The organism is Acidovorax sp. YS12 (genome assembly GCA_021496925.1).
In the GTDB taxonomy this organism is placed as follows: Bacteria; Pseudomonadota; Gammaproteobacteria; order Burkholderiales; family Burkholderiaceae_C; genus Paenacidovorax.
The window spans coordinates 1-56,044 of record CP053915.1; the positions used below are offsets into that span (position 1 = coordinate 1).

Below are 56,044 nucleotides of genomic sequence, written 5' to 3' on the forward strand. Positions count from 1 at the left end.
ATGGTCAAAGCCAACAAACTCACTCAACTGCAAGCCACCAGGCTCAAGGAGCCCGGCCTGCATGGCGACGGTGCCGGCCTGTGGTTGAAAGTCACCGAAGGGGGCTCCAAGTCCTGGATCTTGCGCTACGCCTTCAACGGTCGTGAGCGCTGGACGGGGCTGGGGCCATACCCCGAAGTTTCCCTGGCCGATGCCCGCGACAAAGCCATGGCCTGGCGCCGTCAGGTGCGCCAAGGCATCGACCCCATGCAAGTCAAGCAGCAAGCCGCAGCGGTGGCGCGTGCTGAGCAAGCCAAAACCATCACCTTCGGCAGTTGTGCCGAGCGCTACGTCGAATCACACCGCTCGGGCTGGAAGAACGCCAAGCACGCCGACCAGTGGACGAACACGCTGCAAACCTACGCAGCGCCCATCATCGGCAAGATGGATGTTGCGCTGATTGAAACCGCGCACATCATGCGCGTGCTTGAACCCGTGTGGCACACCAAGGCGGAAACCGCCTCGCGCCTGCGGGGCCGCTTGGAAGCCGTGCTGGATTGGGCCACCGTACACCGGTACCGCACGGGAGACAACCCCGCCCGCTGGAAAGGCCACCTCGACGCCCTGCTGCCCGCACGCTCGAAAGTCGCCAAATCAAAGCACTTCGCTGCACTGCCGTGGCGCGACATGAAGCCGTTCATGGCCGAGTTGCGCAAGCAAACCGGCATTGGCGCGCTGGCGTTGCAGTTCACCATCCTTACCGCCGCACGCTCAGGCGAAGTGCGCGGCATGAGCTGGTACGAGGTGGACTTTGAGCACAGGCTGTGGACCGTCCCCGGCGAGCGCATGAAAGCCGGGAAAGAGCACCGCGTCCCGCTGTCGGATGCAGCCGTGCAACTGCTGGAGTCTTTGAAGGACACCAAACTGGCGGATACCGACATCGTCTTCCCCAGCACGCGTGACCACAAACCCCTCTCCGACATGACACTCACCGCCGTGCTGCGGCGCATGCAGCGCGACGACATCACCGTGCACGGCTTTAGGTCCTCGTTTAGGGACTGGGCGGCAGAAGCCACCGACTACCCCCAGGAAATGGCAGAAATGGCACTGGCGCACATCGTGGGCAACAAGGTGGAGGCGGCCTACCGGCGCGGGGACATGCTGGAGAAGCGGCGCGCGATGATGCAGGCGTGGGCCGAGCACTCGCTGTGAACGCCAGGCTCCATTCCCTTGACGGAATATTCCTTGGAGGCTATATTGAACGATGTCTTGGGACGTTGAGTACACCGATGAGTTTGAATCGTGGTGGGAAGGCTTGTCTGAGCAGGAGCAAGTGTCCTTGGCAGCTTCGGTCGCGTTGTTGGAGGAGCGTGGCCCATCACTCGGTCACCCCCACAGCAGTGGTATCAATGGCTCACGCCACGGGCACATGCGTGAATTGCGCACGCAACACGGCGGGCGGCCGTTTCGCACGCTGTATGCCTTTGATCCCCGCCGAATGGCAATTTTATTGATCGGCGGTGATAAGACCGGTGATGACCGCTGGTACGAAGTACATGTGCCAATCGCTGATCGGTTGTATGACGAGCATCTTGACCAGCTTCGCCGTGAAGGAGAAATAGATGGCTAAGAAGTTTTCTGAATTGCGGGCTGCCATGAGCCCTGAAGCGCGCACGCAGGCCGCTGAACTCGCGCAAACCATGCTGAATGAGATGCCACTGCACGAGCTGCGCCAAGCTCGGGGACTGTCGCAAAAGATGCTGGCTGACGTACTGCATGTGCAGCAGCCCTCCATCGCCAAGATGGAGAAGCGCACCGACATGTATCTCTCAACGCTACGTAGCCACATCCAAGCGATGGGGGGCGAGTTGGAGGTCATTGCACGGTTTCCAGATGGGGCGGTGAAGATCAGCAACTTTGCCGAACTGGGTGTGCAAAGTTGATACGCTGATGTGAAGACTGAGCAAGCGGATTGCAAATAGCCGATCGCTTCGCGCGGATAGGCGCCAGTAGGAGATTCGCAATGAATGGGAAAGCAAAGAGAGGGCTGCTAGGGAAGGTCTTACCTGGACGTCTCCAGAAGAGCAAGATTCGGCGGTGTGAAGGTCTGAAGGGTTTGCAGTCTTACATACGGCCTGTCGGTGCAGGGGTTTCGTCCTGCTGGCCCTGATGGCATTCGCGGGTGAGGATCCTGTCTGCATATCGGGCTTGATGCCCTTTATCCCTATCGGATTGCCCCCACCCCGGTTTGACCTGTTGACCCATCACATCGCTTGTTGCGTGCTCTCCTTCAAAACGGTTTCTTGGCGTTTGGTGTGTTCAGATCATCGTTGCGGTCTTAGGCTGCGGCGATGTCAACCGGATTCCATCTCACCGGGTCGAAGGTCTTGCCTTTGACAAGGACCGCCCAAGCTGTTCGGGCCAGTTTGTTGGCCAGTGCTGCGACCACTACGCTGTAGGGGCGGCGCAGTAAAAGCCGCTCGATCCAGCCGCTTCGCTGACTTCTGGCAATGACGGAGCGAGCACCGTGCATCAACATGGTCCTCACATAGGGGTCGCCGCGCTTGGAGATCCCCAACTGCCGGGTCTTTCCGCCGGTGCCAGTCTGTCGGGGCGTCAGACCCAGCCAGGCGGCAAACTGCCTGCCCGAATCGAAGCTGGACAGATCGGTCGCTGTGGACACCAAGGCTGTCGCGGTCAACGGACCGATGCCCGGGATGGCTTGCAGTGCCTGCATGTGCTGGTTCTGCTTGACCATCGAAGCCAGGCGTTTGTCCAACTGGTCGATGTCGTCCTGCAGACTGTCGATGCGACGCAGTTGATCCTGAACGCTGACAACCACCACCTCGGGCAGCTTCGCCTGTTCCTGGGCTTTGGCCAGTTCGTCGTGAATGTGCTTGAGCAACACGCGATGCCCCTCGGGCAGCACGATGCCGAACTCGTAGAGCAAGCCGCGCAACGCGTTGGTTTGCATGATGCGCACCTTCATGAGCTGAGCACGCATGCGGTGCAGGGTCAGACAGGCTTGCTGCTGCTCGTTCTTGACTGGCACGGCCTTGATGTGAGGTTGCTGGGCCGCGACCCAGATGGCCTGGGCATCACGGGCATCGGTCTTGTCGCGCAGGACAAAGGGACGGACATGTCTGGCAGGCAGCAGCTTCACTTCATGCCCCAGTGCCTGCAGCGTTCTGGCCCAATGGTGTGCACCGCCACAGGCCTCCATCGCGACAAGCGAGCTGTGACGATTGGCAAAGAACGTGGTAACCCGGTCACGCCTGAGTTTGTGTCGTGTGACCTCGCCGGTCTCTGCGTCCGTTACGTGCAGTTGGAACACGTTCTTGGCAATATCCATTCCGATGACTGGCAGCGTTGCGGTAGATTGCATGGTGGGGCCTCCGGTTCTCCAGTGGTTGCGACGAACTTCCACTTTGGCACTTTGATGCCGTTACCGCGAGGCCCCACTTTGTATCGATTCATGGGCCAGCGCCATCAACGGCGGTGTAGGTGGAGACGTCCATGCCATCTGCACGAATCAGGTGCGAGTGAGCTACACCCGTCCGTGAGATAAAGCCTGCCCCAGCAGGGCGCCAAAGCGCTGTCCACGCGCCGCCTGGGGGCGCAATTCCCCGATTTCGTAGGCATTACGCCCCTTGCACGCGCACCTGTCCCATGGCCAGCAATTTGTGCCTGACCATCCACAGGTTGGACAGGGCAAACAGCGTCACGATCTGCGCCGTGTTTTTCTTCAAGCCACGGTAGCGCACCTTCACATAACCAAACTGCTGCTTGAGCACCCTGAACGGGTGTTCCACTTTGGCCCGGATGCGTGCCTTGGTGCGCTCCAGTTGGTCTATCAGCGCATCCACAGGCTTACTGTGTTGCATGGTAGCCGCGCATGTCGCTACCGGGTTACTTCAAACCCGCACGAATATTGCCCAGCGTGAGCTTGCGTTTCACCTTAGCCTTGAGCTTGAGGGCTGGAGTCGCAGACACATCGACCGCTTCAGATACGGTGCGGCGTGCATTGCGACCTTGCTCATCATGCTTCGCTATCAACTGGCGTAACTGAGCCAACTTGCGTTTGGCCGTTTCGCGTATGAATACATAGTCAGCCAGATGTGCCAGGCGATCGGGGAGCACATAGCGGCTAGGGCACTGAAACCACGCCAGTTCGGGAATGCGGGCGTGCTCCGTCCACAGAATGTCGACATCGACGTCGAGCTTGTCCCAAAGCGCCTTCTTCACCTTCGAAACATATTGTTTGGACTTGCCGTCCAGGCTGGGGTAAGTCCCAGGGTCATGGGTGTCCCTCTTCGCTTGCTTATAGGCATCAAGCACTTCGGCCTGCGAGGGCGTCAGTTTTTGCAGATACACGGGCTTGGGCCACCGCTTGCGAAACTGCATGTCCAGGCCCAGCAGGGCACGTAGCGCATCAAACACCTTCTTCTGCATGGCGCGTGCGTTCTTCGTGCTCTTCCAACTCTTGAGTTCCGCGAACTCCGGGTGCTTGCTCAGCCACGCTGCCCCCAGCTTTGCTTCCACGCGCAGGAACTTGGCGCTCTCCGCGAACACCTCCTTGGCCACCGTCCCGGACAATGCACAGAAGGTCTTTTGGTCGGGTGTTGGTTTGTGCTTTACGTACGCAGTGAGCTTGAGACCGCCGGAGTGCTCGACATAAACCGTGCGAGAAGTGCCCTCATAGGCCGTCACCTTGGACAGGCCACGTTCACGGCGCATACGAACGGACGTCTGCAATGAGCGCGCGCGCAATTCCAACTCGCTGTTCATGTCATCCGCTGTTTTCCCCTGTGGGGCTGAAAGCAGGTACGTGAAGGTCAGGCTCTCAATCGTTGCGTGTTCTGGCCGGATGCGCCGAACCACTTCGTGCGGGCAGCCGTTCTGCACAAGGTAGTTCTGTAGCATGCGCAAGGCACAGCAGGCGGCCAGGAACACCAAGATATCCAGCAGCGCATTGTTTTTCACGGTGCAGGCGGGCATATTGATGCTCACCACATAGCCTTTCAGGTTGTACTCGCCATGCATTACCTCGCCCTTGGGGCGGATTTCATATTGAGCATCCGTCAGTGGCGATTTGACCTTTACATACGAAGTATGACGACGAAGTATCTCGCCGTTTTGGTTGGTCGTCTGCTTGACCTCGATTGGCCAGGAATTTGGATGCTGGCTTGTGTCGATATGGGACACGGAGAAAATAAGTTGAATTGAATCGCACATATTAAATATCTTCAGTCAAAATCTTGGTTGGTGTTGGCATAAGTTGATGATTGGCTATGTGTTATGAGCAATTGACTACTACTTGCATTACTACATAGCACAGGTACGTCAACCACATTCCTCATACCTCCGATTGTGTTGAACCACGCCCGCAATGCGGCCACACTGGCTGAGGCGCACGTAAACCGTGCTTTCCACTGCGCTCGACCAAAATTTCATAACACACCAAATTACGGTGCATTTTTTTGGTTGACAAATGCCAGCGTGCAAGCGGCTTTGGTTCACCGAATGGGGATTAAGAGGCTTGGGAGCCCCCATCCTTATTGAGCAACTTGCGCAAATCACCCACGTTCCAAAGAGCCATGCGACCGCCGAACTTCAACGGCGCGGGCCAACAGCCTTCCTTCACGCGGCGCCACACCGTGGCACGTGAACAACCGAGCAAAGCCATGACCACCGGCAGGCGGACATGCGCGGAGTTAGGCAAGTGATCGAAATCGCTCAGAGGCTTGGGCACCGCTGGTGCACTAGGGACACGAGGGGTGTTTACAGCGTTGGATGAATTGGTGGCTGCCAACGGGAAGGCGGCTGCGGCTGTGTTGTGGTTGTTGAACATGCGAACTCCTACAGCCATCGGGGCCACGAAATGTGGTTTCAACCGAGGCCACCAGTCGTTCACAGCAAAAAAAATCGCATTTAGCTTCTGCTCTGCAGAACGTAGCAAACACCCCTGAATTCGCTCTGTATCGTGCTAGTTGAGGTGGTTTTGTGGAGGATTCTGGAGGTCATGCTCGAGTTGGTTGATATGGAGGAATATGGAGGTAAGATGCGAGCGCTGACACACGCTCGGCGGTTGACTTCCATCCCCCTTGGGAGTGCTGTTTGATGGAGACAAGATGCCGACGCGAAAGGGACGAGATGCGCGATGAGGAAAGAGTTCAGCGGTCGCCCGTACTGGTTGACTGGGACGCCGCTGCTTGGTCATTGACAGAGGTCTTCAATGCCTTCCTGCTGCCGCAATGGGAGGCGATGGAGGGGCGGATTCACGACATCATTCGTGCGCTCAACCGAGATGCGCCATCCGCCAGCGAAGGCGCATTTCTCTCCGGGACGCATCAGGCACTGCGCGAACTGATCAAGCGCGACAACGTAACGATTGAAGTCGCAACGAAGCTGCATCCAGCCGTATGGCTTCGTCTGCTGCATTTTGTCGGTGAGCGGGCCGGGGTGCGCTTCACGTTACTGGCGGAAAGCTATTGCCAATGGCGTACATCGCACGGCCATGCAACGCTTTTTGTTAAACGCCAAAACCCTCAAACGCGGAAATGGCGAACTCGTACAGTGGATATATTCCTGCTTCAGGATATTTCCGAGCTAGATTTGAAGGTGACTTACAAATGGACCCTGGATACCAAGACTGATCGGACGGTAGAGCAGGCAACCGAAATTACGCGTGCGAAAGTTTTCAAGAAGGCAGTACTGGCCACGGAAGAGGCGCGGATGGCGAAAATCGGCAAGCAGGTGTGCCGCAATGTGGCCGAAATGCTGGCGCATTCTGACTGCCAACGCATTCCTGGCCTTTCACCAATGCGCTTTACCGTGCGTGCAAAGGCGTCACATGGGGAAACGCGTAAATATCAGTACCAAGGGAAAGCTTTGACGCTTGCTACATATCTGAAGAAAAGAAAAAATTCCCCAGTTTCTAGGCGTTCGGACGAGATTGTGGCGAAGGCTGTACGGCTATATGTAAAGTGTTCGTGAGTTTTTGGTGCCAGGGACGCCAGCGTGTTGGCCTGAGCGACAGTGCACGTCAGTCCCTGTGGCGAATTTTCTCTGTGTAGTTTGTCGGTCTGGTGCGGCATTGGTGGATACACGTTGTGTATCCATCTGGTAGCATGTCCCCATGCCACTGAAAGATTCCGGAATGCGCATTCGGGTCGAGAAAGACCTACGCGAAGCGTTCATTCGTGCCTGCCGCAGCCAAGACCGGGCTGCCGCTGATGTGCTGCGCGACTTCATGCGCGCCTTCACGGGGCAGCAGGCGCAAGGCCAAGCGGACTTGTTCATCGCATCCAAGAGCAAGCCACAATGAACATGCAAACCGAACAAGAGTTGCTGAGCCTGTGTATCGCCCTCATCGGAGAGCACAGTGGCCTGTCTGCGACCGAGCGCAAGCTCGCAAAAATGGCATCGGCATCGCTGCTCAAATCGCAGTCCGTCAAGGCGATCCGCCAAGCTATCGCGCGCGGCGCCGATCCATTGGGCGATGCATTCTCGTTGATCCGCTCCGCCGCCGAACGGCGTGCCGCCGGTGCGGTCTACACACCAGCGCCGATCGTCCAATCCATGATGCGCTGGTTGACTAACCAAGGCACTCCGGCCCGCATTGTTGATCCTGGGGCGGGTTCTGGACGGTTCATCTTGGCTGCAGGCGAAGCCTTCCCTGACGCACAGCTCGTGGCCGTTGAGATGGATCCGCTGGCCGCGTTGATGCTGCGCGCGAACCTGAGCGCACGTGGCTGGACCGAGCGGGCAACCGTGCTGGTCAAAGACTACCGTGAAATCAAGCTGCCCCGCTGTGCTGGCATGACAGCCTTCATCGGCAATCCTCCTTACGTGCGCCATCACGATATCCCCGAGGGATGGAAAGCTTGGTATGCCTCCCATTTCGCAGGGTTCGGTATCAAGGCCAGCGCTTTGGCAGGTCTGCATCTGCATTTCTTCCTGCAAACGCGCCTGCTCGCCAAGATGGGCGACGTGGGTGCCTTCATCACTTCCTCCGAATGGATGGATGTGAACTATGGTTCGGCGCTGCGTCGGCTGCTGCTCACTGAATTGGGGGGAGTTGCCCTGCACGTGCTGGAACCAACGGTAGAGGCTTTCCCTGGCACGGCGACGACGGCTGCGATCACCGGTTTTCGTGTTGGGGAGACGACTGAGCCAGTGCGCGTGCGATCCGTCAATGAACTCAAGCAACTGAACGGATTGACCAAGGGCACCGACGTTCCACGCGAGCGCCTGCACGCTGCGCCGCGCTGGTCGATCATCGTCCGCCCATCCGAGGCAGCCATGGCCGATGGCATCGAACTGGGTGAATTGTTCCGCGTACATCGCGGTCAAGTCACGGGCGCGAACGGCATCTGGATCGCGGGCGAGCATGCGGAGAGCCTTCCAGATCGCGTCAAGCTGCCTGCCGTCACTAAGGCCAAGGACTTGATCCAGGCGGGTGCGCATCTGCACTCTGCCGAACTCCTGCGCCGCGTGATCGACCTACCGGCTGAACTGGACGACTTCACCCAGGATGAGCGCCGGCGCATCAGCGCATTTCTTGCCTGGGCCAAGCTCAACGGTGCGGACCAGAGCTATATCGCGCAGCACCGCAAAGCGTGGTGGTCGGTCGGCCTCAAGGCGCCAGCACCGATCCTCTGTACCTATATGGCTCGCCGACCGCCTCAGTTCACACTCAACGCATGCGATGCGCGGCACATCAATATCGCGCACGGCCTCTACCCTCGGCAACCATTGGCTGATAACGTCATGGCCCGCCTCGTGGCATGGCTCAACACGAACATCAACACAGCGAACGGCAGAACCTATGCCGGTGGCTTGACCAAATTCGAGCCCAAGGAAATTGAACGCCTACGCATCCCTCGCCTGGAAACTCTCCCTGCATGACCAGTACACCGCCCCGTTGGACAACTGAGCAACTGGCCGAGGACGCCGCCACTGCCGCCGCACACTTTCGGGCCGAGCGCTTGGCTATTTCCGATTCCTGGGAAACGCATTACAAGCAAGCCCGTGGCAAGTTTGATCTGCTCTTCAAAAAGCTCAATGACCTCAATCAGGGAGCCATCACAGACGACAACCTTGCCGAGGCATATGGGCAGGGGCTCGGTGAAGCGCTTAGGTACTTGGCCGGTCCACCGATCTCCGATGACGATCTGCAAGTCATTGCCGATGTTGATTCGATCGCCCCAGGGGTCCTGAAGAAGAACCCCGAAGCGCTGCGCAAGGTCTTCGAGGTCATCGAACGCGTGATTGACCCGCAGCGGTTCCCGTGGATGAAGACCGGAAAGCCTCCGACGACACAACAGCGTGAAGCTGCATTGCTGGCCTCGTCCGTGCTCCTGGCCGCGCAGCGCATCGCAACCGAGCGACGCAATGAAGGGAAGGACAACCAGGAAACGAAGGTGAAGGACTACCTTCGCGATCTGGGCTTCACCGAGGCTCCAGCCGAGAAGATTCACACAATCGTCAGGGGGCCGCAGGCCATGCAGTTTTGCGCCGAATGCCAGCTCGGGGAGCGCAAGGCTGATGTCGTGGTGCGCTTGCATGACACGCGCCTATTGGCGATCGAGTGCAAGGTTTCGAACAGTGCTACCAATAGCGTCAAGCGGCTGAACAACGATGCGGCTGTTAAGGCCGAATACTGGATCAAGCAGTTTGGCGCAGCACAGGTGGTCCCTGCCGCTGTGCTGGCGGGCGTTTTCAAAGTGTTGAACTTGGAGCAGGCACAGGTGCGAGGGCTTTCGTTGTTCTGGTCACATGACCTTAAAAAGCTTGGTGCGTTCATCGCTTCAACGAAGTGAGCCGAAAGGGGGTGTGCTGCCAGGACACGTAACTTTCGTCGCGGATGCTTGGGAGGCTGTTCTAGGCTGGTTGCGGTCTTTTGGTCGATGCTCGGTGAGCGACCGCTTGCCGCCCTTCCTGCCCACAGGTTGCTTGGAATGGATGCCTAAAACATGCCTTTGAGAGGTTAGCTTACGCTGATGCGCGCCGCGGAAATGACAGTACGCACGCAATTCAAGGCGGGCTTCCGCCACGCCAAGCCCGGGGCGACGGGTACTCTCCGCGCTGCTCCTGCACCATCCTCACCGCGCGCTCATGCACCTCAGGCGAGAACTTGTTTGTCTTCTTCATGGCTCAATCCTCTCAGAGTGTTGAGCTTCCGCAAAAACCGGGGCGATTCACGACTGTGATGAACGCATGACTTCGCATGGAAGAGGGAGGGAGGCGTTGCCGAAGTCTTCGACCGCTGCCATTGACTTCAGAGCGCTTTGGCGATAACCCGTAGAGGTCCCCTTAATAGTCCTATGACAGGATATTGAGCGGTTACTATAAAGTCCGCGCCAATTGAGGCGACGGCGAGAACAACGATGACAGTTAAGAGAGCAGCAGCTGCATTTACGCCTGAGGCCCGCATCAAGCGACACCTTCGGCAGCACTTGGCAGACCTTGGTTTCACTAAGGACGAGAGTGGTGCGCTCACCCTGCCCGATGACTCCAAGGACACCGTTCGCGCTTTGCATCGCAAGCAGCGAGAGGACAAGGCTTCAAAAAATTCGTCCTTTGTCGCGCGATTCCTGCCGAGCCTGCGACAGTACTTCGCTTCGGGCGCAGACTTAGAACCCGAAAAAATCCGGCCGAAGCTGCAGTTGGTCACGGGAGATGGATTGGAGGCTCGTCTCTTCAGGCTTGCCGCTCTTACTTGGTCCGTTCCCGTGTCCGCTGGCTTTGGCCGCCGAATGCGATATCTCGTCTGGGACGAAAACAACGGAAAACTGATTGGCATTTTCGCTATCGGCGACCCCGTCTACAACATGGGCGTCCGGGATGACCACATCGGTTGGACCGTCAAGGACCGTGAGAAACGGCTAGTCAATCTCATGGACGCGTACGTGCTTGGCGCCGTCCCACCGTACAACATGTTGCTCGGAGGAAAGCTTGTGGCTTGCCTCATCCGAACACGCGATGTGTATGACGACTTCCGCGCGCGGTATGGTGGAACAGAGGGCATCATCTCTGGCGCGGCGAAGAACGCACGGCTGGTCGCCGTTACCACCTCTTCTTCAATGGGGAGGTCGGCCGTCTACAACCGGTTGAAGCTTGGCGAGACCTCGTACTTCAGTTCGATTGGATACACCGGCGGATGGGGGCATTTCCACATCCCTGACGACCTGTTTGAGGAGATGCGGAGCTACCTTCGAGGAATCGACCATGGATATGCGGATATGCATACCTTTGGCGAGGGGCCGAACTGGCGGCTGCGAACGGTACGCGCGGCACTCAACGCATTGGGATTCAAGGAAGACATCCTGAAGCACGGCATTCACCGCGAAGTATTCCTTTGTGAGACCGTAGGCAACAGCTTTGACATGTTGAAGGGAGCGGCGAAACGCCCAAAACTCGATGGCCTTCTTTCGGTGAACCAAGTCGGAGAGCTCGCTGTCCAGAGATGGATGATTGGCCGAGCTGGGCGTCGGCCTGAATACAGGGCGTGGAGCAATACCAGTCTCGGCGACCTCATACACCAAGGGTCAGTCACCGCCGCGGTTGAAGTGGGCGTGAGCAAAACAGAGAGCGCCTAGCGCCAGGCCGTCGCATGAAGTCCACGTTCTTGGAAGGTCTGCAAGCGAAGCTTGAGCGCCATTTTGAGCGGCTTGCGTCGGAGCGGCGGGACGTTGGGCTTCCTCTATTCGCACTCGAGCACGGCCTCGACAAGGAGCAGGTTTCAGAGCTCGGGGTCGGCCTACGTCGGCATATCGCGTTTGGGAATCGGCTTAATCCCATCTGGCTCGTTTGTGTGGTCTATGCGACAGAGATGGGCTACAACTTCGACGGCGAGGAATACTGGCAGTCCTTTGAGCGCCGGACGCCGCAATGGAAGCAAGAAATTGGTCGTCGAAACCTGTTGCGCAGCTTCTTTGAGAGATTTGGAGCCAAATTTGGAGGGGTATCTCCTTCGGGTCCTTGGGCTCGGCAGTTCTCCATCATCGCTTGGCCGATTACGCACGCTGTGCTACCAAAAGACCTCCAATCGCAGATGGCGCGAACTCTGTTCGAGTCACGGCATGAAATTGCAGAAGCTGCAGACCGTTCGGCATCTGTTCTAGGAGCACTGGTGGCGCGCTGCGCCGAGTGGCCGTCCTCTCGGTTCCGGAACTTCCTCGAGCAAGAAGAGTTGACGGGCCATATCGCTAGGGCTCTGCTCTTTCCAGATGACGATGACTTGGATGCGGTACTGACGACGAAGACGCAAGCTCGCATCATTGCTGACCTTGAAGCGTCTTGGGAGGCAAAGTCCTGGCTGAGGGAGGCCAGGAAGGTCGCAGGTGAAGTACGCATTCGCCTGATGTTTCGGCGAGCGGCCGACGTCTTGAAAGGGCGCAGACCGGACGGTCTAGACCCACGGGAGTCTGCAGAGGTTGCCTGCGTGACGCCCAAGGTGCTCTTGAGAAATCAGGCCGGCAAGTGGCAGGCGTTCGTGGAAATTCCGACATTCTCTGGATGGGCCCGGTCAAATCAACGTATTGACGGATTTGTCCGCCGCTCGCGATGCAAGGTCGCCGGAGGGGAGGACATTTGGCGGAGCAAGCGTTGGTTGCTTTTCGGCGCGCAACAGTGCCGAGTCCTTGAGTGGCCGAATGCTGGAGCCTCCTGGCTTAGATTTGAAGAGTGGGAGGAAGGGACGGTCCACGCAATTGATGATGTGTGTCGAGTCCAACCCAAGCCTTGGCTCTTCAAAGTTGATGACGACGGATGCGCCTTTCAAGCAAAGTGGAAGAGCGTCCGGCCCGGTTCAAAGTACCTTGTCATCCATTCGTCGATGTATGAGGAATGTGAGCATCTGTCCCCAGTTCCAATGGATGTCAAAGGAGGGTTCGGATACCTCCTAAGTGTTCCGGCCCAAGCCACCGATTCCTCGAGCAAATGCCTCAGTCTGTTAGGGCTTTCAACTGCAAGAATGCTAAAGGTCTGGCCGGCCGGGCTACCTCCACTTGGCTTTGGCCGTGACGACCTCCTCGAATGGGCTGAACAACATCCGCTCACGCTCGGCATCGAGCACGACGAGACATGCGAGTCGTTCACGTTGCAATTGGACGGCAAGAGCTCGGCATTCATAACCGGGGGACGCAAGGTCTCGTTCGTTGGGCTCGGAAAGCTCGCAGTCGGCGTTCATCAGGTCACCGTCGCGGCGTCATATAGAGCACCACAGGCAAAGGCCCATGTACGGACCCAAACGAGCCAGCGAGGGTTCTCTATCGTCGTCCGCCCCCCCGTCTCCGGCACAAGCAGTCGTGTCCATGCGCCCGTCTTGGTTGTGGCAACGGACCCCCATGAGCCTAGTCTGGATTCAATAATGTCAGGTGCTGCTGCGTGCACCGTTCATGGGCCACGCGGGATGGCGGTCGATTTTCATTTGAAGCTACAAAGCGGCTCTGGTGATGCCATCCACAGTGAGTTTCTCGGAACGTTGACGCTGCCGGTGAATCAGTCGGACTGGGGTCAATTGGTTAAGCGTCGCGACCATACTGACGTAGTCAATGAGGTCTATTTCAAGGCAAACGCTGGACTGCTGGTTGTGGATGCGCATGCCCTCGGCAAAGCTAGCATCGCCCTCAAGCACACTATGTCACCCGTCCGTTGGCACGTTTCTCGGGTATCGAAGCGAGTCCGGCTGAGCGTCGTTGATGATACGGACCACTCCCACCCTGTCCATGCGTATCGCGCCTGCTTTCAGCGACCTTCGTGCAGAAGCGACTCGTGGGATGGAGTGCACGAGCTCGATGTTGAAGGTGATGGCGGCCTCTATGTCGTATCGGTAAATGGCCACCGAAGCTCGGTTGTAGTCAATGCCCCGCCCGCCAAACTATCCTGGGACGACTGGACGCACAGTGCTCCAAAGCTGTCGGCCCACCTTACCTGCGCCCAAGAAGTTGGCGAGCTTCTCTGCTGGATTCGAGACTGGACGGACGCTAGGCTTGTTGGACCGCTTGCTGAGCACCGCCGAAACTCGGTTTTACGGGAGATGCACCGCCAACTCGTCGCCTCAATGTGCGATGTAGCGTGGTCACGGCTAGAACTGAATTTCCTGGACTCGAGCGGTTCAACCGAGGCGCAAGAGTCGCTTGAAGCATCTGTATGGCGTGGACACAACCCTTCCTTCGCCATCGGCATTGGGCGGAACGCGCGGTCCATCATCACGGATTCATTGGACGAGACCTGCGAGAAGTTTTTGCAACATGTAGGTCCATACTCAATTTGCAGCGACCAGCGCCTTTGCAAGTTAGCGCTCCGGATGGCCGTGGCCCCTCATCGATTTGCGGACTGGGCGGGCAGCGGGGCGTGCGCGCAGATTGACGAATTGGTCAATCAGAAGACCTTGCTCAAGGCTGCCCGCCTTCTAGCTTTGCTTAACGGTCCGCGTCGCCTGCTCGCTGCTCGGAACTGGTGAACAAATGACCATGACCTTGCTGACTGCAGACGCGGTTGTCGCGGAGGCGAGAAAGGGACTCGGCCTCCCGGCCGTCGCCGCAAGCGTCGCGGTAGACGACACCTTGCTTGCTCAGGTACTTCGGGCGGTAGCGTGGTCGCATTGTCCTTGTCAGCCCTTCATCCTTATGAGAGAGGCTGAGCGCCATTTGAACGGGCTAGTTCCGCCTGCGACGGATTTGGCAGACAGACTTTCCGCAGTCCTCGAGGCACTCATCGCGACTGGAGACCTTGTCGAACCGGGTCAGGTCACGCAGGCTGAATTCTTCTCACGTGGAGTCCTGTTCCCTGCGCCTCCATCGTTCGCGATGCTCTCTCAGGATGTAGCCCAACTTTTCGGGCTCGCGAATGAGGGGGGTTGGGGCGGCCTTCCTGACCTACATGGCCGCGTCGGCTATGACGGGGCATCGCAGCGCATCGTGGCAAAGCCTGGGGAAGAGCTTGCTGCCAAGCTACGCGCAGCGGGGCTGCGCGAGTTGTCAGTCAAGGCATGGCTGAAGGAGCCGCCAGCCGTCTCCGCCGCTGACCTGCTTTCTGCGGCGTTGGCGAAGATGAAGCTGGCCGAGCCTGGAGATGCCATCGGCGCTGACATGGAGGTCTTCGTGGCGGGCGGCGGCATCTATTCGAAGTGTTGGGTGCGGCCGTCGTGCCAGTCGGGCAACTTCATCGCGAAGCGGGCAAAGGCCTTTGGCGCTGCACAATGGATGTTAGTCTCACTTGACGCCGGGCGGCCCCTGCGCCTTGCGCACCTGCCATCGCCGGGAAGTTCATTGCGTGCGTGCGACGAAGCTTGGCGCCTTCAACTCGCCAAGGACGCGGTTGACGGAAGGCCACAGGCGTTCCGCCTGACCTTGCTGGGCAAAGTCGCCCACTTCGATTTGACGTTCCCAATTCCGCAGTGGGCGCATCGCCGCATGCTGGCGTTCGGCCGGCAAGTACCAAGTCGAAAGTGCATCTGCAGTTACGACATTTCAGAGGGCCTGGTGGCCGAAGCCTCGAGCTTTCTGGAGCGGCAGCTCTGGATGAAAAAGACAACGAGTTGAGGGAGAGCGCATTGAGTTCAACGATTCACGAGACCATCGAGCAGCTTCACGTATCGCTCAAGGATTACATTGAAGCCACGTATCACATCGCGGACCCGAAGCTCATCAGCCAACGGCGAAGTCTCCTCGACTTGCCCGGCGTAATCCACCAGGTTCCCTACCTTGAATCGACACCCAAGTACCGCTCGGGGCGAAAGTTTCGTGAAATCAAGGGTCTTTCTGCGGGTGCAAGAGAAGCGTTCGAGCTGTTGTCTACTGCTAGCGAGGGCCAACCAAAGGTAATTCACGACCCTGCATACACGCATCAGGTCAAGTCAATTGCTTCGACTCTGGTCGAAGGCAGAAATCTCGTCATCATGACGGGCACGGGCTCTGGCAAGACGGAGTCTTTCTTGCTCCCAATTCTGGGCAAGCTCGCGCGTGAAGCCGCTGAACGACCGAAGGTTTTTGGGGAACAGCATGCGATGCGGGCGCTCGTCCTGTATCCCATGAATGCACTGGTCAATGACCAACTTGGTCGCATGCGGGCAATGTTCGGCGACCCTCGTCTTGCGCACCTGTTCGCCAAATGGTCGGGAAGACCGGCAAGATTCGCTCGATACACGAGTCGCACTCCCTATGCTGGTGTCCGTTCGCGGAAGAAGGACCAGATCCGGCTGAAGTCATTTGAAGAGTTCTATGTGGACCTCGAGCGAGCGACGAAGAATGCCGATGATCCAAAGCACGAGTTGGCTGTTGGACTGAAAAACGAGCTTAAGTCCCGGGGGAAGTGGCCGGCTAAGCCGGATTTGGTGGATTGGTTCGGAGCAAAGAATTCTCTTTGGGAAGACAAGGACAAGAAGCCACTGAGGGCAGTGACCAAGCCTTTTGACGTTGAGCTTGTCACAAGGCATGAGGTGCAGTCCGCTCCGCCAGACCTGCTTGTGACGAACTATTCGATGCTTGAGTACATGCTCATGCGGCCAATCGAACGGGCGGTGTTCGACAAGACCGCAGAGTGGCTGAAGCGGAATCCGAATGAGACCTTCCTGGTTGTTCTGGATGAGGCGCATCTGTATCGGGGCGCACCTGGGGCAGAGGTTGGTCTTCTACTCCGTCGCCTACGGGCACGGCTTGGGATTGGCGTTGAGCGACTGCAGGTCATTTGCGCGACCGCAAGCTTTGACGATAAGAACTACGCTCCCTCGTTCGGGGCGCAGCTCTCCGGCGCACCGTCGGACTCCTTCGTGCCGATAACTGGAGACCTTGCGACTGCTGAGTTTGCGACCGTTGGTTCAGAGGCCGACGCCAAGATTCTTGCGGCCGTCGACTTGGATGCCTTCTATGGTGCGCCGACTCTTCGCAAGCTTGCGGTAAAGAGGTTGCTGACTTACCTAGGTACTAAGGAGTCCAATGATGTCGAGCGCGACCTTTTCAATGCCTTGGCTGAGTTTCCTCCGCTTGGGCGGTTGATAAACCTCACCATGGGAAACGCGACGCCGCTAGAAGAATTAGGCGAGCTCGTGTTCCCTGGAGTGGCAGAGGATATTCGCGACCGAGCCGTGACGTCGCTTCTCGCACTTAGTAGCGTTGCTAGGCCAACGGCATCCGCTGCCGGTCTATTGCCCTGCCGAGTTCACAACTTCTTCCGAGGGCTGCCAGGACTATGGGTTTGCTTGGATGCCGCTTGCAGTGAGCTCGAGGAAGACGAACGCAACGGTAGTTGCGGGAAGCTGTACGCGCAACCTAGGGAACGCTGCGGTTGCGATGCTCAAGTGCTCGAGTACTTCACTTGCAGAAACTGTGGCTCTTCCTATGCTCGAGGTTACACGGACAACGTTGAATCCCCGCGCCATCTTTGGAGTCACGCGGGGAGCAAGCTCAAGCTGAATACTGGCGAGGTTGAACCTTTGTTCCCGCTGGACTTGCTGCTCGAGACGGAGCCGCTGAAGACCGACGTCGTCGAGCTGAAAACGCTCGACCTGGTGACGGCTGCGCTGGACCCAAACAATGGCGGTTTTCGAACTCGAGAGGTCTTTCTGAGGAAGGACAGAAGTTCGGGTGCGGCGGACGAGGACGGCAATCGTGACACACGCGTAGAAAGCAGGGGGCAATTTGTACCGTGCGGAATGTGCGGCGGCTTTGCTGCGTTCGGTCATTCAACCGTGCAGGACCACCAGACAAAGGGTGACCAGCCATTCCAGACTCTTGTCGCCCGCCAACTCCACGTGCAGCCGCCAGGCCAGCAGGAGGGAAGTGCCTTTGCTCCATTGCAAGGGCGCAAAGTGCTTGCGTTCTCAGATTCACGGCAAGTTGCAGCAAGACTCGCGCCGAACTTGCAGATGTACTCCACGCGAGACGCCCTGCGACCAATGCTCGTATTGGGCTTCGAGCGTTTGGGAGCTGTCGAGGCTATTCGACCGAAGCTTAGTCTAGATGATGCGTACCTGGCGGTGCTGCTCGCAGCCGCAACCAGAAACGTCAGATTGCGACCGGAGTTGATTCCGGGGGAATCAATTGCGGCCGTCGACACGGTGCGGGCGGCCATCAGGGCAGATGGAAGCATCGATGACGAAGCCCTATTCGACCTGTGGATTGATATGAAGGCGAACAAGGCGCCTTCTTCGCTGCTCGAAGACATCTACAAATCCCTGTTCGACAAGCACCTAGGCCTTGAGCCGTTGGCGTTCGCTTCTCTCTCGTTGAGAGGGGACAAGCTAAAGAAGCTCTCCGAGCTTCCGATGATTGCAGGCGTCGCTGAGACTTCCAATGAGAAGCTTGAGCTCGTAGAGGCATGGCTGCGCTGCTGGTGGCGGGCGTCCAGCGGCGGAGTTTGGATGCGCGATATGCCGCAGCTATGGTGGCAGCGGCCAAAGTCCTCCGGAACATCGGTTCAGTCGCACAAGGGAAGTTTTGAGCCTCTGAAGAAGTTTCTGAATGACAAGAACTCGGTCAAGTGCTTCACGAATGAATGGCTGCCGAAGCTAATGGCCGAACTTACGGAGCAGGTCGAGGCGAGTCAGCGTCGAATCCTTGCCAGCAATCTAGCGCTGAGATTTGGTGGAGCTTGGCAGCGTTGCGCTACTTGCACGTCGGTTCATCGACCTGTCTCAAGACTGCATCGCTGCCTTGACTGTGGCAGTAGTCGCGTCTCCGTACTGGACCCAGATTCGGATGAGGCTTTCATAGCCCGAAAGGGCAACTACCGCAAGCCCGTCATCGAGACCAAGGCTGGAGCGCCGCTACTTTCTCTCATCGCTGCCGAGCACACGGCTCAATTGAACTCGGCAGGCAGCGAGGAGGCGTTTTCTCGAGCTGAGGAGCATGAGCTGCTCTTTCAAGACGTTGAACTGGTCTGGAACGACATCATTCAGAACCCGACGGCAATCGATGTCCTTTCGAGTACGACCACGATGGAAGTCGGTATCGACATCGGCGCGCTTTCAGGCGTTGCACTGAGGAACATGCCACCCGGTCGAGCCAACTATCAGCAGCGCGCGGGCCGTGCAGGTCGTCGTGGGAACGCGGTGGCAACAGTGGTCTCGTTCGGAAGTGCCGACAGCCACGATGAACACTATTTCTCTAATCCTCAAGCGATGGTTAGTGGCAGCGTTGTCGACCCCAAGTTGGCTCTGGCCAATGCCGATATCGCTCAACGTCACGTGCGCGCGTTCCTCCTACAGTCGTACCACCAGGCGCGGGTTCTCCAGGTGAATCCTGGGGAAGCCAACGACCTTTTCTCGGTCCTCGGCACGGTGCATGACTTCAAGTCAGATACCGGTCGATTGAATCGCCTGGACTTCGAGGCATGGCTCGGCGAGAACACGGGGCGCTTGCAAGAGTCACTTCGCGACTGGCTGCCAGTTGAACTGGGCGACCTTAAGGAGAGGCTTGTGACTGGCATGGCCGAGGACTGTCTAGAAGCAGTCGACACAGCAATCGCCGACGATGACGCCTCAAGGAACGAGAGGGAGTCAGACGAAGAAGGTGACGTCGATGCCGGCGAGAACGGGTTTGAGGAAGGTGAGGAGCGTCCAACGGTCGGTGCGGCGCCCGCCACGCTCTTGAACCGGTTGCTGTACTTCGGAGTACTCCCCCGGTATGCGTTCCCGACAGACGTTGCGACCTTCACTGTCTTCGATGAACGCTCAAACAGCTTCAGACATATCGCTAGATTCTCGCCAAGCCAGAGTCTGCCAATTGCACTGTCTCAGTACGCGCCTGGTAAGGAGGTGTGGATTGCGAACAAGTGCTACACCTCTGCGGCGGTCTACTCGCCAATACGGTCTGAGCGGACCAAGGCATTCAAGGAGCGAATGACCTATAGGGAGTGCAGCACCTGCGGCTTCGCCGAGACGAAGGACGTCTCGATAGTTCCGAAGGGTACAGTTAGCAACTGCATCGCCTGCGGCGACATAGGGACTTTTGGGCCAGCCCAGTATTGGATGCGCCCCCCAGGGTTCGCCCATCCGTACAACCGCGCTCCAGTCACGTCACCTGACGATTCGCCGGATACGGCCTATGCGACTCGTGCAAAGCTGATGATTCCGACGCCTGCTGAGACGGCGGCTTGGCTCGATGTCAACGAGCGCGTTCGGGTCTATGCGTCGCGTCCACACCTACTGGTGTCGAACACTGGACCAGAGAAGAAGGGGTACACCTATTGCTCATGGTGTGGGGGCATAGAAGCTGACACAGACCCGGCCCCAAGGCTTCGCGGCCAGCACACCAAGCCATTCCCGGACGATGAACCGGACTGCGATGGTACGCATGCGACGAAGAACTTGGTTCTTGGGACAAAGTTCATTACCGATGTGGCGCTGTTCTCGCTCCGCCTGGCCAGACCCTTGGAATTGCGGCCTGGAACCTACCCAACAAACGTGGCGCTTCGGACCGCATGTGAGGCATTAGCAAAGGCTGCCGCCTCAATGCTCGGCGTAGAACCTGGCGAGGTTCTGGCCGAGTACCGGCCGGCAATCACGGAGGACTCGCTGGGTCGCGAAGGCCTTCAAGCAGAGATATTCTTGTACGACACACTGCCCGGCGGTGCGGGGTTCTCTAGGCTGGCGTCATTGGAGGCACCGCGCCTCTTGTCGCTTGCACTAGACGCAGTCCGGAACTGTCCTGGGGGCTGCGATTCGTCCTGCTATCGATGCCTCAGGAGCTTCAAGAACAAGATTGAGCATCGGCTTCTCGACCGTCATGTAGGCGCGGAGCTTTTGGGACATCTCCAGACGGGTGACATCCCTGGCTTTGACGCTGCGCGGATTGGCGCTGCCACCGGCCTACTTATGAGTGCGCTGGCCCAACAGGCTGACGGGGAGACATACGAGGGGAACGTAGTCGTGCCTGATGTCGGAACCGTTCCATTGGTGGCAACTCGCGCAAACGGAAGCAAGGTGGCCGTCCTTTTAGCGGCGCCGCTGTCGGGTGAGGTCCCGTTGGATGAGGAGATGTTTGAGAAGTTGAGTGGAGCCAGTGGCTGGACTGTCGTCGTGGTTAACGAACTGCTCGTGCGCCACCACCTTCCAGCTGCTTGCCAGCGAGTAAGAGACGCAGTAGTGGCCTGACGCTGGTCGTTTGTGAACCGCCCCGGGTTTCGCGGAGGCTCAACACTCTGAGAGGATTGAGCCATGAAGAAGACAAACAAGTTCTCACTCGAGGTCCGTGAGCGGGCTGTGAGGATGGTGCAGGAGCAACGCGGGGAGTACCCCTCGCTGTGGGCAGCCATTGAGTCCATCGCGCCCAAGATTGGCTGTGTGCCACAGACCTTAAACGAATGGCTCAAGCGTGCCGAGGTTGATGCAGGCGTGCGCGAAGGCGTGACGAGCGGCGAGGCGCAGCGGATGAAGGAACTGGAGCGCGAGAACAAGGAGCTGCGTCGGGCCAACGAGATACTGAAGCTGGCCAGCGCGTTTTTCGCCCAGGCGGAGCTCGACCGCCGCCTGAAGTCGTGAGAGCCTTCATCGACCAGCACCGTAAGACCTTTGGGGTCGAGCCGCTCTGCAAGGTGTTGCAGGTTGCCCCGTCGGCCTATCGGCGCCATGCCGCGCTGCTGCGTGAGCCCAGCAGGCGCTGCGCCCGAGTCAAACGCGATGAGATGCTGATGCCGCAGATTCAGCGCGTCTGGCAGGCCAACATGCAGGTCTACGGTGCCGACAAGGTTTGGCGACAACTGGCGCGCGAAGGCGTCGTCGTTGCCCGCTGCACGGTCGAGCGATTGATGCGCAAGCTGGGGCTGCGTGGTGTGATGCGCGGCAAGGTCGTGTGCACCACCATCGGTGATGCCAAGGCGCCATGCTCGCTGGACCGGGTCAACCGGCAGTTCCGTGCCGAGAGGCCCAATCAGTTGTGGGTCAGCGACTTCACCTATGTCTCGACCTGGCAAGGCTGGCTGTACGTGGCCTTCGTCATCGATGTATTTGCCAGGCGCATCGTGGGCTGGCGGGTCAGCAGTTCAATGCGCACGGACTTCGTTCTCGATGCGCTGGAGCAGGCCCTGTATGCCCGGCAGCCCGAGCGTGATGGCAGCCTGATTTGTCACTCCGATAGGGGCTCGCAATACGTCAGCATCCGCTACACCGAGCGGCTGGCCGAAGCGGGCATCGAGCCTTTGGTGGGCAGTAAGGGCGACAGCTATGACAACGCCTTGGCCGAGACCATCAACGGGCTCTACAAGGCCGAGCTGATTCACCGTCGGGCGCCCTGGAAAACCAGGGAGGCTGTCGAGTTCGCCACGTTGGAGTGGGTGTCCTGGTTCAACCACCAACGCCTGCTCGAACCCATCGGCTACATCCCGCCGGCCGAGGCCGAGGCAAACTACTACCGGCAACTCGCCAGTCAGACCACCGCAGTGGCGGGCTGACTTAAACCAAACAGCCTCCGCGAAACCCGGGGCGGTTCACGCCCATCAACATAGGCAGGGGCGCGATGTGTACTTTGCGTCAGGGCCTTCGCGGTGGGGCTACCGCGCAAGCGGTTTAGTCCTTAGGCTGGTTGCGGCCACTCAATCAGCATGGGTTGAATGACCGCTTTGACAACAAGCGGACTGCGTCGATTGTTCGTCGAAGTTCGCAACGCGTTCCACCTGCGGAGTTCTATATACCTACTAAGATGGTCACCGCGCTGGTCAGGCCGCGTCCACTCGACCTAAACCGACCGGCCTGCCTCGGACCGAGTCTCTTAAGATCCCCCGCAGGGGATTCGGCACCAGAATGTAAAGGTAGAGGGCGTAGCGCTCATAAGGGAGAACAGCTGAATGGGAGAGACAGCGAACATAGCTGCGATTGCAGAGAGGCTTTCAGGGGAGCTCTTCGCAGAGTTTTTCTGGAAGCGCACGGGCCCCATGAATGAGAACTGGGCCTGCGAGAAGCCGGAGCATCACAAGGTCAAGACTCACCCCTCGGACGTGGTTTTCTACTACGATGAGCCTTACGCAAAACAGCGTACCTACGTCAACTGTGACCTGAAGAGCTACGCTACGTCGTCAATCACGACGCCGGCGCTTCGAGGCGCGTTGGAGAGCCTAGCGAAACAGGTTACTTGCGCTGAAATCAGCTCGGAGTGGCGTGCGAAGTACATCCACAGTGGCGTGACACCCGTCGTCAGCGGCCTGCTCTTCGTCTACAACCACGACGGTGAGTACGACAAGGATTTCAGGCAGCACCTGAAGGCTGTTCAGCAGGCTGCCAAGCTGGAACTGCCGCGGGGCTCCAAGTTGGTCGTTCTTGGACCAGAGGACATCTTCTGGCTCGACAACGTCCGATATGAAATCTGCCAGATGCGAGGTCGTCGTACGGGCGCTCCACCTCTGCCGGACCCTGAGCATTGCAAGTATTTCTACCCGCAGCTCGTTCGAAGAAAGAACCTACAGCTGGACCACGCCAAAGCCGCTACGTTGGAGATACTCACATCTAGGCTCATTGTCCTGGAGTACAGCCGTCCGAGCGCGCCCGACCACAGGGGCTTTGTGCTCTTCTACAGAGGCAAAGGAGCCTTCGCTGAGGAGTTTACCTACCTGTTCGACTACCTTCGTCATTTCCAGCTCCTGCAGGAAAACATCGGCATCGAGATAAAGATGCTTGATGCATCGCCGCTCGCACCTGCGATGTTTCAGAAGGCGGTTCAGTCCTACGTTGACGGATTGTCGAACGGAAATGCGAAGTCGCCCTTGGCTGAACGTGTGGCCGCGATTGACTGCAAGCGCATAACGCAGGTCCTAACGAGATTCTCTGACTTGGCACTGGGGATGGACTATGAGTGAGTACCTGAACCAGTTCTTTGCAACCGACAAAGATATCTTCGACTTGCTCGCGTCCGCAAAGCAGAAGCTGACGGAAAACGTCCTCCGTGAAATTGCGCGGGAACGCGGCATCTTCTATTCGCCGAACGACTCGCGTGAAGACCTGGCAGATGCGCTGTCACTGCTACCCTTCACGTTGAACGAGCTGGTCGGCCTGATGGACAGGCGTGAAACCTCACGCCGAAACGAGAAAACAACCACCATCATCTTGGATGCGACGATCGAATCTGATGACATCAAGGCGGCCATCAAGGAGTACCAAGAGGAAGTTGGCCCAACTGAGAAGGTCGATTCGCACCTCAAGGGAGCTAACGAGGTGGTCCTCAACGTTGAGTACGACGAGATGGACTACTCCAGGACGCGGCTCATTCAGCGCCAGCGGCATGACGCCACTATCCAGTTCGTGCAGCAGAACGGCAAGACCTTGGTCCGCCTCCCAGCCTCCGAGAAGTCTCTGCGCATCGTCGAGAACCTGACGAGCCGAATCGAAAGCCATCGAAAGGCAGTGGTTCCTCGCGAGACCATCGAGCTGGACCCGGATTTTGGCGCTGACGAGCGGACAGCCTTTTTCACGCGGCTAATGTCTGAGTTGCCTGGATACAAGTTGAAGGGTGTTACGAACCTGCGCATTTCGCCGAGTAAACGCTCCGACACCGAAACGGACGATGACGAAGACCTCGACGATGACGAGCGTGAAGCCGCCAGTAGAGAGATGCTAGTCATCGTCAGGAGCATGGCGCTCACTGGCGAGAACTTGATGGCCTCCGAGGAGTATCAGGCCCTGCGCAAGCGCGGCTTCTTCATTACGGCTATCACCTGGCGCGCCGACCAGACGTCGATTCCCTACGATGCCCCGCATCTGCATGCCGAGTTCGCGGACGGCGAGGCCGGCACTGGGTTCAAGTACTCAGTAAAAGGCATCTACCGCTTCCAAGAGGGCTTCTACACCAAGACTGCGCGGCCGGCCGATGATGCGGAGCGAGAGAAGCTTTACGGCCTGCTTGAGGCCACCGCTCGAAAGGTTCTGTCCGAACAGCGTATGGCACGGGTGCAGACCGCGAGCTCTACCGGGGCAGGCAGCTCATGATGAGGTACCGCTGGCTGCAAGCCGAGTGGCCGATGGCCACCCGAACCCTCGCTAGGCGCATGCGTCAACAGGAATTCACCGAAGGCCGAGCAAGCGGGTTCATCCTTGACCGTGTTCGGGATGACTCGCTGGAGGCCAGGTTCGTTGAGCGCTACGAATACACCGAGACGGTCTCGGATCCGTACGGCAAGGAACTGACGTTCGATCGACTGGAGTTCCGGCAGACCGCTTTCAGAGCTCACCAAGACTGGCCGGGCCTAGAGCTTCTGGATGCACCGAGGTCAACACAGAGCTTGGTCAGTGGCCTGCTGGAGGCCTGCGACTTCGAACTGTCCATTTCACCCATCGAGGTAAACGTCTTGGCGTGGGCCGATGAGTTCCAACGGATGCTCGGTGCAGATGCTGTGATTGACTCGTTACAGGTAGCAGCGCTCATGGTGGCGGATGGGATCAAGGCAAAGGTCTTGCTGAAAGGTGAACGGGACGTTCGAGCCGCCTGCAAGGAACTGGTCCAGGGGCGAAAGCACGTCCTTGAGAAACTCCAATTGCGGGTGGTTGTCGGGGGAGCCCGGACCACGGTTGTACTCACCAATGCAGCGGGGGCAAGGGTAGACGGGAGTGATGTCCCCGCAGAGCTTGTCGACAACCTGCGGGTTTCGTTACCATCAACGGTGCGCACCTGAAGGTAGGTCCCTACTTTGCTGGCCTCGGATTACCCAACGCCAAGGTGAACACCCAATCAGAGTTGGGCAACTGCCGCTTTCTGGGCTTGCCTGATGGACTGACAGCGGTCGTTAGAGTCGTCAGCGTGCCGTCGTCGGCCTTCAGCCGGTGGCAGCAATCTCTGCAAAGTCGACTTCAGGCTGACAGGACGCGTTCGTTGGCCAAGGGCGAATGACTGCTTCCGCTGCAAAGCGGGCCTTGCAGAGAATGCGGAGGGAGCCGCGACAATTTGACACAGGGCGCGTAGCCGTCTGACTGATTCACTCTCCCAATAGCCTCCGCACTTCCTTGCGCACACTGGCCTTCGCCTGACCGTAGCGCAGCAGCAATTCGGCAATGTCGTCGTCCTCATCCGCAAAGAAGAACGCCACAGGCACATCCAGCACCTTGGCCAATTTGCGCACGGTGAGCAAGTCGGGGCGGTGGATGCCCAGTTCGTAACGGTTGATTCGCGTGCTCGCCACGAAGGCATCAATTCCAGCCTCGATCCCCAGCATTTTTTGAGACAGCCCAGCATTGAGCCTGGCTTGCTTGAGCCTGGCTCCCCACCGTTGATCTGCCTCTGACATCTCTCGTCCCATAGGACTACGAGAGTCGTAGTTATGCGGTTTTGTCGATACTACGAATTACGTTGTACTGGACGTGCATCCTGACGATGAATGCAGCCAGCGCCTCTCCAGTGGCTCGCCATGAATTGTTGTCGAGCACGACGACTCGTGGCAGGTCCTAGCGCCATCACGCCAATCTCACATGGCGCCCATGGACATCCCTTGACGCTACGAATTACGTAGTTATTGGCAGCTACTTCCTGCCTTTGATGACTGCATATCTGAATATTCTTAGTTGCTACGAATTACGTAGTTTTGAAGGTCGAGGTGGCGTATCGCTGCAGGAGGGGCATTGATGACGAGGAGGCAGACTTCGAGTGGATTGGGGAATGCGTTCACTGGCGGTGGTGCCAAAGGGGGCGTTGCGGCGTGGCTTGAAGCAGAGGGAGCGACATGGCGCTGACCATTTCCACCAACGTCCCCTCGCTGAATGCGCAGCGCAACTTGAGTGCGAACCAGGCGGGCTTGGCCACGACCATGCAGCGCCTGTCTTCTGGCCTGCGCGTCAACAGCGCCAAGGACGACGCTGCTGGCTTGGCAATTTCCGAAAGAATGCTCGCGCAGATCAAGGGCATGGATGTAGCCAAGCGCAATGCCAACGACGGCATCTCGCTGGCCCAGGTCGCGGAAGGCGCGCTTAAGGGGGCGGGCGACATCCTGCAGCGCGTGCGCGAACTGGCGGTGCAGTCCGCCAACGCCACCAACAGCGCCAGCGACCGCAAGGCGCTACAGGCCGAGGTGGATCAGTTGCTTGCCGAACTCGACCGCGTGGCGCAAACGACCGAGTTCAATGGAAAGAAGTTGCTGGATGGCTCGTTCGGCTCCGCCAATTTCCAGGTGGGGCCGAATGCGAACCAGACGATTACGGCGGCCATGGGGAATATGCGAACGGAGACGTATGGAAATGAGCAAAAACTCTCCAATGGCAACATCCGAGCCTTATATGTCTTCCCTGACCCTTCCCTGGAATCATACTTGACCGGATCATTCGACATCGAAGGAGTTCATAAAAAAACCGTCTCACTCGATGCGAGTGATACGGCTGCCACCGTTGCAGAAAAGATTAATAGGCAAACCGAAGACACGGGTGTGAAGGCATCCGCCTATAACAAGGCATTACTCTCATTTATTGGCGTAGGCGCTGACGGAAGCAAGAAGAGCTACGCCTTCTCCGTGACAGGAGAAAATAGCACGCCCGTTAATATACATTTTGAAGCACTTGCCACCATGAGTGGAGATTGGACGCCAGATGATGTGGCCGAAGCTATCAAAGCGTTCAATGATGCTACGGCAAAAACTGGCATTATAGCCAGTTTTGATTCTGAAAATATATCATCATGGCCCAACATTAAACTAACCGCCAGCTCTGGGGTTGATATCATTCTTGAAAGTTTGAATGGAAATACGATAGCAGCGATTACTGGATACGACACCAGCACACAAAGTTTCCCTATCACTGGAATAGGTGGAACGCCTTATCTCATCTCCAAAGGTTACATCGAACTGAATTCGGACAAGAGCTACGCGATCACCAACGCAACAGGGGGTTATCCGCCGAACCCCTACGACCCCACCACATATCCAGCGATCCCGCTGTTCGTGGCGGGCAATTCCACCCTCCAACCCGTCGACAGCATCGACATCTCCACTGCCCAAGGCGCCACACGCACCCTTAAGATCGTTGACTCGGCCCTGGCCCACGTCAACGGCCAGCGCGCGAACCTGGGTGCGCTGCAATCCCGCTTCGAGTCCGTGATTGACAATTTGGACGTTGCCGGGGAGAACACCGCAGCTTCCCGCGCTCGCATTGTCGATGCCGATTATGCGAAGGAAACTGCGCAACTGGCACGCCAGCAAATCTTGCAGCAGGCGGGCACCGCGATGGTGGCGCAAGCCAATTCAATGCCACAGCAAGTACTGTCGCTTCTCAGAGGACTTTGAGGGGGAATTCTCATGCTGCAATCCATTCCCCGTCGGAGAGCCTCATCACCCCGGAGCAGGCTTTACGCCTTTCCACGCCTGCTACCACATTTCAACCTGAAGGAGAAGCTATGTTTTATGGAAAACTGCATTACGACGGTGAATCGCACTACGTTGAAATCGTCCGGCTCATCGAGCGCGGCGATTCCATCATCATCGAACTGCGTACCACCTGGGACGATGGCAATGTCTGGTGCGGGGCCACGTTGCTCCACAAGAAAGACGGCTGTTTCGAGTCTGAGCTCTTTGTCACGAAGAATCAGACAAACCAGGCAGCCTCCGAATCCAGCAGGATAACGATCCGAATCACGGGCCGGGCGGCAGAAACGATCACCGTGGAGGGGGAATGGAAAGAGGATGGTGAGGAATATCGGTTTAGCGGTGATCTGACCGCTGGTTCCTCCACTGGCAGGGCATCGTAGTGCTTCTCATCATGCCCCTGAATCGCGTGCATGCTGGCAGTGTCATGCGGGCATCCGGGAAGCCGTGGCGAAGGGATTTTTGAGGCGCTTCTCTTTGTTGGCTATTTTCTTTTGATCGAATTTTGCCGTGGTTCATTATTTTCTAGCTGGCGCGGCTTGAAAATCATGAAAAAGCGGTGTGGTATAATTATCAGCGCTGGTCGATTTTCGGTATTTTGGCTCACGCAGCCAGCCGCTGAAAAACCGGTATCGCTTTCTTCTCGCCCAGGTTCTCCGGGCAATCTTCCCAAACGCTCACTGTCCTCGCACTGAACGCGAGCATGGCTCGGCCGTGCGCGCGTGATTGTGCGCGGCGCTGGTCGCGGGCGGGAAGGAGAACGCGCATGGCGCTGCCTTGCGCTGTGCACGCTTTTCCCGGCAGTTTCTTCCCTTCCTCCCGTCTTTCGTTTCAGGAGCCTTCCCATGACCTCTTCGCCTGGTCAGGCCGCCGCATTGGCGCGCCATGCGCAACAACGCCGTCCGCTGTTCCCCCTCGGCCAAGTGCTGATCACGCCCGGCGCGCTCGACATGCTCGAAGCGCTCGCACTGGCACCGCTGCCGTTCGTGCTGCGCCATGTGTCGGGCGACTGGGGCGAACTGTGCGACGAGGACAAGGCATCGAACGCCGCCGCGCTCACATATGGCAGCCGCGTGCTGTCGGCCTATGACATCGCGCCGAACCATCGGCTGTGGATCATCACCGAGGCCGACAGGCGCTCGACCACCTTGCTGCTGCCGGAGGAATACTGAGCAATGCAGCATTCCTACCATTGCAACCCTCGGATCGGTGCTGGCATGCACGGCCCCATGGTGGGCAACCAGCGGCTGCACGTGCGCCAGGGGGAGGTGGATGCCACTTGTGGCTACCACTGCGTTTTGATGGCATTGATGGTGTTAGGCCAAGTGCGGCGCAATGCGCTGATTTGGGACACCCGCGATGTGCGGCTCGAAGCGCTGCGCAAAGTGGCGCAGCGCTATTACTTCGATGGCTGCGAGGTCGAAGAGATTCAGCAGCAACTGGCTCCCTATGCGGAGCGGGTGCACTGCAAGGAGTTGCGCTCACGCGTGATGGAACGCACCTTGGACGCGCTGGCCGAAGGGAAGCTGTGCTTGGTGTGTTTCTCTACCGAGCGCTACATGCATTGGGTGCTGGCCGTGGGGGTGCGCAGCGAGGCGGGGGAGCCCGCCGACTTGCTGGTGCTGGACCCCGCCACGGCACCGATACCCCTGGTGCCCTGGAATGCCATGCTGACCGGCTGGGCGAGCAAGCAGCCACGGCGTGCGGTGGCCACGCTCAGTGAGCGCGTGAACATCGACGCGGTGTTGGTGCTGTCGCCCGTGGTGCAGGCACAAGAGGGCGAGTAGGCCGTTCGACAGGCTCGTCTTTCAGCTTCGCTCGCCTTCTTTTCCCTCTTTTCTTCTTCCTGAACTTCCGCTTTCCGTTGCGCCGGGCTCTGTGCCCGGTGGCGCTGCCGCATGGGTGGGCTGCCGGGCGGGAGTTCGTTCTTGCATGTTTTGCTTGTTTGGAGGTGCTTTGTTATGCCCGACGATTCCTTGACGCCCCCGCCGCTGGAGCGGTTGCTCACGGCGCTGTTGGAGTTGCCGCCACTGCCTGTGCAGGCATCCCCCCACGAAGCCGGTGATGGCGCGGCGCAGTTGGTGCTGGAGGTGATGGATACGGCGCTGCACACCCCGCCCGCACAGCCGCAGCGCATTGCTGCAGTGCGGTATTTCTGCAAACACGCCCGCTACCGTCTGGGCTTGGCGTCCTGGCGGGATCTGCAAGCCTTGCTGGAACAGTACCCGCAAAGCGACGAAGGCGATGCCGAAGTGGCGCGCCTTCTGTGGGGTGTGGAGGCCCAGGAACATGTGCGAGCGCTGCGCGTGCTGGTGTGGTTCATGGCGGCGTATGACATTACCGAGCTGGGGCAGTGGCATGCATGGATGGGCACGGCGGGGTTTGAAGAAGCCTTGCGCGAATCCCTTGATACGCTGGGCGCTGTGGCAGTGGTGCTGTTATGGCAGGCCAAGTCGGGGCGCACCGACTATGCCTGGGTGCTGCGGTTTGCCCGCAGGGCGCTGGGGCATTCGGTCAGTGAGGGGCCTGCCATGCTGGCATTTCGGGATGCGGCGGAAGCGATGGGTGTGCCGCAACGGGGACTGGCCCGGCAAGTGGCCCATTGGGAACGGGCAGCGATGGGGATTGATGATGCGCCTGGCCTGCGGGTGCTGTGGTGGCAGTGTGTGGCCGAAGCGTTGCAGGTGCATGTAGCCCAAGAGAGCGGCACGGCAGACAGCAGCGACGAATGGCGCGTCGAGTTGTCGCCAGTGCCTGCATTGCGTTACGCCGAGGCGGGCGTGGTGCTGGAGCCTCATGCGAGGGAACTGCAGACCAATTCCCCCGCGGTCACGGCGCTGCGACTGCGCCAAAGGAACTGGGCGCAAGGGTTAGGGCTGTGGCTGGAGATTCTGGGGGAGGGGCGGCTGTCGGCGGTGCACCAAGCGGCCATTGCCGAGCGGTTTGAGGCGGCTGGGCATCGGGCACCTCAGTTGCGGTATGTAAGTGCAAATGGTGGTCACCAAGCCACATGGCTGGCGACATGGCACTGGGATGAAGCGGTTTGGGTGCCCAGAGATATGCCGGTGGCCGATGTGAAGCGCTGGGCGCTGGATACGGCGCTCAAGGTGACCGAGCACTGGCTGCTGATGTGCGGCATGGTGGCGCTGGCGGGAAGGCCGCTTGGTACACCGGCCATAGGCAGCAGTTTGGTGGGCATTGATGTAAAAAGGGAAGCCACCAATGAAAAAAAGTTCTAGGGCCAAGGGCGCTAGAACTTCTTTAGACTGGTGAGAGTGCCACTTTCTAAGCCAAAACTGGCTGAAAGCAACCGTATAACCAGCCGTATAACGGTTTTATGATTTGGCTAAAATCCTTTGAAAATCAACGGCTTATAGCGATATCTGGCGGAGAGGGCGGGATTCGAACCCGCGGTGGGGATTAGCCCACACACGCTTTCCAGGCGTGCGACTTAAACCGCTCATCCACCTCTCCGGAGCCCGTTATTGTAGCAGGACTTTGAGGTGTACACGAGCCCGTGGTGCAGGCGGATGCGCACGAGGGCGCCGCCGTGAGCTGGCGTGGGAAGGATCGGGTGTAGTCTGTCCGCATGACCGTCCACACCATCTCTACCCCCCCGCCAGCGCCCCCTGGCGAAGGTGCTTCCGTCTCGCGCCTGGCCTTGCGCCGCGTGGCCATCGACACCTGGCGCGAGAACGTCGCCTACCTGCACCGCGACTGCGCCGTGTACCGCGCCGAGGGGTTCCAGGCACTCTCCAAGATCGAGGTGCGTGCCAATGGCCGGCGCATCCTGGCCACGGTGAATGTGGTGGACGACCTCGGCATCGTCGCCTGCCATGAGCTGGGGCTGTCGGAAGACGCCTTTGCCCAACTGGGCGTGGAGGCCGGCTACAAGGTGGCGGTGGCGCAGGCCGAGCCGCCCGAATCCATGGGCGCGCTGTTCCGCAAGATCGCGGGCGAGCGCCTGCGGCGCGAAGACCTGCGCGCCATCGTGCGCGACATTGCCGAGCACCGCTATTCCAAGATCGAGCTCACCGCCTTCGTCGTCGCCTGCAACCGCGACGAGCTGGACCGCGAAGAAGTGTTCTTCCTCTCCGACGCCATGGTGGCCACGGGCCAGCGGCTCGACTGGCACGAGGGCCTGGTGGTGGACAAGCACTGCATCGGCGGCATCCCGGGCAACCGCACTTCGATGCTGGTGGTGCCCATCGTGGCGGCGCACGGCATGCTGTGCCCCAAGACCTCGTCGCGCGCCATCACCTCGCCCGCCGGCACGGCCGACACCATGGAGGTGCTGGCCAATGTCGAGCTGCCGCTGCAAGACCTGCAGCGCATCGTGCGCGACCACCGCGGCTGCCTGGCCTGGGGCGGCACGGCGCAGCTCTCGCCCGCCGACGACGTGCTGATTTCCGTCGAGCGCCCGCTGTCCATCGACTCGCCGGGGCAGATGGTGGCGTCCATCCTGTCCAAGAAAATCGCCGCCGGCTCCACCCACCTGGTGCTCGACATCCCCATCGGCCCCACGGCCAAGGTGCGCTCCATGCCTGAGGCGCAGCGCCTGCGCCGCCTGTTCGAGTACGTGGCGCAGCGCCTGGGCCTGTCGCTCGACGTGGTCATCACCGACGGGCGCCAGCCCATCGGCAACGGCATTGGCCCGGTGCTGGAGGCGCGCGACGTGATGCGCGTGCTGGAGAACGACCCGCGCGCGCCCGACGACCTGCGCCAGAAGGCCCTGCGCCTGGCGGGCCGCCTCATCGAATGCGATCCCGACGTGCGCGGCGGCGATGGCTACGCCATTGCGCGCGACATTCTCGACTCCGGCCGCGCCCTGGCGCGCATGCAATCCATCATTGCAGCCCAGGGCGCCAAGGCGTTTGACCACAACCACCCGCGCCTGGGCGCGCTGCATTTCGAGACCTGCGCCCCGGCGGGCGGTGTGGTGGCCGGCATCGACAACCAGCAGATCGCCCGCATCGCCCGTCTGGCGGGCGCACCCAAGGTGCAGGGCGCGGGCGTGGACCTGCTGTGCAAGCTGGGCGACACCGTGGCCGGCGGCCAGCCGCTGTACCGCGTGCATGCCGACTTCCCGGCCGACCTGGAATTCGCCCGCCAGGCCTGCGCGCAGGGCAGCGGCTATCGCCTGGGCACTGCCGACGAGGTGCCGCGTGTTTTCGTGGAGTTCTGAGCATGACCGGATCGCCCGCTCCCACCCCCGCAGCCTGCCTGCTGTACTTCGGCGACGAACGTCCCGCCGCCGAGCGCCTGGCCGCCGCCAGTGGCCTGGCCCTGCGGCCCGTGCAGCGCCACCGCTTTCCGGATGGCGAGCTCAAGCTCACCCTGCCGGTGGACGCCTCCGGCCAGTTGCCCGCGCGTGCCGTGCTGCTGCGCAGCCTCTATCAGCCCAACGACAAGCTGGTTGAACTGCTGCTGGCCGCCCGCGCCGCACGCGGCCTGGGCGTGCGCCACCTCACGCTGGTGGCGCCGTACCTGGCCTACATGCGCCAGGACATCGCCTTCCACCCTGGCGAGGCGGTGAGCCAGCGCATCGTCGGGCCGTTCCTGGCCAGCCTGTTCGACGCCGTGGTCACCGTCGATCCGCACCTGCACCGCGTGGCCACGCTGCCCGAGGCCGTGCCCGCGGCCCAGGCTGTGGTGGTCAGCGGCGCGCCGCTGCTGGCCGACTGGATCGTGCAGCAGTGCCCCGGCGCGTTGCTGGTGGGCCCCGATGGCGAATCGGCCCAATGGGTGGCCCAGGCCGCCCGGCGCCACGGGCTGCAGCATGCCGTGTGCACCAAGGAGCGCCACGGCGACCGCAGCGTCACCATCGCGCTGCCGCCGGTGGACGTGCGGGGCAGGGCGGTCGTGCTGCTGGACGACATGGCCAGCACCGGCCACACCCTGGCGCAGGCCACGCGCCTGCTGCGGCAGGCGGGGGCCGCCTCGGTCGATGTGGCGGTGACCCATGCCCTCATCGCGCCCGACGCGCTGGCTGCGCTGCATGACGCGGGCGTGGGGCGCTTCTGGAGTACCGATTGCGTGGCCCATGCCAGCAACGCCGTGGCCATGGCACCGGCGCTGGCCGAGGCCGTGGCGCAGGTATTTGCTGCACTGGAGTGAGCTGAGAAATTCCTGTTTTGATAGCTGCTAGCGCTTATCCCATAAGGGCTAGGGCCATATTTCGCTTGAAACTTCTCAACCTGCGCGCCGCAGCAGCCGTACCAGCATGGGCCGCACGAAATGCGCGCCCTGCGCCGTGCAGTGCGGCGCGAAGGCCGCCGCCACGCGCTCCAGGATCTCGGGCGTGATGCGGTGGTCGGTAAAAGTGGGGCGCATCATGCGCCGCTCGAACTCGGCGAAGTCCTGGAAGCGCACCGGCATGTCGAAGCGCCGCCGCGCCGCCTCCACCCACGGGCTGCCCGGTGCGGCCAGCGTGCGGTCCAGCGCCGCCTGCGCGGCGGCGCGCACCGTGCCTTCGTCGTTGTACAGGCGCACCACCTCGTTCAGTGCGCCGTCGTACACCGGCTCCGACACGTACAAATGCCCGCCCGGGCGCAGCACGCGCGCGGTTTCGGCCAGGGCCTGGTCCATGGCGTCCAGCGGTACGTGGTGCAGCGACTTGAGCATCAGCGCCAGGTCGAAGACGCCGTCGGGGCACGGAATCGCCTGCGCCCCCGCCGCCTCGAAGCGCATGCCGGGCGCGGGCGCCTGCAGGTTGCGCTGGTGCTGGATGGCATCCACCTCCAGGCCCAGGTAGTCCAGCCCGGGCCAGCGCTGCAGCATCTGCCGCGCCATGCGCGCGGCGCCGCAGCCCAGCTCGATGATGCGCGGGCCGGGCGCGGGCAGGAGCTGGGCGATGAGGTCGAGTTCGTCGGTGAGGAGGGGATGGGTCATGGAATCGGCTGCCGTGCGGATGAAGCCTTCGCATCATGTACCAACTGGCGAGGGGAAAGCGCCCAGTGGAAAGGCATTTCCCGTGGTCGGTGGACCGCACCCGCACACACCACCTTCCGCGTAGGTGCAATCGCGTAGCTATGTCTTTGGATGCGGTGGAGCATCCGGCAAAGCCCATAGCCGAAGCGAGAGTGATTGCGAAAGTTTTTTTCATGAGGGGGATGGAGGTGACAAAAGAATGATGCTTGGTCTTTGGGCGGGGGGCTGGGAAGTCGGCTTCCAACAAACCGCCTTCTTTTTCACTGACGCAACGGCCTGGTGAGGCAGTTGCAAGGAGGCTCCCCGCTACAGCGCCCAGGTCCAGCCCACCGCCAGACGCTTCGCAATTCTTGAAGTTGCCCTTGCAGTGGTCATTTCGGTTTTCCAGGACATGTGCCCAGTCAAGGCAAGCGTTGCGGCGGTGATGAGGAGGGGGCTTTTCATGGGTTTGTGGCCTGCCGGTAGCGGGGGGGGGCGGTCAGACGTCGTTCACTTGGTGTGTTGCAAACTGTTTGTTGAGTATAAACATCAAAATTTGCTGTGTATATGGCGTCGATGGTGAGACTTCGCGTGGGCAGGATGCGCGCATGCCGCTCTCGCCCCCGCCCGCCCCTCAACCGCTCAGCGCATTGCCACTCGCGGCGGCTCTGGGCCGCAGGGTGAAGGAGTGCCGCCACCAGGCGGGCAAGTCGCAGGAGACGCTGGCCTTCGAGGCGTGCGTTGACCGCACCTATATCTCGTCGGTGGAGCGTGGCGCTGCCAACCCCTCTGTGGAGACCTTGGCCAACATTTGTCATGCCCTGGGCATCACGCTCGGCGAGTTGTTTGCGCCGCTCGATGACGTGCCGCTCGCGCCCACGGGCATGCGCCGCGCCAATGCGGCGCGGCCGCCGGAAATCGTGCGTCGCCGCCTGCGCTGAGCGGTCTGGCTGCTGCGCTGCGGCACAGTGCGGTAGGCTCGCCCCATGTGGTTTGAAGGATTCGAGAGCGGCGCCTGGGCCGCCGTGGCCGTGCTGGCCTGCGTGCCGCCGCTGGCCCTGGCCATCGACGTGCTGTGGGGCGAGCCGCCCGCGCCCGTGCACCCCGTGGTGTGGATGGGGCGCGCGCTGGGTTGGTGCGGCGAGCGCGTCGCGCCACTGTCTCCGCAGGCGCGCGATTACAAGCATTTTTGGCTTGGAGCCGTTGCCTGGTGCGCGCTGGCTGCTATCGTTTTCATAGTCTCCTGGGGCCTTGAGCGGCTGGCGCTGCAACTGCCCGTGCCGCTGGCGGCGCTGGCGCTGGCGTTGTGCCTGAAGCCGCTGCTGGCCTGGCGCATGCTGCGCGATGAGGTGCTGGCCGTCGAGGCGGCGTTGGCGCAATCGCTGCCCGCCGGGCGCGAGCGCCTGTCGTGGCTGGTGAGCCGCGACGTGCGGCAGCTCAATGCCGTGCAGGTGCGCGAGTCGGCCATCGAGTCGCTGGCCGAAAACCTCAGCGACTCGGTGGTCGCGCCCGTGTTCTGGTTCGTGCTGCTCGGGCTGCCGGGCGCGGCGCTGTACCGCTTCGCCAACACGGCGGACGCGATGTGGGGCTACACCGGCCCGCGGGGCGGGCGCTACTGGCTGTGGGCGGGCAAATGGGCGGCGCGCGCGGACGATGCGCTCTCGTGGCTGCCCGCGCGCCTCACGGCGCTGCTGCTGGCGCTGGCGGCGCGGCGCTGGCCCGCCGGCCTGGCGCGCGAGGCGCGCAAGACCCCGTCGCCCAACAGCGGCTGGCCCATGGCGGCGATGGCGCTGCTGCTCGGCGTGCGCTTGGCCAAGCCGGGCGTGTATGCGCTGCACCCGCGCGGGCGCCGGGTCGGGCCGCTGGACACGCGGCGCGCGGCCGCGCTGGGGGGGCTGGCGGTGCTGCTGCTCGCGCCGCTGTCCGTGCTCCTGGCGCTGTTGGTGAGGGCCGTGGCGTGAACGCGGTGCATGGCGGGCCGGACGCACTGGGCGTGCCGTTGTACGACTTCTCCACCAACGCCAACGCCTGCGGCCCCTGCCCGCAGGCGCGCGCGGCGCTGCGCGCGGCCGACCGCCGCCGCTACCCCGACCCGGCCTACACCGCGCTGTGCGCGCAACTGGCGGCGTTCCACGGCGTGGCGCCGCAGCGCATCGTGGTCGCGGCCAGCGCGAGCGAGTTCATCCACCGCATCACCGCCTTCGCGGCGCGCGCCGGGCTGCGCCATGCGGTGCTGCCCGCGCACGGCTACGGCGACTACGCGCGCGCCGCCGCCGTGTGGGGGCTGGCCGAGTTGGGCGCGGCCGACGGCGGTGCGGCGCCGCCCGCGCTGCACTGGGCCTGCGAGCCCGCGAGCCCGCTGGGCACGGCGGACGCGGCCCTGGCGCGCTGGGCGGGCGAGGGCGCGGCGCCGGGCGCGCTGCGCGTGCTCGACTGCGCCTACGCGCCGCTGCGCCTGGAAGGCGCCGCCACCATGCCGCCGCCCGGCGTCTGGCAGATGTGGACGCCCAACAAGGCCCTGGGCCTGACCGGCGTGCGCGCGGCCTACGCCATCGCGCCCGATGCGGCGCAGGCCGCCGCCGTGCAGGCGCTGGCGCCATCCTGGCCGCTGGGGGCGGACGGCGTGGCGCTGCTCGGCACGTGGACAGGCGAGGGCGCGCAGGCCTGGCTGGCCCGCTCGCTCGCCACGCTGCGCGCCTGGAAGGCCGCGCAACTGCGGCTGTGCGCCGCGCTGGGCTGGGCCGTGGTGCCGGGCAGCCAGGCCAACTATTTCACGGCGCGGCTGCCGCTGGCCGTGGCCGATGTGGCGCCCGCGCTGCAGGCGCTGCGCGCGCAGGGCGTGAAGCTGCGCGACTGTGCCTCGTTCGGGCTGCCGGGCCATGTGCGCCTGGGCGTGCTGGGGCCGGGGGCGCAGCGGGCGCTGCGCTCCGCGTGGATGCTCCTGATTGTATAGCTGCTTGCGCTTGACTGGTGCGCGTTAGAGGCCGATTTTGCTTCTTATTTTGTGCGCGGTACTTCAACGTTCCGTGGCGCTGCGCACAGCGTGTGAGACCGGCGCGGCCCACGACAGCGGACACCGCGGGGCGGCTCAGGAGGGGGTTGCCTCCAACCCCTGGTACGCCAGGTGCCTGAACTCGAAGGTGTAGGGGTTGCCGAAGCCGAAGTAGCGCTGCGTCATCAGCACGCCCGCCGTGTTCAGGCGCGGGTTGATCCACCACACGGTGCCCGCCAGGCCGCCCCAGCTCACTTCGCCGGTGCTGCCGGGCGGGTCGTATTTGCCGGGCTGCTCCAGCACCGACGCGCCCAGCCCGAACACCCGGCCGGGGTGCGCGGGCATGTTCGGAAAGCGCACGTACTGGCCCGGCGCGATGTGGTTGCGGTGCATCAGCGCGATGGTCTCGGGCCGCAGCAGCGTGGGTCCGCCGGGCATGAGCGATTGCACTAGGCGCACCTGGTCGCCCAGCGTGGACACCAGCCCGCCGCCGCCCGTCTGTCGCGGGGCGTCGCTCAGGTAGGCGCCGGGGTAGGGGGCGCTGTCCATGCGGCGCAGGCCGGGCTGGGTGGGGTCCATGAAGTCCACGCCGCCATACAGCGCCGCCAGGCGCGCGCGCTTGTCCTCGGGCACCCAGAAGGCCGTGTCCGCCATGCCCAGCGGGCCGAAGATGCGCTGCGCGAAGAAGTCGCCCAGGCGCTGGCCCGACACCACCTCCACCAGCCGGCCGAGCACGTCGGTGGCGAGCGAATACTCCCAGGCCTCGCCGGGGTGGAAGGCCAGCGGCAGCGCGGCGAGCTGGTCGACGAACTGCGCCTGCGTCAGCAGCGGGTGGTGGATGCCCGACTGCTTGTAGGCGCCGAACAGCAGCGACCCGGGGTCGAACAGGCCGTAGGACAGGCCGGCGGTGTGCGTCAGCAGGTGGCGCACGGTGATGGGGCGGCGCGCGGGCTCCACGTCGCCGATGCGCGTGGCGCCGGCGCGCAGCACCTGCGGGCTGGCGAACGCGGGCAGGTGGCGCGCGATGGGGTCGTCCAGCGCCAGCAGGCCGTCTTCCACCAGCAGCAGCACGGCGCAGGAGGTGGGCAGCTTGGTGTTGGAGAACACGCGGAAGATGTGGTCCTCGCGCAGCGGCACGCCGGCCTCGATGTCGGCATGGCCGCAGACGAACTGGTCCACCACCGTGCGCCCGCGCAGCAGCGCGGTGGTAACGCCGGGCAGAAAGCCCCGTTCGACCTGCGCTTGCAGCGCGGCATGGAGGGCGTGGAAGGGCGATGCGGGCATGGGTCTCCTCGTGGCGGGCCGGGGGGCGATGCGCGAGCATGGCGCAGGCGTTCGCGCGCGGTTGGTCGCGCAGGGGACAATACGGGGTTTCTCCTGCCCCGCCTTGCCATGACGACTGACCCTGCATCTGCCCCTGCTGCCCGCCCGGCCCGCTGCATCATGGTGCTGGGCACCACCAGCGGCGCCGGCAAGAGCTGGCTGGCCACGGCGCTGTGCCGCCATTACGCCCGCCAGGGGTTCAAGGTGGCGCCTTTCAAGGCGCAGAACATGAGCAACAACGCGCGCGTCGTCGCCGGGCCGCAGGGCGCCTGGGGCGAGATCGGCAGCGCCCAGTACTTCCAGGCCCTGGCCGCGCGCGCCGTGCCCGACGTGCGCATGAACCCGCTGCTGCTCAAGCCCGAGGCCGACACGCACAGCCAGGTGGTGCTGCTCGGGCAGGTGAGCGAGGAACTCTCCGCCATGCCCTGGCGCGGCCGCAGCCAGCGCGTGTGGCCGCAGATCGCGGCGGCCCTCGACGCCCTGCGCGCTGAGAACGACGTGGTGGTGATCGAGGGCGCGGGCTCGCCCGCCGAGACCAACCTGCACGCCAGCGACGTGGTGAACATGCGCGTGGCGCGGCACGCGGGCGCGCGCTGCCTGCTCGTGACCGACATCGACCGGGGCGGCGCCTTCGCCCACCTGTACGGCACCTGGGCACTGCTGCCCGGGGACGAACGCGCGCTGATCCACGGCTTCGTGCTCAACAAGTTCCGCGGCGACGCCAGCCTGCTCGCGCCCGCGCCCGAGGATCTGCGGCGCCGCACGGGCATTCCCACCGTGGCCACCATTCCCATGCAGTGGCACCACGGCCTGCCCGAGGAGGACGGCGTGTTCGACATGGCCCCGGTGGGCGCGCATGCCCGCGGCGCCGTGCACACCACGGTGGCCGTAGTGGCCTACCCGCGCATCAGCAACCTGGACGAGTTCCAGCCGCTCAAGAACGTGCCCGGCGTGCGCCTGGTGTGGGCGCGCAGCCCGGCCGGGCTGGCCGGGGCCGACTGGGTCGTGCTGCCCGGCTCCAAGGCCACGGCGGCCGACCTGGCCTGGCTGCGCGCGCGGGGGCTGGATGGCGCCATTGCCGCCCATGCCGCGCGCGGCGGCCGGGTGCTGGGCGTGTGCGGCGGGCTGCAGATGCTGGGCGAGGCGCTGGTCGATACCGAGGGCATCGACGGCAATGCGCCGGGCCTGGGCCTGCTGCCGCTGGTCACGGCCTTTGCGCGCGGCAAGACGGTGCAGACCACGCGCGCGCGCTTCGGCGCGCTGCCCGGCGCCTGGGGCGCGCTGGCGGGCGTGGCGGTGGCGGGCTATGAAATCCACCACGGCCAGACGGCGCAGCACCCGGCCATGGCCGCCAAGGGCGACGTGGCGCGCGAGGTGATCCCGGGCCTGGCCTGGAGCAACCCGGCGGGCAACGTGCTGGGCCTGTACCTGCATGGCCTGTTCGAGGACGCCGCCGTGCTGCGCGCGCTGTTTGGCGCCGAGGCGCCCACGCTCGACGGCGTGTTCGACGGGCTGGCCGATGCCCTGGGCACCAGCTTCGCCCCCGGCGTGCTGGATGCCCTGGTTCAATGACGCACGCAGTGAAACACCACCGTGGTGTAGGGAAAGCGCACCGTCTCGCGCCCGCGCAGCGCGGGGTGGGTGGCCACCAGGTCTTCGATGCGCGCGCGCACCTGGGCGCGTGCCGCATCGGGCAGCGCGGCGATGAAGCTCACCGACAGGAAGCGGTCCACGATCACCTGCGCGGGCGGCCCCACGTGCTCGTGGGGCAGGTGCGTTTCCACCAGCGGGCCGAAGCCCGGATGGGGAAAGCACGTGCGCCAGTCGCCCCGGTGAAAGCGCGGCGCATCGCCCTCGTACGGGGCGATGATGGCCGTGAGCGCGGCCACCCAGTCCACCGATTCGTCGCGCACGTTCCACACCAGGCCCAACCGCCCGCCGGGGCGCAGCACGCGCTGGAATTCGTCCAGGGCCTCGGGCCGCGCGAACCAGTGGAAGGCCTGGGCGCAGAGCACCGCGTCGGCCTGGCCGCCGGGCAGGGGCAGGGCCTGGGCCGTGCCCGCCACGGCGCGCACGCCGGGCAGGTGCTGCGCCTCGATCCCGGCGCGCATGGCGTCCACCGGCTCCACGGCCACCACGCTGGCGCCCGTGGCCGCGAGCCGCGCGGTGAATTTGCCGGTGCCGGCCCCTACGTCGATTGCCTGGCGCCCCGGGCCCAGGCCCATCGTGTCCGTCAGCCAGCCTGCCAGCGCCACCGGATAGTCCGGCCGGCCGCGCGCGTAGGCCTGGGCTTCCTTTGCAAACCCCTGCCGTGCCGCCTCGTGCACGGCGTTCTCTGTTCCTGCCACCATGACCACACCTTTCGTGATTCCCCGCATTGAGGACCTGCATGATGCCGCGCTGGCCGAGCGCCTGCAGCGCGCCATCGACGACAAGACCAAACCCCTCGGCGCCCTGGGCCGCCTGGAGGCGCTGATGCTGCGCCTGGGGCTCATCCTGGGCACCGAGGCGCCCGCCCTGCAGGCGCCGCAGATGCTGGTGTGCGCGGGCGACCATGGCCTGGCCGCGCGCGGCGTGTCGGCCTATCCGAGCGACGTGACGTGGCAGATGGTGGAGAACTTCCTGGCTGGCGGCGCGGCCGTGAGCGTGCTGGCGCGCCAGCATGGCGTGCAGCTCTCGGTGGCCGACTGCGGCGTGGCGCGCGCCATTCCGGCGCGCGAGGCCGCGCCCGGCGCGCCGCGCCTGCTGCAGTGCCGCGTGGCGGCGGGCACGCGCGATGCCAGCCAGGGCCCGGCCATGGACGCCGCGCAGTGCGCGCAGGCCCTGGCCCAGGGCATGGCGATCGTGCGCGGCATGCCGGGCAATGCGCTGCTGCTGGGCGAGATGGGCATCGGCAACACCTCGGTGGCCTCGCTGCTGCTGGCGCGCCTGGGGGGCGTGCCGCTGGCGGAATGCGTGGGGGCCGGCACCGGGCTCGACGCCGCCGGCATCGCGCGCAAGCAGGCCGTGCTGCAGCAGGCGCTGGAGGCCAACGCGCAGGCGCGCGAGCCGCTGGACGCCCTGGCGGCCCTGGGCGGCTTCGAGGTGGCCACCCTGGCCGGGGCGGTGCTGCAGGCCGCTGCCGAGCGCCGCGTGATCGTGGTGGACGGCTTCATCACCTGCGCCGCCGTGCTGGTGGCCAGCCGCCTGCAGCCGCACGTGCTGCAGCGCTGCGTGTTCTCGCACCGCTCGGGCGAACGTGGGCATGGCGCCATGCTGGGGGTGCTGCGCGCCGAGCCGCTGCTGGACCTGGGGCTGCGCCTGGGCGAGGGCTCGGGCGCCGCGCTGGCCTGGCCGCTGCTGGAGTCGGCCTGCCGCGTGTTGTGCGAGATGGCGAGCTTCGCCAGCGCGGGCGTGTCGCAGCAATCCGCTTGAAATGAAACACCCCCCTGAGCGGCTGCGCCGCTTCCCCCCGCTCTCGCATGGCTGCGCCATGCGGGCAGGGGAACGCCGCCAGCGCGGCGGGGCGGCCCTTGCTCGGCTGCCCTCGCTTGGGCCGCGCGGTTTCATCGGCTGCGGGTGGCGCGCAACGCCATGGATAACCGAAGTGGCGGTGACTGCCGCCTAGCCGATGCAGGTCTGGTTGCGTCCCTGCGCCTTGGCCTGGTAGAGCGCCTGGTCGGCGCGCGCCAGCATGGCGTCGAGCGTGTCGTCGGGGCCGCGCCATGGCGTCAGGCCGATGCTCAGCTGGCAGTCCAGCCGGTGCCCCACGGCCAGTGCCGCGTGGATGCGCTGGGCCACCAGGCGCGCCTCCTGCACGCCGGTTTCGGGCAGCAGCAGCATGAATTCCTCGCCGCCGTAGCGCCCGAGCCGGTCGGCGCGGCGCAGCACGGCCTGGGTGGTGCTGGCGAAGTGCGTCAGCACGGCGTCGCCATGCTGGTGGCCGTGGGTGTCGTTGAGGCGCTTGAAATGGTCCAGGTCGAGCATCATGAGGCAGGGTCCGCGCCCGGTGCGCTGGCTGCGCGCCAGCTCGTCCTCGCAGCGCTCCAGCAGCGCGCGGCGGTTGAAGACCTGGGTCAGCGGGTCGTGCGTGGCCAGGTGCTCCAGCTCGGTCACCAGGCGGTCGGTGGCCATGAGCACGGCGCCGATCGACAGCATTAGCACCGTGAGCACGTAGGCGCCGATGTACAGCGTCTGCAGCAGCGTCTGCTCCATGAGGTGCGTGCCCGCCATGCCGGCCAGGGCGGTGGCCAGCCGCACGGCCAGCACCGCCAGGTGGGCCGCCAGCACGAGCTGCACCATGCGCACGGGCAGGCGCTTGCCCCCGTGGCGCAGCAGGAAGTGCAGGTTGGCGGCGTAGATAGCGCTCACCAGCGTGGTGAACAGCACCAGCCGCATCGGAAAGTTCGGCTCCACGTAGGTGAACCACGCGAACCCCAGGGTCGAGGCCGCCAGGTACAGCCCCCAGGCGGGCCAGCGCGTGGGGTGGCCGATGAAGCGCTGGCAGCCAAGGTGGAACAGCACCGCGCCCAGCATGAGCACCGTGTTCGCTCCCACCACCGCCAGCAGGTCGGGCAGGCCGCCCTCGCGCCCGCTGTAGAGCACCGAGGCCACCAGCCAGGCCGCGGGTGCGGCTGCCCAGTAGCCTAGGCCGCGGATGCCGGGCGGGTAGTGGCGCCGCATGAAGGCCAGCACGACGGCCATCAGCGTCGCCATCACGCCTGCCATGGCGATGAGTGAGCGGGGGTCCAGGGCAAGCATCGGGGGCGGGATCAGGGCGCGGGTGTTTTTGGGGTGTATTTACAATAAGTTACCACATTGCATTCCCAGCAGCGTGGCTTGCGGGCTTGGCAGACGTAGCGCCCCAGCAGGATCAGCCAGTGGTGCGCGTCCACCCGGTAGGCCTCGGGCACCCGCTGCAGCAGCTTCTTTTCCACCTCCAGCGGCGTCTTGCCCGGGGCCAGCCCGGTGCGGTTGCCAACGCGGAAGATGTGCGTGTCCACCGCCATGGTGGGCTGGCCGAACGCCACGTTGAGCACCACGTTGGCGGTCTTGCGGCCCACGCCGGGCAGGGCCTCCAGGGCCTCGCGGGTGCGCGGCACCTGGCCGCCGTACTGGTCCACCAGGATGCGGCAAGTCTGCAGCAGGTTGCGGGCCTTGGTGCGGTACAGGCCTATGGTTTTGATGTACTCCTCTAGGCGCTCCAGGCCCAGGTCCAGCAGCGCCTGGGGCGTATTGGCCACGGGGAACAGCCGGCGCGTGGCCTTGTTCACGCCCACGTCGGTGGCCTGGGCCGACAGCAGCACGGCCGCCAGCAGCTCGAAGACGCTGGTGTATTCGAGTTCGGTGACGGGGTGGGGGTTCGCCGCCTGCAGGGCGGCGAAGAACGGCTCGATGTGGTCGCGTTTCATGGGGCTCTCGTTGGGATTGCCGATTGTGGCCAAGTTCGCGCCCCACGGGCTGGCGGGCTCCTAAGGAGCCTCTGCACGCATCGGCGCGCCGTGTGCATCTGCGGACTCGGGCGGTCTGCGTCGTTGCAAATGCCCGCAATAGCTGCGGCTATTGCTGCGCTTCGCGCCTAGCAGCCCATCCCGATCCGCAGCGCACACTTGCCGCGCCGATGCGTGCAGAGGCTCCCTAACGCGGCAGCACCGGAACGGCCAGCAGGCAGGGGAAGGCGCCGGTGGCGGGGTCCACGGCAAAGTCCTGTTCGTAGATTTCCAGGCCGGGCTTGTCCGCGCGGCGCCACGGGCTGGCGGGCAGCAGCTCGGCGTGCAGGCGGTGCCAGGCTGCCGGGAAGTCCTCGGGCCGGCCGACGAACCGCGCGCAGGCATAGCGGCCGCCCGCGAAGTGCTGGATGCCGGCGTCCGCGCCCGGCTGGAAGTCCGGCGGCACTTCGACGCATGCGTCGTAGCGGCATTGGCTGGCCGGGGTCAGCGCCGGGTCGTCTTGCCCGATGCCGTAGAACCGGGGGCGAGGGCGCATCAGCCCCCGGGCGTCGCACCAGGCGGCGAAACGCTGCCACAGGTCGGGAATGGCGGGATCCCCGTAGGGGCCGGTGTGGCGCATATAGGCCCAGCGCATCGGGGGCAGGGTCGTCAATTCAATGTGCATCGGGTCTCCATGGGTTGCCGTGGCCGCACCTCGTGGCCGCAGGTGGGGATTCTGGCGGAAGACAAGCGCGCGGGTCCCGATGCCGCTTGCCGGTGCGCGCTGTGGGGGCGTGCGCGGGCGTTGCCCGAAAGCCCCGGTGGATTTGGCGACAATCCCTGGCGAAAGGTGAGCCTCAACATGCCATTGCAATTTGCCGACCGTCTGAACAACGTAGAAACCTCCGCCATCCGCGAACTCTTCAAGCTGCTGGGCAAGCCCGGCATCATCAGCTTCGCCGGGGGCTTTCCCGACAGCGCCATGTTCGACGTGGAGGGCATCCGCGAGGCCAGCGAGCGCGTGCTGCGCGAGGAGCCCGGCGCGGCCCTGCAGTACGGCGCCACCGAAGGCTACCAGCCCCTGCGCGAGCAGCTGAGCGCGTTCATGGCGGCCAAGGGCGCGCCGGACGTGGCGCCCGAGGGGCTGATCGTCACCACCGGCAGCCAGCAGGCGCTGGACCTGCTGGGCAAGACCCTGGTCTCGCCCGGCGACAAAGTGATCGTCGAGGGGCCGACGTTCCTCGCCACCATCCAGTGCTTCCGGCTGTACGGCGCCCAGCTCATCAGCGCGCCCATCGACGGGCAGGGCGTGCAGACCGACCGGCTGGAGCAACTGATCGCCGAGCACCGCCCCAAGTTCGTCTACCTGATCCCCACCTTCGGCAACCCCAGCGGCGCCACGCTCAGCCTGGAGCGGCGCCGCAAGGTGCTGGAGCTGGCCGTCAAGTACCAGACCGTGGTCGTCGAGGACGACCCGTATGGCGACCTGTACTTCGGCGCGGCGCCGCCGCCCAGCCTGCTGGCGCTGTCGCGCGAGGTGCCGGGCAGCCGCGAGCTGCTGGTGCACTGCGGCTCGCTGAGCAAGGTGCTCTCGCCCGGGCTGCGCGTGGGCTGGATGATCGCCCCGGCCGCGCTGCTGGCCAAGGCCACGATGTGCAAGCAGTTCAGCGATGCGCATACCAGCACCTTCGCCCAGGCCACGGCGGCGCGCTACCTCCAGGCCGGGCGCATGCCGGCTACGCTGGCGCGCGTGCGCCAGGTCTACGCCGGGCGCGCCCAGGCCATGGGCGATGCGCTGCGCCAGGACCTGGGCGATGCCATCGGCTTCGTGCAGCCGCAGGGCGGCCTGTTCGTGTGGGCGCGCCTGAGCGGCGCTGGCGGCAAGGTGGCCGATGGCAACGTGCTGGCGCAGCGCGCCATCGACAAGGGCGTGGCGTTCGTGCCGGGCACGCCGTTCTTCTGCGCCGAGCCGGACCACGCCACGCTGCGCCTGTCGTTCGCCACGGCCGACGTGGACAAGATCCGCGAGGGCGTGGCGCGCCTGGCCCAGGCGGTGCAGGCCTGATGCCGGATACGCCGCAGCGGCTGGAGGCGCTGGAGGTGAAGGCCGCCTTCACCGAAGACCTGCTGGACCAGCTCAACCTCACCATCTACCGCCAGCAACTGCAGATCGAGCAGCTGCAGCGTGAACTGCAGGCGCTGCGCCAGCAGCAGCCCGAGGGCGCGGCGCGCAGCCTGCGTGACGAATTACCCCCTCACTATTGAGAAAAACATCTGCATGCCCGTACCTCTCGATTCGACGGCCATCACGCATGGCATCCAGCTCGCGGTGGCGCCCGTTTTCCTGCTCACGGCGGTGGCCGGCATGATCGGCGCGGTGGCCGGGCGGCTGGCGCGCATCATCGACCGCGCGCGCGTCGTGGAGGACAAGGCGCGCGCCAGCGACGATGCCGAGCTGATCCAGCGCACCTACGCCGAGCTGGCCACGCTGCGCACGCGCGGGCGCATGGCCAACGTGTGCATCGGCCTGCTCACGCTGTGCGCCTTCCTCATCGGGCTCACCATCATCCTGCTGTTCCTGGGCGAAATCATGGGCCTGCAGGCCGCGCGCATGGCCGTGGCGGGCTTTCTGGCGGGCGTGCTGTCCTTCCTGCTGGCGCTGGTGTTCTTCCTCACCGAGACCGTGATGGCCACCCGGCTGCTGGACTTCCACCTGCTGCAGCAACCGCCGCGTCTCTGAGATACGCCATGGATCCCGAACTGCTGCGGCGCCTCGTCACCACCGAAATGCCGTATGGCAAGTACAAGGGGCGCGTGCTGGCCGACCTGCCCGGCAACTACCTGGCCTGGTTCGCGCGCGAGGGCTTTCCGCGCGGCGAATTGGGGCGGCTGCTGGCGCTGATGCACGAGATCGACCACAACGGGCTCGGGCATTTGCTCCAGCCTTTGCGCGCCGCGGCGCGCAAGGCGCAAGGCTGAAGGGCGCTGGCGCTCCTCTTTTTCTAGCTGGTGGCGCTTTCTGGGTAAGGGTTCGAGGCGGTTTTTGCTTGAAAAAAGCAGCGCTCAGCGGGCGTGGCCGTGCGCCTGCACGAATGCCGGAGGCTGCCCCAGGCACACGCGGAACAGGGTGCGCGCCACGCCGTGTGCCGCCTGCTGCAACTGCCGCGCGGCTTCGGGGGTGAAGCGCGCGTCGGTGTGCCGGGCCCACAGCCGCACCCAGGCGGCGAAGTGCGCCGGCGTGATGCCCTCCAGCGCCAGGTGCCGGGCTGCCACGCTGCCCCGGTAGCGCTTGCTGCCCAGGGCCACGGTGCTCCAGAAATCGACCATGCGCGCCAGGTGCGCATCCCAGTGCGTGCCGATGGCCTGGGCGAAGACTGGGCCCAGCAGCGGGTCGGCGCGCACGTCGGCGTAGAAGCCGTGCACCAGGGCGGTGATGCTGTCGAGGTCCAGCGGGAGCGGGGCGTGGTCGGGTGCCATGGCCGCCATTGTCGCCCGGGCGGCTCCCGTGCCCTCAGCTGCAGCCGCAGTTGCCGCCGCCGCAGCCTTGCGTGGCGGCCCGCTCGAACTGCGGGAACAGCACGTTGTTTTCCAGGTGGATGTGGTTGATCAGGTCGTCGCGCAACTGCGCCAGGCCCGCATACAGCGCGCGCCAGGTGTTGCATGCGCCCAGCGGCGGGGTGATGTCGTGGGTCAGGCGGGCGATGTGCTCCAGCGCCTCGCCGTGGTCGTTGTGCTCGTGGCGCATCATGGCGATGGGCTGGGTGACGAAGCTGTTGCCGCCCGCGCGCAGCATGGGGAACAGCACCGCCTCTTCCTTGTGCATGTGGCCGAGCAGTTCCTGCTCCATGGCCTCCAGCGCGTCGCCCAGGCCGGCGGGCACCTCGGAGTGGTCGCGGTGCACGGCCTCCACGCGGCGCGCCATGCGGATCAGCTCGGGCAACTGGGCGCGGTGCACCTCGTGGTAGCGCGCCAGGATGTGGTCGATCAGCTCGGACGGCGTGCCCGCGTCGGGCAGCTCGGTGGGGCGCTGCAGGGTGGACAGCTCATCCACCACGGCCTGCAGGTCCAGCCCCTTGGCGGCGCAGGACTGGCGCAGGCTCACCTGGCCGCCGCAGCAGAAGTCCAGCTTGAGGCGGCGGAAGACGGCGGTGGAGCCGGGCAACTGCACGGCAATCTGGCCTATGGCTTGCTCGGCGTCTATCGGGGTCTGGGGCAGACGGGCATTCATGGTGGGGCGTCCTTTTAAAGATTCATTCGACATGATTATTTTATCGAAATAAAATACAGAAGACATGCCTGTTTTCTTGACTTAGGACAATTTCGCCCATGCGCCTGACCCAGTGGACCGATTACGCATTGCGCGTGCTCATGTACTGCGCCGCCTGCCAGGCGCGCGAGCAGCCGGTGACCATCAGCGAGGTGGCGGCGGCGCACAACATTTCGCGCAGCCACCTGACCAAGATCGTGCAGGAGCTGGCGGCGCAGGGGCTGCTGGAGACCACGCGCGGGCGCGGCGGCGGCATGCGGCTGATGAAGCCGGCGGGCAGCATCAGCATCGGCGCCGTGGTGCGCCTGATGGAGACCGATTTCGACATGGTCGAGTGCTTCAACCCGGCCCTCAACGCCTGCCGCATGAGCGCGCACTGTGTGCTCAAGGGCGTGCTGGGCCGCGCCACCGAGTCCTACCTCTCGGTGCTCGACGGCGTGACCCTGGCCGACCTGGTGCCGCAGGCGCAGGTGCCGGCCAGCCTGCCGGCGCAGGCGCTGCGCCTGGTGCCGGGCCTGCCCATGGCGGCCGCGCACTGATCCTGCGCTTTTTTAAGGAAAAAAGGCCTCCATCCCTTGCAGGGAAAGCGCTGGCAGCTATTTATTCAGGAGCATCCGGCGCCGTCTCGAACGGCGCCAGCCAGGCGCGGGCGGCGGCCATCACGCACTGCGTGAGCCGCTCCAGCGTCTGCTGCGCGCTCCGCGGGTGGGCCCAGTACAGCGGCACGTCGAGCACCGCGCCCGGCTTCAGCTCCACCAGCGTGCCCTGGGCCAGTTGCGCGCGCGCCAGCACCGTGGGGTGCATGCCCCAGCCCACGCCGATCTCGCACGCGCGCACGTAGTCCATGGTGGACGGCATGAAGTGCCGCGGCGCCTGCGTGCGCGGCGTCAGCCCCTGGCCGTGCAGCCACTGGTCCTGCAGCCGGTCCTTGCGGCCGTAGATCATCATCGGCGCGCGTGCCAGCGCCCCTGGGGTCAGGCCTGCGGCGAAGTGGCGCCGCACGAAGGCGGGGCTGGCGGCCGCCACGTAGCGCATGGTGCCCAGCGGCCAGGTGTTGCAGCCGGGAATGTGGGTGCCCGTGGCGGTCACCGCGGCGATGACCTCGCCCTGGCGCAGGCGCTCGCCGGTGTGCTCCTGGTCGTCGATGCGCAGGTCCAGCAGCTCTTCGCCCCCGGCGGTGAAGGCGGCCACCGCGTCCATGAACCAGGTGGAGAGCGAGTCGGCGTTCACCGCCAGCTTGAGGGTGGGGGCGGCGGCGGTGCCGGGCAGCAGGTCGGGGTGGGTGCGGCGCAGCTGGTGCTCCAGCAGGGCCACCTGCTCCAGGTGCAGGCACAGGCGCCGGCCCGCCGCCGTGCCGGTGCAGGGGGTGCCGCGCTGCACCAGCACCTGGCCCACGCGTTCCTCCAGTTGCTTGATGCGCTGCGACACGGCCGAGGGCGTGACGTGCAGGCGCCGCGCGGCGCGCTCGAAGCTGCCCTCGCGCAGCACGGCGGCCAGGGCTTCGAGTCCAGCATAGTCGAGCATGAAGTTTTACTGAATATAGGTTAGGAATTTGAAGTGTACGTAAATCATGTGCCCACCTACGATCGGGCGCATGTCGAACCTTGCTGCGGGCCTGGCGCCCTGGTCCTCCTCCTGGCTCGCGGGCTTTACCGTGTGCATGTCGCTGCTGGTCTCCATCGGGGCGCAGAACCTGTTCGTGCTGCGCCAGGCGGTGCGCGGCCAGCATGTGCGCGTGTGCGTGGCCTGGTGCGTGGCCAGCGATGCCCTGCTGGTGGGCCTGGGCGTGGCCGGCATGGCGCAGCTGCTGGGCCGCTCGCCCACGCTGGCGCAGTGGCTGCAGTGGGGCGGGGCGCTGTTCCTGCTGGCGTACGGGCTGTTCGCCTGGCACCGCGCGCTGTTCGCGCCGGGGGGCGGCATGGATGCCGCGGGCGGCGCGCGCGTGGCGCGCGGCGTGCTTGGCGTGGTCAGCGGGCTGGCGGTGATCACGCTGCTCAACCCGCATGTCTACCTCGACACGGTGGTGCTGATCGGCTCCATCGGCGCGCGCCAGCAGGGCTGGCGCAAGGGCGTCTTCGTGCTTGGCGCGGCCAGCGCCAGCCTGGCCTGGTTCGTGGCCCTGGCGCTGGCGGGGCGGCGCCTGCAGGGCGTGTTCGCCGATCCGCGCGCCTGGCGGGTGCTGGATGGCCTCACCGGCGCCATGATGCTGGCGCTGGCCTGGTGGGTGGCGCGGGGCGCCTGATGGGGGCAGGGCCGGCAGCCATGCATGCGATGGCGCAGGGCAAAAAAAACGCTGCCCGCAGGCAGCGTTTCACGGTGTGGGTGTGGCCCGGGCTCAGAACGCCGGCACCACGGCACCCTTGTACTTGTCCTGGATGAACTTCTTCACCTCGGGCGTGTGCAGGGCCTTGATCAGCTTGGCGATGGTGGGGTCCTGGGCGCGGTCGGTGCGCGACACCACGATGTTGGTGTAGGGCGAGTCGGCGCCCTCGATGAAGAGCGCGTCCTTCGTCGGGTTCAGCTTGGCCTCGATGGCGTAGTTGGTGTTGATCAGCGCCAGGTCCACGTCGTTCAGCGCGCGCGGCAGCAGCGGGGCTTCGAGTTCGCGGAACTTGAGCTTCTTCGGGTTCTTGGCCACGTCCAGCGGCGTGGGCGTGAGGCTCTTGGGGTCCTTCAGCTCGATCAGGCCCTGCTTGGCCAGCAGGATCAGCGCACGGCCGCCGTTCGACGGGTCGTTGGGGATGGCCACGGTGGCGCCGTCCTTCAGGTCCTTGATGTTCTTGATCTTGCTCGAATAGGCGCCGAAGGGCTCCACGTGCACCTTGCCGTCGGGCACGGCCACCAGGCTGGTCTTGCGGTCCTTGTTGAAGCTGTCGAGGTAGGGCTGGTGCTGGAAGAAGTTCACGTCGAGCTGCTTGTCTTCCACCGCGATGTTGGGCTGCACGTAGTCGCTGAATTCCTTGACCTGCAGGTCCACGCCCTGGGCCTTGAGCTGGGGCTTGACGAAGTTCAGAATTTCGGCGTGCGGCACGGCCGTGGCGGCCACTTTCAGCACGGCGTCGGCGGCGTTGGCGCCCAGCGCGGCGGCGGCCAGGGCGATGGCGGTGAGGGTTTTCTTCAGCATCGGAGATCCGTTTCTTGGAAGGGTTTGGATGGCACCGCGCCGTGCTGGTGGCACGGCGCTGGCTGCCCGCAAGTGTAGTGCGGCCAGGGCGTTAGGACGTAGCTTTTATTTTCATATTCATATATGACATGGGTTTTTTATCCCATGAGTATGCAATGAAATTGGCCTTGAACGCTTTCCTGGAAAGCGCTGGCAGCTATGAATACAGGAGTTCCTCGGGCGCCGGTCAGCGCAGCACTTCCAGCAGCCGGTCCAGCCCGCCCTGGTGGATGGCCACCTTGGCCTGCGCGCGCACGGCGGGCTTGGCATGGTAGGCCACGGACAGGCCGGCCGCGCCCATCATCGGCAGGTCGTTGGCGCCGTCGCCCACGGCGATGGCCTGGTGCGGCGCTATGCCCATGAGCGAGGCCAGCTCCAGCAGCGTGCGGCGCTTTTCGGCGCCGTCGCAGATGTCGCCCCAGGCCTGGTCGACCATGCGGCCGGTGAGCAGGCCGTTCTCGATCTCCAGCATGTTCGAGCGCGCGTAGTCGATGCCCAGGTGGGCCTTCACGCGGTCGGAGAAGAAGGTGAAGCCGCCCGACACCAGCAGCGTCGTCAGGCCCGCCTGCCGGGCCGCGGCGACCAGCGCCTCGGCGCCGGGGTTGAAGCGCAGGCGCTCGGTGTAGACCGCTTCGAGCTGGGCCGCCGTCACGCCGCGCAGCAGCGCCACGCGCTGGCGCAGGCTTTCCTTGTAGTCGGTGATGATGCCCTGCATGGCCGCTTCGGTGATGGCCGCGACCTCGGCCTTGCGCCCCACGGCGGCGGCGATCTCGTCGACGCACTCGATGCTGATGAGCGTCGAGTCCATGTCGAAGGCGATGAGCTTGTAATCCTTGAGGGCCAGGGGCGCGGTGATGCCCTGGACGGTGATGCCGGGTGCGAATTCGGTGGCGTGGGTCATGAAAAAAAGCGGGCTACGTTGCGGTCACGAAGTCCGCAATGGTAGCCCGCGCAGAGGAGAACCCCGGAACCTTATTTTTTTGCCTTGTCGCCTTGCGTGACCGGCGGCGCGGCAAGCGCGCCCTCGTTGATCTTGCCCAGGAACAGGCGGATGAAGAACACCGCCATGACCAGGATGAAGACGATCACGAAAACGCTCATGAGGCCGTAGTCGGTGGCGAACAGGTCGGTCAACAGCTTCATAACTCCCTCCACAGAGTCCACAGATATGGGGTCTGACTATGCCCCTGAAAGGTCTGTGGGAATTTGTTTTGGATCAAGCCTGCGTTTGACCTTAGTCAGCCTTACCGGGGGGCGGGAGGTAGAGCTGGTCGGACCATGTGGCGAGCCAGCCGGGCTTGAACGCCACGAAGACGGCCGCGAGCATGCCGGTGACGAAGCCGTCGCCCCAGGCCATGAGCCAGCGCGCCACGAGGGACAGGTCTTCGTCCACGCCCGGCAGTTCGTGCCCGCCGAGCTGGGCCAGCGCGCCCGCCGCGAACAGGCAGGCCACCGTGCCCAGGAAGGCGCGCCCGAGCACGTAGACGAACGGACGCGTGCCCGTGAGGCGGCGCAGCAGCGCGCCCAGCCCCAGCGCCAGCGTGGCCGGCACCACGCCCTGCCAGGCCATGGCCGCCAGGGCGTGGCTCCAGTCCATGGCGGGGGAGAGCAGCCAGGCCAGCGCGCCCACGCCCACCAGCACCGGAATGGCCAGCGGCCAGCCCAGCATCAGCACCACCAGGCAGGCGCCCGACCACTGCAGTTGCAGCGGCATGCGCGTGAGCGTCGGCAAGGCCCACATCCAGGGCAGCAGCACCAGCGTGGCCAGCAGCGGTGTGATGAGGGGCGAAGGCTCGCTCACCGGCCCCTGCGGCGTGCGCAGGCGGCGCGGCGCCAGCATGCGCCAGGGCCGCAGCGCCAGCGCCACGAGCAGGGCCAGGGCGTTGAGGGCGGCTTCCCAGGGCATGTGGTGTCGGTGGAGGTAGGGGCGAAAGAAGCACAAGCGCCCGGAAGGGGCGCTTGTGCGGGGCAGGGTGGAATGGTACGCCACCCCGCGCGGCCCGGGCCGGGCCCCTGCGCCGCCCTGCGCCGCCACCCGGCCAGCGCGCCCAGCAGCAGCCCCAGCAGCGCCAGGCTCCAGGGGCCGAAGCTGGCCGAGACGCTGCGCGGCGCCGTCACGCTGGCCAGCGTGCAGGTGGTGCTGGTGCCCGCGCTAGCGCAGTCGCCGCCCCAGCCCTTGAAGGCGTGGTCCGGGTTCGCGCTGGCGGTGCAGGTGGCCGTGGCGCCTGCGGTGGCGGTGACCTAGAAGTTGCAGTTGCAGTTGCATGCGGTGTAGCGTGGGCAGCGCCCAGGCCCAAGGCAGCACGGCCAGGCTGGCGAGCAGCGGCGTCCACAGCGCCGCCGGGTGCGCCGTGCGTTTCGTGCGCCAGCGACTTGCGGCTTATTTGGCGGATGTTTTTGACGGCAAACCGAAGGGGGAGTGAAAAAGTCCCAAGTCTTTGATGCTCCCTCCCCCATTTGGTGGAGTTGTCGGGTGGCTGGCCGCTCTCTACGCTTGCGCCCTTTTTACCGCCAAGGCGCAAAGGAGCACACAGACATGCACCCACTATTGAACGGGGCCGCCCTGCCGGCCATTGCTGCGGCGGCGCTGGCCGTGGTGGTTCTGGGCATGCCCACCGAAAGCGTGGCCAAGAACCAGTATGAGGATCGGGCGGTCTATCTCGAAAAAGCCAAGTCCTGCCCACCCAGGTGGCAGCAGGGCAACGGCAACTTTGAAACCTCGCCGCTCAAGTGCTACCCGCAGTACAACAACTCCCCCGCCATCTACCGCAATGGCAGCGGCAGTTGCAAATCGGGCTATGGCAACTACCGCAACGAATGGTGCGTGAAAGGCCATGAAGAACACCCGCAACTGGCCAACCCCCATGTGATGGCCAAGGCCAACAAGGGCGACCGCTGCCCGGCAGGTTTCCATACGTACATGGACAAATGCACCACCGACTATGCACGCCCGGCCAAGGCGCGTCCGAAGGGCAACAATGCATGCAAGGCGGGCGAGATTGCCGAATGGGGCATCTGGTGCACCAGCGGCTACGAACACCTGTCGGTGCAGGACATCCGCTCGGCGCATTACCGCGACTGGAACAACATCTACGCCATCACCGGTGGCCGCAACCCGCGCCAGGGGCCGGGCGATGAAGACGCCAGCGAGGTCTACAAAGCCATGTTCGGCGACGATCGTCTCGATGGCCCCCTGGGCAAGGCCAATGCCGCGCTGGTCAACAAGCGCCCGCTGACGACCGAGCAGCGCCAGTTGCTGGCCAACGCCAATGCCGCCACGGCGGCCATGCTGCCGCCCGAAAGCGCGGCGCAAGGCACTGTGGAAAGCGGCACGCCCCGGAGCGACACCGCAAGCCATCCGCAGGGCGATGCCGGCAAGCCCGAATGCGGATTGAGCCAGCTCGGCGGCTCGCTCGGCCAGATGGCCGGAAAGATGCTGGGCTGCTGAGGCCTGTCCCCATCACCATGACGAAAGAAAAGCACACCATGCACCATCCATCCTCGGCCTTTCGCACGGGCCGCGCTCTGCGTGCCATTGCCGCCCTGGCCCTGCCCCTGGCCACGGTCGCGCAAGCGCAGACCATCACCGTCGCCAAAACCTTTGTCCCGAATTCCATCGCGCAGGGGCAGACGACGGAGCTGAGGTTCAGCATCCTCAACACCAGATTGGCCGCCGTCTCGAACCTGGACATCACCAACCCCCCGCTGCCTGCGGGTTTGAGCATCAACAGTTA

55 protein-coding genes, 1 tRNA gene, 1 pseudogene and 1 other annotated feature (1 of these 58 cut by a window edge) are annotated in these 56,044 nt (G+C 63.6%); of the genes and pseudogenes, 37 read left to right on the forward strand and 20 right to left on the reverse strand.

The window, feature by feature from the left end; genetic code table 11:
• Genes YS110_00005 through YS110_00015 form a run of 3 tightly spaced genes read left to right on the forward strand, consistent with a single transcriptional unit; the run spans position 1 to position 1,922 of the window.
• A complete protein-coding gene (locus YS110_00005; GenBank protein ID UJB63261.1) occupies positions 1–1,191 on the forward strand; it encodes an integrase arm-type DNA-binding domain-containing protein in 1,191 nt (396 codons plus the stop codon).
• Between the two features lie 52 nt (positions 1,192–1,243).
• The gene (locus YS110_00010; protein ID UJB63262.1) at positions 1,244–1,609 is read left to right on the forward strand and encodes a type II toxin-antitoxin system RelE/ParE family toxin; all 366 of its coding nucleotides are present in this window, start codon (positions 1,244–1,246) and stop codon (positions 1,607–1,609) included.
• Positions 1,602–1,922 (forward strand): XRE family transcriptional regulator, encoded by a 321-nt coding sequence (locus YS110_00015; GenBank protein ID UJB63263.1) that lies wholly within the window; start codon positions 1,602–1,604, stop codon positions 1,920–1,922. The genes YS110_00010 and YS110_00015 overlap by 8 nt, the downstream gene beginning before the upstream one ends.
• Positions 1,923–2,317: 395 nt before the next feature.
• Here YS110_00015 and YS110_00020 read toward each other — a convergent pair whose 3' ends face one another.
• From YS110_00020 to YS110_00035, 4 genes and pseudogenes are all read right to left on the reverse strand, one after another.
• Entirely contained in the window at positions 2,318–3,364 is a 1,047-nt protein-coding gene (locus tag YS110_00020; protein UJB63264.1) for an IS110 family transposase, read from the reverse strand.
• Positions 3,365–3,620: 256 nt separating this feature from the next.
• Positions 3,621–3,842 (reverse strand): annotated as a pseudogene (locus tag YS110_00025) (transposase).
• A gap of 46 nt (positions 3,843–3,888) precedes the next feature.
• Complete coding sequence (locus YS110_00030; GenBank protein ID UJB63265.1) at positions 3,889–5,184, reverse strand: hypothetical protein; 1,296 nt, start codon at positions 5,182–5,184, stop codon at positions 3,889–3,891.
• 325 nt (positions 5,185–5,509) lie between these two features.
• Positions 5,510–5,830, reverse strand: a complete 321-nt coding sequence (locus YS110_00035; protein UJB63266.1) for an AlpA family phage regulatory protein — start codon at positions 5,828–5,830, stop codon at positions 5,510–5,512.
• A 302-nt stretch (positions 5,831–6,132) separates the two neighbouring features.
• Between YS110_00035 and YS110_00040 the strand changes: the two genes are divergently transcribed.
• The 12 genes from YS110_00040 to YS110_00095 all read left to right on the forward strand — a co-directional run bounded on the left by YS110_00040 (position 6,133) and on the right by YS110_00095 (position 25,581).
• Complete coding sequence (locus YS110_00040) at positions 6,133–6,975, forward strand: hypothetical protein (GenBank protein ID UJB63267.1); 843 nt, start codon at positions 6,133–6,135, stop codon at positions 6,973–6,975.
• 142 nt (positions 6,976–7,117) lie between these two features.
• Positions 7,118–7,306, forward strand: coding sequence for a plasmid-related protein (locus YS110_00045; protein UJB63268.1), 189 nt, complete (start codon positions 7,118–7,120; stop codon positions 7,304–7,306).
• Positions 7,303–8,889 carry an N-6 DNA methylase gene (locus tag YS110_00050; protein ID UJB63269.1) on the forward strand — a complete coding sequence of 529 codons (1,587 nt, stop codon included), beginning with the start codon at positions 7,303–7,305 and terminating at the stop codon, positions 8,887–8,889. Before YS110_00045 ends, YS110_00050 begins: the two co-directional genes overlap by 4 nt.
• Entirely contained in the window at positions 8,886–9,803 is a 918-nt protein-coding gene (locus tag YS110_00055) for a XamI family restriction endonuclease (GenBank protein UJB63270.1), read from the forward strand. Before YS110_00050 ends, YS110_00055 begins: the two co-directional genes overlap by 4 nt.
• 567 nt (positions 9,804–10,370) lie before the next feature.
• Entirely contained in the window at positions 10,371–11,582 is a 1,212-nt protein-coding gene (locus YS110_00060) for a DUF4338 domain-containing protein (protein ID UJB63271.1), read from the forward strand.
• A 14-nt stretch (positions 11,583–11,596) separates the two neighbouring features.
• Positions 11,597–14,449: a hypothetical protein gene (locus YS110_00065; GenBank protein ID UJB63272.1), complete on the forward strand. Its 2,853-nt coding sequence runs from the start codon at positions 11,597–11,599 to the stop codon at positions 14,447–14,449.
• A 10-nt stretch (positions 14,450–14,459) separates the two neighbouring features.
• Complete coding sequence (locus YS110_00070; GenBank protein ID UJB63273.1) at positions 14,460–15,530, forward strand: hypothetical protein; 1,071 nt, start codon at positions 14,460–14,462, stop codon at positions 15,528–15,530.
• A gap of 11 nt (positions 15,531–15,541) precedes the next feature.
• The gene (locus YS110_00075; GenBank protein ID UJB63274.1) at positions 15,542–21,079 is read left to right on the forward strand and encodes a DEAD/DEAH box helicase; all 5,538 of its coding nucleotides are present in this window, start codon (positions 15,542–15,544) and stop codon (positions 21,077–21,079) included.
• Between the two features lie 63 nt (positions 21,080–21,142).
• Positions 21,143–22,374 (forward strand): IS3 family transposase gene (locus YS110_00080; protein ID UJB63275.1). Its coding sequence is split into 2 segments (ribosomal slippage): positions 21,143–21,431 and positions 21,431–22,374, totalling 1,233 coding nucleotides; the frame shifts between segments, so codons are not numbered across the junction.
• Positions 21,421–21,537: a sequence feature (AL1L pseudoknot), on the forward strand. Its footprint overlaps the gene before it by 117 nt.
• 393 nt (positions 22,375–22,767) lie before the next feature.
• Complete coding sequence (locus YS110_00085) at positions 22,768–23,772, forward strand: hypothetical protein (GenBank protein ID UJB63276.1); 1,005 nt, start codon at positions 22,768–22,770, stop codon at positions 23,770–23,772.
• Positions 23,765–24,898, forward strand: a complete 1,134-nt coding sequence (locus YS110_00090) for a hypothetical protein (GenBank protein ID UJB63277.1) — start codon at positions 23,765–23,767, stop codon at positions 24,896–24,898. The genes YS110_00085 and YS110_00090 overlap by 8 nt, the downstream gene beginning before the upstream one ends.
• A gap of 32 nt (positions 24,899–24,930) precedes the next feature.
• Positions 24,931–25,581: a hypothetical protein gene (locus YS110_00095; protein UJB63278.1), complete on the forward strand. Its 651-nt coding sequence runs from the start codon at positions 24,931–24,933 to the stop codon at positions 25,579–25,581.
• 300 nt (positions 25,582–25,881) lie between these two features.
• Here the strand turns inward: YS110_00095 and YS110_00100 are convergent, their stop codons facing one another.
• Positions 25,882–26,190 carry a helix-turn-helix transcriptional regulator gene (locus YS110_00100; protein UJB63279.1) on the reverse strand — a complete coding sequence of 103 codons (309 nt, stop codon included), beginning with the start codon at positions 26,188–26,190 and terminating at the stop codon, positions 25,882–25,884.
• 432 nt (positions 26,191–26,622) lie between these two features.
• On the opposite strand from YS110_00100, the gene YS110_00105 reads away from it, so the two are divergent.
• The 6 genes from YS110_00105 to YS110_00130 all read left to right on the forward strand — a co-directional run bounded on the left by YS110_00105 (position 26,623) and on the right by YS110_00130 (position 31,487).
• Positions 26,623–28,170 carry a flagellin gene (locus tag YS110_00105; GenBank protein ID UJB63280.1) on the forward strand — a complete coding sequence of 516 codons (1,548 nt, stop codon included), beginning with the start codon at positions 26,623–26,625 and terminating at the stop codon, positions 28,168–28,170.
• 110 nt (positions 28,171–28,280) lie between these two features.
• Positions 28,281–28,631: a hypothetical protein gene (locus YS110_00110; protein UJB63281.1), complete on the forward strand. Its 351-nt coding sequence runs from the start codon at positions 28,281–28,283 to the stop codon at positions 28,629–28,631.
• A 30-nt stretch (positions 28,632–28,661) separates the two neighbouring features.
• Entirely contained in the window at positions 28,662–28,943 is a 282-nt protein-coding gene (locus tag YS110_00115) for a hypothetical protein (GenBank protein UJB63282.1), read from the forward strand.
• A gap of 150 nt (positions 28,944–29,093) precedes the next feature.
• Positions 29,094–29,420 (forward strand): type I restriction endonuclease subunit M, encoded by a 327-nt coding sequence (locus YS110_00120; protein ID UJB63283.1) that lies wholly within the window; start codon positions 29,094–29,096, stop codon positions 29,418–29,420.
• A gap of 3 nt (positions 29,421–29,423) precedes the next feature.
• The gene (locus YS110_00125; protein ID UJB63284.1) at positions 29,424–30,035 is read left to right on the forward strand and encodes a hypothetical protein; all 612 of its coding nucleotides are present in this window, start codon (positions 29,424–29,426) and stop codon (positions 30,033–30,035) included.
• A gap of 174 nt (positions 30,036–30,209) precedes the next feature.
• Positions 30,210–31,487, forward strand: a complete 1,278-nt coding sequence (locus YS110_00130; protein UJB63285.1) for a hypothetical protein — start codon at positions 30,210–30,212, stop codon at positions 31,485–31,487.
• 145 nt (positions 31,488–31,632) lie between these two features.
• On the opposite strand, the gene YS110_00135 is transcribed toward YS110_00130, so the two are convergent.
• Positions 31,633–31,722, reverse strand: a tRNA-Ser gene (locus YS110_00135).
• 181 nt (positions 31,723–31,903) lie between these two features.
• On the opposite strand from YS110_00135, the gene YS110_00140 reads away from it, so the two are divergent.
• Both YS110_00140 and YS110_00145 read left to right on the forward strand, forming a co-directional pair.
• Entirely contained in the window at positions 31,904–33,433 is a 1,530-nt protein-coding gene (locus tag YS110_00140; protein UJB67297.1) for a thymidine phosphorylase family protein, read from the forward strand.
• 2 nt (positions 33,434–33,435) lie between these two features.
• A complete protein-coding gene (locus YS110_00145; protein ID UJB63286.1) occupies positions 33,436–34,365 on the forward strand; it encodes a ribose-phosphate diphosphokinase in 930 nt (309 codons plus the stop codon).
• A gap of 75 nt (positions 34,366–34,440) precedes the next feature.
• Here the strand turns inward: YS110_00145 and YS110_00150 are convergent, their stop codons facing one another.
• Positions 34,441–35,139: a class I SAM-dependent methyltransferase gene (locus YS110_00150; GenBank protein ID UJB63287.1), complete on the reverse strand. Its 699-nt coding sequence runs from the start codon at positions 35,137–35,139 to the stop codon at positions 34,441–34,443.
• Positions 35,140–35,484: 345 nt separating this feature from the next.
• Entirely contained in the window at positions 35,485–35,622 is a 138-nt protein-coding gene (locus YS110_00155) for a hypothetical protein (GenBank protein ID UJB63288.1), read from the reverse strand.
• A 143-nt stretch (positions 35,623–35,765) separates the two neighbouring features.
• Between YS110_00155 and YS110_00160 the strand changes: the two genes are divergently transcribed.
• Genes YS110_00160 through YS110_00170 form a run of 3 tightly spaced genes read left to right on the forward strand, consistent with a single transcriptional unit; the run spans position 35,766 to position 38,110 of the window.
• Positions 35,766–36,098: a helix-turn-helix transcriptional regulator gene (locus YS110_00160; protein UJB63289.1), complete on the forward strand. Its 333-nt coding sequence runs from the start codon at positions 35,766–35,768 to the stop codon at positions 36,096–36,098.
• A gap of 45 nt (positions 36,099–36,143) precedes the next feature.
• Complete coding sequence (gene cobD, locus YS110_00165; protein ID UJB63290.1) at positions 36,144–37,118, forward strand: cobalamin biosynthesis protein CobD; 975 nt, start codon at positions 36,144–36,146, stop codon at positions 37,116–37,118.
• Positions 37,115–38,110, forward strand: a complete 996-nt coding sequence (locus YS110_00170; GenBank protein ID UJB63291.1) for an aminotransferase — start codon at positions 37,115–37,117, stop codon at positions 38,108–38,110. Before cobD ends, YS110_00170 begins: the two co-directional genes overlap by 4 nt.
• A gap of 135 nt (positions 38,111–38,245) precedes the next feature.
• Here the strand turns inward: YS110_00170 and YS110_00175 are convergent, their stop codons facing one another.
• Positions 38,246–39,433: a beta-lactamase family protein gene (locus YS110_00175; GenBank protein ID UJB63292.1), complete on the reverse strand. Its 1,188-nt coding sequence runs from the start codon at positions 39,431–39,433 to the stop codon at positions 38,246–38,248.
• A gap of 159 nt (positions 39,434–39,592) precedes the next feature.
• On the opposite strand from YS110_00175, the gene YS110_00180 reads away from it, so the two are divergent.
• Entirely contained in the window at positions 39,593–41,044 is a 1,452-nt protein-coding gene (locus tag YS110_00180) for a cobyric acid synthase (GenBank protein UJB67298.1), read from the forward strand.
• On the opposite strand, the gene YS110_00185 is transcribed toward YS110_00180, so the two are convergent.
• Positions 41,038–41,823 carry a methyltransferase domain-containing protein gene (locus YS110_00185; GenBank protein ID UJB63293.1) on the reverse strand — a complete coding sequence of 262 codons (786 nt, stop codon included), beginning with the start codon at positions 41,821–41,823 and terminating at the stop codon, positions 41,038–41,040. The two genes, YS110_00180 and YS110_00185, sit on opposite strands and share 7 nt — an antisense overlap.
• Here YS110_00185 and cobT point away from each other — a divergent pair.
• Positions 41,822–42,886: a nicotinate-nucleotide--dimethylbenzimidazole phosphoribosyltransferase gene (cobT, locus tag YS110_00190; protein UJB63294.1), complete on the forward strand. Its 1,065-nt coding sequence runs from the start codon at positions 41,822–41,824 to the stop codon at positions 42,884–42,886. The genes YS110_00185 and cobT overlap by 2 nt on opposite strands.
• Positions 42,887–43,075: 189 nt before the next feature.
• Here cobT and YS110_00195 read toward each other — a convergent pair whose 3' ends face one another.
• The 3 genes from YS110_00195 to YS110_00205 all read right to left on the reverse strand — a co-directional run bounded on the left by YS110_00195 (position 43,076) and on the right by YS110_00205 (position 45,565).
• The gene (locus tag YS110_00195) at positions 43,076–44,212 is read right to left on the reverse strand and encodes a GGDEF domain-containing protein (GenBank protein UJB63295.1); all 1,137 of its coding nucleotides are present in this window, start codon (positions 44,210–44,212) and stop codon (positions 43,076–43,078) included.
• Positions 44,213–44,223: 11 nt separating this feature from the next.
• Positions 44,224–44,862, reverse strand: a complete 639-nt coding sequence (nth, locus tag YS110_00200) for an endonuclease III (protein ID UJB63296.1) — start codon at positions 44,860–44,862, stop codon at positions 44,224–44,226.
• A gap of 226 nt (positions 44,863–45,088) precedes the next feature.
• A complete protein-coding gene (locus tag YS110_00205) occupies positions 45,089–45,565 on the reverse strand; it encodes a GyrI-like domain-containing protein (protein ID UJB63297.1) in 477 nt (158 codons plus the stop codon).
• Positions 45,566–45,748: 183 nt separating this feature from the next.
• Here YS110_00205 and YS110_00210 point away from each other — a divergent pair, with 183 nt between their 5' ends.
• The 4 genes from YS110_00210 to YS110_00225 are packed head-to-tail and all read left to right on the forward strand — an operon-like array spanning position 45,749 to position 47,859.
• On the forward strand, positions 45,749–46,945 hold the full coding sequence (locus YS110_00210; GenBank protein UJB67299.1) for a PLP-dependent aminotransferase family protein: 1,197 nt from the start codon (positions 45,749–45,751) through the stop codon (positions 46,943–46,945).
• On the forward strand, positions 46,945–47,145 hold the full coding sequence (locus tag YS110_00215; GenBank protein ID UJB63298.1) for a SlyX family protein: 201 nt from the start codon (positions 46,945–46,947) through the stop codon (positions 47,143–47,145). The genes YS110_00210 and YS110_00215 overlap by 1 nt, the downstream gene beginning before the upstream one ends.
• A gap of 13 nt (positions 47,146–47,158) precedes the next feature.
• The gene (locus YS110_00220) at positions 47,159–47,620 is read left to right on the forward strand and encodes a DUF2721 domain-containing protein (protein UJB63299.1); all 462 of its coding nucleotides are present in this window, start codon (positions 47,159–47,161) and stop codon (positions 47,618–47,620) included.
• An 8-nt stretch (positions 47,621–47,628) separates the two neighbouring features.
• Positions 47,629–47,859: a DUF3820 family protein gene (locus tag YS110_00225; protein ID UJB63300.1), complete on the forward strand. Its 231-nt coding sequence runs from the start codon at positions 47,629–47,631 to the stop codon at positions 47,857–47,859.
• A gap of 84 nt (positions 47,860–47,943) precedes the next feature.
• Here YS110_00225 and YS110_00230 read toward each other — a convergent pair whose 3' ends face one another.
• Together YS110_00230 and ytfE are read right to left on the reverse strand one after the other, a co-directional pair.
• On the reverse strand, positions 47,944–48,357 hold the full coding sequence (locus YS110_00230) for a group III truncated hemoglobin (protein ID UJB63301.1): 414 nt from the start codon (positions 48,355–48,357) through the stop codon (positions 47,944–47,946).
• A gap of 34 nt (positions 48,358–48,391) precedes the next feature.
• Positions 48,392–49,108, reverse strand: a complete 717-nt coding sequence (gene ytfE / locus YS110_00235; protein UJB63302.1) for an iron-sulfur cluster repair protein YtfE — start codon at positions 49,106–49,108, stop codon at positions 48,392–48,394.
• Positions 49,109–49,206: 98 nt separating this feature from the next.
• Between ytfE and YS110_00240 the strand changes: the two genes are divergently transcribed.
• Positions 49,207–49,686 carry an Rrf2 family transcriptional regulator gene (locus YS110_00240; GenBank protein ID UJB63303.1) on the forward strand — a complete coding sequence of 160 codons (480 nt, stop codon included), beginning with the start codon at positions 49,207–49,209 and terminating at the stop codon, positions 49,684–49,686.
• A gap of 61 nt (positions 49,687–49,747) precedes the next feature.
• Here YS110_00240 and argP read toward each other — a convergent pair whose 3' ends face one another.
• Complete coding sequence (gene argP / locus YS110_00245) at positions 49,748–50,671, reverse strand: HTH-type transcriptional regulator ArgP (GenBank protein UJB63304.1); 924 nt, start codon at positions 50,669–50,671, stop codon at positions 49,748–49,750.
• Positions 50,672–50,741: 70 nt separating this feature from the next.
• Here argP and YS110_00250 point away from each other — a divergent pair, with 70 nt between their 5' ends.
• Complete coding sequence (locus YS110_00250) at positions 50,742–51,389, forward strand: LysE family transporter (protein ID UJB63305.1); 648 nt, start codon at positions 50,742–50,744, stop codon at positions 51,387–51,389.
• 93 nt (positions 51,390–51,482) lie between these two features.
• Here the strand turns inward: YS110_00250 and YS110_00255 are convergent, their stop codons facing one another.
• The 4 genes from YS110_00255 to YS110_00270 form a co-directional block, all read right to left on the reverse strand.
• Complete coding sequence (locus YS110_00255; GenBank protein UJB63306.1) at positions 51,483–52,271, reverse strand: ABC transporter substrate-binding protein; 789 nt, start codon at positions 52,269–52,271, stop codon at positions 51,483–51,485.
• Positions 52,272–52,497: 226 nt separating this feature from the next.
• Positions 52,498–53,211 carry a phosphoserine phosphatase SerB gene (serB, locus tag YS110_00260; protein UJB63307.1) on the reverse strand — a complete coding sequence of 238 codons (714 nt, stop codon included), beginning with the start codon at positions 53,209–53,211 and terminating at the stop codon, positions 52,498–52,500.
• Between the two features lie 71 nt (positions 53,212–53,282).
• Positions 53,283–53,453 carry a DUF3149 domain-containing protein gene (locus tag YS110_00265; GenBank protein UJB63308.1) on the reverse strand — a complete coding sequence of 57 codons (171 nt, stop codon included), beginning with the start codon at positions 53,451–53,453 and terminating at the stop codon, positions 53,283–53,285.
• Between the two features lie 91 nt (positions 53,454–53,544).
• Entirely contained in the window at positions 53,545–54,216 is a 672-nt protein-coding gene (locus YS110_00270; protein UJB63309.1) for a hypothetical protein, read from the reverse strand.
• Between the two features lie 72 nt (positions 54,217–54,288).
• On the opposite strand from YS110_00270, the gene YS110_00275 reads away from it, so the two are divergent.
• From YS110_00275 to YS110_00285, 3 genes are all read left to right on the forward strand, one after another.
• Positions 54,289–54,555, forward strand: a complete 267-nt coding sequence (locus YS110_00275) for a hypothetical protein (protein UJB63310.1) — start codon at positions 54,289–54,291, stop codon at positions 54,553–54,555.
• 291 nt (positions 54,556–54,846) lie between these two features.
• A complete protein-coding gene (locus tag YS110_00280; protein UJB63311.1) occupies positions 54,847–55,758 on the forward strand; it encodes a hypothetical protein in 912 nt (303 codons plus the stop codon).
• A gap of 17 nt (positions 55,759–55,775) precedes the next feature.
• Positions 55,776–56,044: the start of a hypothetical protein gene (locus tag YS110_00285; GenBank protein ID UJB63312.1), read on the forward strand. 352 nt of this gene lie beyond the right edge of the window; 269 of the gene's 621 nt are visible here — the first part of the coding sequence; the start codon lies at positions 55,776–55,778; its stop codon lies beyond the right edge, outside the window.

Bases quoted from the DNA above. Each gene is read 5' to 3' on its own strand.
- YS110_00045 (UJB63268.1), top strand. From the start codon at position 7,118: ATGCCACTGAAAGATTCCGGAATGCGCATTCGGGTCGAGAAAGACCTA.
- YS110_00230 (UJB63301.1), bottom strand. From the start codon at position 48,357: ATGGCACCCGACCACGCCCCGCTCCCGCTGGACCTCGACAGCATCACC.
- YS110_00115 (UJB63282.1), top strand. From the start codon at position 28,662: ATGCTGGCAGTGTCATGCGGGCATCCGGGAAGCCGTGGCGAAGGGATT.
- serB (UJB63307.1), bottom strand. From the start codon at position 53,211: ATGACCCACGCCACCGAATTCGCACCCGGCATCACCGTCCAGGGCATC.
- YS110_00070 (UJB63273.1), top strand. From the start codon at position 14,460: ATGACCTTGCTGACTGCAGACGCGGTTGTCGCGGAGGCGAGAAAGGGA.
- YS110_00160 (UJB63289.1), top strand. From the start codon at position 35,766: ATGCCGCTCTCGCCCCCGCCCGCCCCTCAACCGCTCAGCGCATTGCCA.
- ytfE (UJB63302.1), bottom strand. From the start codon at position 49,108: ATGAATGCCCGTCTGCCCCAGACCCCGATAGACGCCGAGCAAGCCATA.
- YS110_00125 (UJB63284.1), top strand. From the start codon at position 29,424: ATGCAGCATTCCTACCATTGCAACCCTCGGATCGGTGCTGGCATGCAC.
- YS110_00255 (UJB63306.1), bottom strand. From the start codon at position 52,271: ATGCTGAAGAAAACCCTCACCGCCATCGCCCTGGCCGCCGCCGCGCTG.
- YS110_00280 (UJB63311.1), top strand. From the start codon at position 54,847: ATGCACCCACTATTGAACGGGGCCGCCCTGCCGGCCATTGCTGCGGCG.
- YS110_00105 (UJB63280.1), top strand. From the start codon at position 26,623: ATGGCGCTGACCATTTCCACCAACGTCCCCTCGCTGAATGCGCAGCGC.
- cobD (UJB63290.1), top strand. From the start codon at position 36,144: ATGTGGTTTGAAGGATTCGAGAGCGGCGCCTGGGCCGCCGTGGCCGTG.
- YS110_00175 (UJB63292.1), bottom strand. From the start codon at position 39,433: ATGCCCGCATCGCCCTTCCACGCCCTCCATGCCGCGCTGCAAGCGCAG.
- YS110_00150 (UJB63287.1), bottom strand. From the start codon at position 35,139: ATGACCCATCCCCTCCTCACCGACGAACTCGACCTCATCGCCCAGCTC.
- YS110_00155 (UJB63288.1), bottom strand. From the start codon at position 35,622: ATGAAAAGCCCCCTCCTCATCACCGCCGCAACGCTTGCCTTGACTGGG.
- YS110_00270 (UJB63309.1), bottom strand. From the start codon at position 54,216: ATGCCCTGGGAAGCCGCCCTCAACGCCCTGGCCCTGCTCGTGGCGCTG.
- YS110_00065 (UJB63272.1), top strand. From the start codon at position 11,597: ATGAAGTCCACGTTCTTGGAAGGTCTGCAAGCGAAGCTTGAGCGCCAT.
- YS110_00090 (UJB63277.1), top strand. From the start codon at position 23,765: ATGAGTGAGTACCTGAACCAGTTCTTTGCAACCGACAAAGATATCTTC.
- YS110_00185 (UJB63293.1), bottom strand. From the start codon at position 41,823: ATGGTGGCAGGAACAGAGAACGCCGTGCACGAGGCGGCACGGCAGGGG.
- YS110_00040 (UJB63267.1), top strand. From the start codon at position 6,133: ATGCGCGATGAGGAAAGAGTTCAGCGGTCGCCCGTACTGGTTGACTGG.
- YS110_00010 (UJB63262.1), top strand. From the start codon at position 1,244: ATGTCTTGGGACGTTGAGTACACCGATGAGTTTGAATCGTGGTGGGAA.
- YS110_00275 (UJB63310.1), top strand. From the start codon at position 54,289: ATGGTACGCCACCCCGCGCGGCCCGGGCCGGGCCCCTGCGCCGCCCTG.
- YS110_00240 (UJB63303.1), top strand. From the start codon at position 49,207: ATGCGCCTGACCCAGTGGACCGATTACGCATTGCGCGTGCTCATGTAC.
- YS110_00055 (UJB63270.1), top strand. From the start codon at position 8,886: ATGACCAGTACACCGCCCCGTTGGACAACTGAGCAACTGGCCGAGGAC.
- argP (UJB63304.1), bottom strand. From the start codon at position 50,671: ATGCTCGACTATGCTGGACTCGAAGCCCTGGCCGCCGTGCTGCGCGAG.
- YS110_00060 (UJB63271.1), top strand. From the start codon at position 10,371: ATGACAGTTAAGAGAGCAGCAGCTGCATTTACGCCTGAGGCCCGCATC.
- YS110_00120 (UJB63283.1), top strand. From the start codon at position 29,094: ATGACCTCTTCGCCTGGTCAGGCCGCCGCATTGGCGCGCCATGCGCAA.
- YS110_00250 (UJB63305.1), top strand. From the start codon at position 50,742: ATGTCGAACCTTGCTGCGGGCCTGGCGCCCTGGTCCTCCTCCTGGCTC.
- YS110_00020 (UJB63264.1), bottom strand. From the start codon at position 3,364: ATGCAATCTACCGCAACGCTGCCAGTCATCGGAATGGATATTGCCAAG.
- YS110_00095 (UJB63278.1), top strand. From the start codon at position 24,931: ATGGCCACCCGAACCCTCGCTAGGCGCATGCGTCAACAGGAATTCACC.
- YS110_00130 (UJB63285.1), top strand. From the start codon at position 30,210: ATGCCCGACGATTCCTTGACGCCCCCGCCGCTGGAGCGGTTGCTCACG.
- cobT (UJB63294.1), top strand. From the start codon at position 41,822: ATGACCACACCTTTCGTGATTCCCCGCATTGAGGACCTGCATGATGCC.
- YS110_00265 (UJB63308.1), bottom strand. From the start codon at position 53,453: ATGAAGCTGTTGACCGACCTGTTCGCCACCGACTACGGCCTCATGAGC.
- YS110_00005 (UJB63261.1), top strand. From the start codon at position 1: ATGGTCAAAGCCAACAAACTCACTCAACTGCAAGCCACCAGGCTCAAG.
- YS110_00110 (UJB63281.1), top strand. From the start codon at position 28,281: ATGTTTTATGGAAAACTGCATTACGACGGTGAATCGCACTACGTTGAA.
- YS110_00015 (UJB63263.1), top strand. From the start codon at position 1,602: ATGGCTAAGAAGTTTTCTGAATTGCGGGCTGCCATGAGCCCTGAAGCG.
- YS110_00035 (UJB63266.1), bottom strand. From the start codon at position 5,830: ATGTTCAACAACCACAACACAGCCGCAGCCGCCTTCCCGTTGGCAGCC.
- YS110_00195 (UJB63295.1), bottom strand. From the start codon at position 44,212: ATGCTTGCCCTGGACCCCCGCTCACTCATCGCCATGGCAGGCGTGATG.
- YS110_00215 (UJB63298.1), top strand. From the start codon at position 46,945: ATGCCGGATACGCCGCAGCGGCTGGAGGCGCTGGAGGTGAAGGCCGCC.
- YS110_00100 (UJB63279.1), bottom strand. From the start codon at position 26,190: ATGTCAGAGGCAGATCAACGGTGGGGAGCCAGGCTCAAGCAAGCCAGG.
- YS110_00085 (UJB63276.1), top strand. From the start codon at position 22,768: ATGGGAGAGACAGCGAACATAGCTGCGATTGCAGAGAGGCTTTCAGGG.
- YS110_00225 (UJB63300.1), top strand. From the start codon at position 47,629: ATGGATCCCGAACTGCTGCGGCGCCTCGTCACCACCGAAATGCCGTAT.
- YS110_00145 (UJB63286.1), top strand. From the start codon at position 33,436: ATGACCGGATCGCCCGCTCCCACCCCCGCAGCCTGCCTGCTGTACTTC.
- YS110_00050 (UJB63269.1), top strand. From the start codon at position 7,303: ATGAACATGCAAACCGAACAAGAGTTGCTGAGCCTGTGTATCGCCCTC.
- nth (UJB63296.1), bottom strand. From the start codon at position 44,862: ATGAAACGCGACCACATCGAGCCGTTCTTCGCCGCCCTGCAGGCGGCG.
- YS110_00180 (UJB67298.1), top strand. From the start codon at position 39,593: ATGGTGCTGGGCACCACCAGCGGCGCCGGCAAGAGCTGGCTGGCCACG.
- YS110_00205 (UJB63297.1), bottom strand. From the start codon at position 45,565: ATGCACATTGAATTGACGACCCTGCCCCCGATGCGCTGGGCCTATATG.
- YS110_00220 (UJB63299.1), top strand. From the start codon at position 47,159: ATGCCCGTACCTCTCGATTCGACGGCCATCACGCATGGCATCCAGCTC.